The following is a 41,391-nucleotide window of genomic DNA, read 5'->3' as shown; positions in this document are numbered from 1 at the left end:
GTTAAACTAATCACTTATGCAGTAATTTTATTTATTTTTACAAAAAAATTCCAACTATGCCAACTGACTGTATCAGCTATCAAGAATCTGGTTACTTTACTTCTTTAATCAACGATTATTTAAATCAAAAATCAGACCTACAGTCGCTTTATCATCGGTTTCCTTCTTTAGAAAATTTTGAGAAACAGCTTCTTGAAAAGGAGAAAAATTTCAATTCGGATATTGCAAAGCGCAAAACTTTAGTTTCTGTTTTGGAAAAACAATATTCTGGACTCTCTGTTTCCGACCTGACAAAATGGAACATTCTGGCTTTAGAAAACCCAAAAACATTTACGGTAACGACCGGACACCAGCTCAATCTTTTTACCGGACCATTATATTTTTTGTATAAGATTGTTTCTACTATCAATCTTACCAAACAATTAAAATTAAAATATCCCGAATATAATTTCGTACCGGTTTATTGGATGGCTACCGAAGACCATGACTTTGAAGAAATCAATTATTTCAACCTGCATGGAAAAAAAGTGCGTTGGAACACGGAAAGCGGTGGACCTGTTGGACGGCTTTCAACTAAAGGACTTGAAGAAGTTTTTGAAGTTTTTTCATTGGAATTGGGCATCGGAAAAAATGCAGAATATTTAAAAAAACTATTCGAAGAATCGTATGTCCGCCACAATAATCTTGCAGATGCGACCCGATTTTTAGCCAATGAATTATTCGGAAAAACCGGATTGGTCATTCTGGATGCCGATTCTAAAGAGCTCAAAAAGCATTTTGCTCCTTATGTTAAAGAAGAACTCTTAAACCAGACAGCTCATAAAAAGGTTCTGGAAACATCTGAAAAACTAAAAAATTACAACATACAGGTCAATCCGCGTGAAATCAACCTCTTTTATATTGAAGATGATTTTCGTGAACGCATTATTCTGCAAAACGGTTTCTATTATGTGAACAATACCGAATTAAAGTTTACAGAAGCAGAAATCCTGGAATTGCTGAAAAACCATCCTGAAAAATTCAGCCCTAACGTTATCATGCGCCCTTTGTATCAGGAAGTCATTCTTCCTAATCTTTGCTACATAGGAGGAGGTGGTGAATTAGCCTATTGGCTGGAATTGAAATCATACTTTGAAGCAGCAAATGTTACTTTTCCTATACTACTCCTAAGAAATTCTGTTTTATTGGCTACAGAAAAACAAGCCAAAAAAGCTGACAAACTTAACCTGTCCTGGAAAGACTTATTTTCAAAACAACAGGAGTTAATGAATTTCAAGGTAAAAACTTTTTCAGAGTTTCCAATTGATTTTACAGCACAAAAAGATTTTTTAAGACAACAGTTTGAGAACCTTAACAAGATAGCCGAACAGACAGACAAGTCTTTTACAGGTGCGGTTAAAGCACAGGAAGTCAAACAGATTAAAGGTTTGGAAAATCTGGAAAAACGCCTGCTAAAAGCAGAAAAGAAAAAACACCAGGAAGAATTGGAACGGATTTCAGATTTACAAAATGAATTATTCCCAAACCAGAGCTTACAGGAAAGAATTGTAAATTTTTCTGAATTCTATTTAGGTTATGGCGATGTTCTTTTAGATAAATTATTCGAAGAATTGCACCCTCTGGAACAGGAATTCAAAATCGTCATTCTTTAGTTGGGTATCATACAACCCGAATACAAAATTTTCTGTCGCTAATTCTTGCGATTGTTTTTCGTTTTCTGTCAAAAACACTACTTTTGCGCCAAATCTAAACAAAAAATATAATGGCAACGAATAGAACATTCACAATGATTAAGCCAGATGCGGTTGAAAACGGACACATCGGTGGAATTTTGAACATGATTACTGAAGGTGGTTTTAAAATTGTTTCTTTGAAATTGACTCAATTGACTGTAGCTGATGCTCAGCAATTTTATGCAGTTCACAGTGCAAGACCTTTCTTTGGAGAATTGGTTGAGTTCATGACAAGAGGTCCGATTGTAGCGGCAATTTTAGAAAAAGAAAATGCTGTTGAAGATTTCAGAACACTTATTGGTGCTACGAATCCTGCAGATGCTGCTGAAGGAACTATCCGTAAGAAATATGCTAAATCAATTGGAGAGAATGCGGTTCACGGTTCTGATAGCGATGAAAACGCTGCTATTGAAGGTGCTTTCCACTTTTCAGGAAGAGAGCAGTTTTAATCAAAATACAATAAATAAAAAAATCCGTTTCCAATTGAAACGGATTTTTTTATGTTCTTATTTATAATAATTATCTAAAAACAATCTCCTTTACGATATCGCGACGGAATTCCTCGTTTATCATCTTTATGATTTTTTCTTTCCCATAGCTTAATTCCTGTCGCAACACAGCCGAAGTAAGTTCGACATACAGCGTATTGTTTCTTAAAACCACATCTTTAGTATAACTGTTCACGCCATTTCCCATTAGGGAAATCCATGCTTCTTTTACAGCAATACGGTCAATTCCGGGTTGCAGTTTGTTTGCTTCTATGATGTGTTTCAGGACATCGCCTACTGAATTTTCATTATTTAGCCTCTTTGCCATCTAGCAGGTTTATTGGGGTTGCTCTTTTATATTGGTATTCTATTTTTTGCGGATTGACAATCGTCATCTGGTTTTCAGAAACCGACTTCAGTTCTTCTTCCCATTTTGCATAGTCAGTTTTATAATCTAAATACACCTTACCGTTTTTTTCTACAATTTCAACCGCTTCGGAAGTATCATCTGTCAAAAATTTTCCGTCCAACTGCGGACTTACTTTTTTACGGAAACCTTTGTAATTGTTCCCGATTTCAAAAAAATCATAGGTTGTATTGATTTTATAATCTTTTTCTGAACCGTCAGCCAAAATTACCTTTTCAATTTCCCAATAGCCATTTAATTTTTTGGCATCTTCTTTTGATACGTTCTGGTTGCAAGCTATGGTAACTACTGCGGCAAACAGCAATAAAACTCCTTTTTTCATTTCATTATTTTAAAAAATAAAATTACCACTATTTGCTATGATAAAAAAGTTTCCGGCTTTAAACTATTTGGTATTTTTAAAGTCTATATATAATAAATTCTGTCCTTATGAAAAAAATAGGTTATTCTTTGCTCTTTATTTTAGCTTTAATCAGCTGTAGCTCTGAAAGTGACAGTTCTAGTTCTAATCCTACGGAATCTACAATCTACTTTCCTCCTTTGGAAGAAAATGCTTTGTGGGAAACAAAATCATTGAGTTCATTAGGATGGAATGAAAATGCAGTTACTCCGCTCCTTTCCTATTTGGAAGAAAAGCACACCAAAGGCTTTATTATTTTGGTCGACGGCAAGATAGTCATAGAAAATTATTTTAATGGACATTCTGCTACATCCAATTGGTATTGGGCAAGTGCAGGAAAAACACTAACGGCAACCATGGCTGGAATTGCAGAACAGGAAGGCCATCTGAATAGTAATAACAGGGTTTCAGATTATCTGGGTCAGGGATGGACAAGCCTTCCCGTTACGAAAGAAAACCTGATTACCAACAAACACCTGCTTACAATGACCTCCGGACTTGAAGACATTGACAATGGGGATTGCGTGGAACCTGATTGTCTTACCTATAAGGCAGATGCAGGAACACGTTGGGCTTATCATAACGTTTATGTTAAATTACAAGATGTTGTAGCTTCTGCCGTTTCAACGACCTACAGTAATTATTTCAACACAAAACTAAGGAACAAAATAGGAATGAATGGCGCCTGGATTCAATCGGGAAACAATAGCGTGTATTGGAGTACTACCCGAAGCATGGCCCGTTTTGGCCTCCTTATGCTCAATAAAGGAAAATGGAATAATGAAGTAATAGTAAATGAAAGTTATTGTACTGCTGCGACAAATACGTCTCAAAACATTAATTTGGGATATGGTTATTTATGGTGGCTAAACGGAAAGTCAAGTTATCATTTACCACAAACACAAATACAGTTTCCGGGAAGCATAATTCCGGAAGGTCCAAATGATATGTTTATGGCATTGGGTAAAAATGACCAGAAAATTTATGTAATTCCCAGCCGAAAGATGGTAATTGTACGAATGGGCGAAGCAGCAGACAATGTCAATTTAGCTTTATCTGATTTTGATGAAGTTTTATGGGAAAAAATAAATGCGCTGATTAATTAGCGCATTTATTTTTATTTCTTTTTAGCATTAGCTTTTCTTGCCGTACCTTTTCTTTGCTTTATAAAATTTCGAGCGGCCATAAAAAATGAAGCCCAACCCAAAATGACAAATACATAATACACCATTTGTACTTTACCTTCAAAAAAAGTTGAAATGAAAATCAGGAGTACAAATAAAACATACAGATGAAGCGGTTTTACATTATGTATCGAAAAGGCCATTATAAAATTTTATTAATTAAACGTATACTTAAGATTTAAGCCCATTCTTGAAAACTTAGTGGTATCGTCTGTCAATAGATTTCTGTTAGTATCAGTTCTCAAAGTAACACTGATTTTGTTGTCATACGTATATCCAATACCAAAATTAAAATAGGCATTGGTTTTGGCAGAATATTTATATTTTAGTTCTATCTCTGAAGCACCTCCACTAGCCTCAGGATAAGTGACAGTATAAATAATATCATCAAAAGGCATATTTATACCTACTGCTCCTTCAATAAAAATTTTGTTCTTATTATTTAAAATAAAATTATACCTGGCACCTGCATTTATGTTAATAAAACTGGATTCCAGTAAAAAGTTATTTTCTTGTCTGGCTGTACCTGTCAAATGATTGCTATATCTTGACCTTCCTGAATAGCTCTCATACTCTGCACGAATAAAAACTTCTGTTTTTTCAGAAGGAAAAACGAATGCAGCTTCACCTCCAAAACCAATAGTAGTTTTTGTTTCTTTCTCAGATTCTCCACCGGAAAATTCCACAGCAAAATTAGATTGATAAAGACCAACTAATGCGCTATACTTTATTTTCGGTTTCTTTCCCGATTTATTTCCAAATACCTGAGTATCTTGTTTTTTACATTGATTGTATTTCTCAAATATTTTTAGAAAATCTTCTTTTTTATATTTCAGGTTAAGGAAATCACTTACCTGTAGAGTTTCACACTTTAGAATGTTATTTAATTGATTTCTAAAATAGTTATTCTCTTTTTGGGAACTATTATCTTCTGAATATCTTTTATAAATAAATTGTACTATTTCATTTGAACCTTTGATTTCATAAAAAAACTTTGTTCTTCCTTTATCAGAATAAGAATATAAATTTATGTCACCACCTTCTCCAATAACATTCAGAAACAACTCTTCACTTACCAATGTAGGTTCTTTTAAAGTAGAAATTTCAGTAAACATTTTATCATGTTTAACGTTTCTTCTCACGAACTTATAATCATTACCAATACCATATTCCACTATATTATTATCAATACTTTGATAAGCTCCATTTTCTGATAGTTTGTATCGTATTGCAGTATTATCAGAAAAGTCCGTCTCCTTAAAAAGAACTTCAGTCTTTTTATTGTTTCTATCAATCAGATATCCTTTTTGAGTATTTTGGGCTGAGACGCAAAAGAAAGATAACAGGCTTAGAAAAGCCAAATAATGGTTTAATTTCATGTTAAGTTTGTTAAGTTGTCAAGCTTTTAATGTAGGAATTTATTTAAAAAAAGAATCTACAAATTCTATTTTGTTGAATACCTGCAGGTCTTCAATACCTTCTCCAACTCCTATGTATTTTACCGGAATCTGGAACTGGTCAGAAATTCCAATAACAACACCGCCTTTTGCAGTTCCGTCTAATTTAGTTACCGCCAGCGCAGAAACCTCTGTTGCCGCCGTAAACTGTTTGGCCTGCTCAAAAGCATTTTGCCCTGTAGAGCCGTCAAGTACTAAAAGTACATCGTGGGGAGCATCGGCTACTACTTTCTGCATAACGCGTTTTACTTTGGTCAATTCGTTCATCAAATTCACCTTATTGTGCAGACGTCCTGCGGTATCTATAATGACAACATCGGCATTTTGGGCTACTGCCGACTGTAATGTGTCAAATGCTACGGAAGCCGGGTCGCTTCCCATTTGTTGTTTTACGATTGGAACACCAACCCTGTCTGCCCAGATTTGCAATTGGTCTATTGCTGCTGCCCTAAAGGTATCTGCCGCACCAAGAACCACCTTATATCCTGCTTTGTTGAATTGGTAAGCCAATTTTCCAATGGTTGTTGTTTTTCCTACCCCATTTACGCCAACTACCATCAAAACATATGGTTTTTTGTCTTTAGGAACTTCAAATTCAGTAGCTTCTCCTGAATTGGTTTCAGACAATAGCCCTGCAATTTCTTCACGAAGAATCTGGTTTAGTTCATCCGTACCCAGGTATTTGTCATTAGCAACACGTTCTTCGATACGTTCGATGATTTTCAAGGTTGTATTTACGCCAACATCCGATGAAACCAGAACTTCTTCCAGATTGTCCAAAACCTCATCGTCTACTTTTGATTTACCGGCTACGGCTTTAGTAAGCTTTGAAAAGAAAGATGTTTTTGTTTTTTCAAGCCCTTTGTCGAGGCTTTCTTTTTTTTCTGATGAAAATATTTTTTTAAAAAAACTCATTTTGTGATTCGGTTAGATTTTTTTTCGGATTATTAGATAAAGTTTTCCTAACGGTCCAAAAATTCAAGAAAATAACCCAACGGCATACTTTCTTTAAATTTTGAACAAATATAAAAATAAAAAAGCTACTTCCGAATGAAAGTAGCTTTTCTATATAATGTCTAAACGATTATTTCTTTTTCAAAAAATCATCAACTAATTCAGGAGCCATAACGCTTTCAACAAAAGTGTATGCACCAGTTTTAGGAGATTTTACCATTTTGATAGCTTTTGTTAATCTCTTAGAAGCTGTCTGTAACGTTGCTACGGTTTTCTTTGCCATGACTAATAATTATTTAATTTCTTTATGAACAGTTACTCTCTTCAGGATTGGATTGAATTTTTTAATCTCTAATCTGTCCGGAGTATTCTTTTTGTTCTTTGTTGTTATGTATCTTGATGTACCTGGCTGACCACTAGTTTTGTGCTCTGTACATTCTAAAATTACCTGGATTCTATTACCTTTCTTTGCCATCTTGCTATATATTTAGAGGAAGGATTATTATTTAATAAATCCGTTAGCTTTAGCTTCTTTCAAAACTGCAGCAATTCCGTTTTTGTTAATAGTTTTTATTGTAGATGCAGCTACTCTAAGAGTAATCCATCTATCTTCTTCAGGAAGATAAAAACGTTTCTTAACTAAGTTTACAGAAAATTTTCTCTTAGTCTTGTTCATCGCGTGGGAAACATTATTTCCAACCATCGCTCTTTTACCTGTAAGGTCACAAACTCTTGACATTATGCTTATCTTTTATCGTTATTCAAAATCAGGGTGCAAAGAAACAAAAAAGAAACTGTATTTACAAAACATTCTACTTCTTTTTTTTAAAATCTTTTTCGATGCTATATGCAGCCCACAAAAGGCGAAAAACCTGTATTTCAAATTATAGGTATTATTTATTCTGGATGTATTCTGTCAGGTTATCTACATTTGTACTGAAAGAAAATATATCATTCAGTCTGAAATAATTTTTCTTTTCTGTACAATAATCATAGGCAAACTTAACAAAATCCAATTTATTTTCTTCAAAACTGATTGTATTGGCAATTTGCTTAATCTGATTTACGTCAAGGCAATTTGCAGAAACAATCTGTTTAGCGACTTTTAACTTGGTTTCATCAAAACCCTGTTTCTTTACTGAGGTCAAAGCATTATTAAAGTCCGTTGAACCCATCGGATATTTACTGTTGCATCCTCTTAGCGGCGGGTCATAATTAACCTGTGGCTGACCATGCGTTACTGTTGTAGTGGTTGTTTCTGTATAAACACCATTTGGCTCTTTTATATTGATATTTACACCTACTCCTCCAACATTTACTCCCACTCCCATTCCGGTATTACCAACAGTGGTTGTGGTTGTAGTATGTGATACCGTACTCACAGGCTGTGGAGCGCCATAATGCACTACATGAACATTTTGTGGAGCCCTATATTGACGGTCTACCGGGATTTCAGAGAAAAAATTAAGTTTCAGCTTGTTCTTGTTGTTTTTATCTCTCTTTATCTTATAGGTAACATCCATATATTCTCCGTCTATATCAGCAATCGCAAGATTCTTTTTTGTTATTTCAACAAGCGATTTATCTTCAAAAAGTATTTTGGCATTATAATACGGCTGGTTCAGCTCTTCCACACGAATGTTTGTTTGGGGGATGTCATTTTGCAACTCTCCGTTCAATACAAGAAAGAAGCGATCTCCGTCTTCTGAAAAAATGGTCAAATTTCCTGTTGGAGCCTGGGCGAAAGCAAATGCTGTGGTTAAAGTTGCAGCAATAGCAAAGTAAAGTTTTCTCATAAAAAATAATTGATTTTTTTAATATGTTAAAAAGGGGAATTAAAAAATTATTTGCGAGCGAAAATATAAATTTTTAAGAAAAGACCAAAAACGATGCCAAAAAAATGAGATAATCTTATCTGATTTTCAAGATTTCATTTTGAAGCATCCCAAAAGCCTTATTTACAGCTCTGTCAATGACTTTTTCCCGTGGCTGACCAAAATTAAATTCTTCACAAATTATATTATCCGGAGCCGGATAAGGGGTTGCAAGAGCAATAAAAACAGTACCCAATTCTGCCGGAGAATCCCCTTTTTCAGGACCTGCATTTCCGGTAGTAGCAATAGCATAATCTGTTTTGAGCAGTTTTTGAACACCTAATGCCATTTCGATTGCCACTTCACGGCTTACGACTGAATAGGTATCAATAAGCGCCTGAGGGACTTTTAGTACTTCTGCTTTGACTTCTGTAGCATAGCTCACAATACTTCCTTTGAAATAAGACGATGAACCCGGGATTGAAGTCATCAATTGCGCAATTTTCCCACCAGTACAACTTTCAGCGGTAGAGATTGTCATTTTATTTTTAGTCAGCAGTCTGCCCAGAATCACTTCTAAGGTTTCATTCTCATCATACCCTACAATAATATCTCCAATGATCTTTGATAAAGAATCAACATTTTCCTCTATCGCTTTTTGTAGTAGTTGCTCATTCGTTCCGCGTGCAGACATTCTCAATCTCACCCTTCCCGGACTTGGCAGATAGGCAAGCTTTATAAATTCAGGAAGATTGTTCTCCCAGTTTTCAATCCTTTCGGCAACAAGACTTTCCCCTTGTCCGTAGGTAAGGATTGTTTTATGGATGATAAATGGTCGTTTGTATTCTTCGATTACCTTTGGCACTACCCCATTCTCTATAAGGTGCTGCATCTCATAAGGCACTCCCGGCAAAGAAACAAAAACAGTATTTTCTTTTTTAAGCCACATTCCGGGCGCCGTCCCAACCTTATTAAATAATACTTCGGCTTTTGACGGAACAAGGGCCTGGTCTTTATTCATCTGTGAAATAGGACGTTTATAAAAACCTTCTATCAGTTCCGTTACATGAGCAAGAACTTTTTCGTCCACAATTAATTGGTCTTCAAAATACTCGCACAGTGTTTTTTTAGTGACATCGTCTTTGGTTGGCCCCAAACCTCCGGTCAGGATAACCAAATCCACCTGATTCTGAAGACGCTTAAGCGTTTCCAGTATATGTTCCCTGCTATCACTGATAGAAATGACTTCGTGAATGTCAATTCCTATTTTATCTAATGATTTTGCAATAAAAGCAGAATTGGTATCGATGATTTGCCCAATAAGGATTTCATCTCCTATAGTTACTACGGTTGCTTTCACAGATTTTGATTTTTGAAGCTTACAGCCAGAATTACAAGTTAAAGTCTTTCTTGATTTCCTTTACTGCTTTTTCGACTTTGTCGGCAATACTTTTATAAGTATCCTTGATTTCTTTTTTCTTCCCTTCACGTTTTGTCCAGTCTTCCACAAGAAGAATTTCTTCAAAAGCTACGGTCATCCCCAACAAGTCCAGAGTAGGTTTAATCTTATGGGCAAATCCGTAGGCCAGCTTATAGTCTTTTTCTTTTATTCCTTTTTTTACATTTTTCAGGTCGGCCGGAACTTCAGTCACGAAAAGATTTATGATATCCTGAACGAATTCGCTGTCGTTATCTGAAATCTCGTAGACTTTTGCCAGATTATAGTGTATCGCCATTATTTTACCTGTATTCTAAATAATTTATGCCCTTCTAAATATCCTTCAAGAATATCGTCCGGATTGACTTTTGCGACTCCTTCCGGAGTACCTGTAAATATGATATCCCCTATTTTTAATGTAAAGTATTGTGAAACATAGGAAATCAATTCGTCAATTTTCCAAAGCATTTGGTTTGTATTTCCGGTTTGGGCTGGTTTTCCGTTATTGGTCAATTCAAATGTAAGATTTTCTAGTGAATTGAATTGAGATTTTGGCAAAAATTCTCCAATCACGGCCGAACCATCAAATGCCTTTGCTTTTTCCCAGGGAAGCCCTTTTTCTTTAAGCGCAGACTGAACATCACGAGCCGTAAAATCAATCCCTAATCCAATTTCGTCATAATATTTATGAGCAAATTTAGGCTCAATATATTTTCCAACTCTATTTATTCTCACAAGAATTTCGACTTCATGATGGATATCACTGCTAAATTCAGGTATAAAAAAAGGAAAGTTTTTTGGCAATATAGCGGTATCCGGTTTAAGAAAAATCACCGGCTCCGCAGGTCTTTCATTTTGTAATTCTTCTATATGCTTGGCGTAATTTCTTCCAACACAGATTATTTTCATAAGTCCTATATTGTTTTCGGCATTTAAATGTTAGTTCAATTTATTATTCAGTTTCCTTAGCTTGATTGCCGTCAGTACTTTTTTAGTATATAACGGGAAGTCAGCATTTTGTATCCAACCAAAATAACCGGGTTCAGCCTCAAGAACTTTTTCAACCTTGGCACCTTTGTGTTTCCCGAACGTAAAAATCTCTTCATTATCCTTATCCAGAGCAATGAATCCCGCAAAATCAACCGATTTTTTTCTGGTAGTATATTCCGAAAGAGATTTCATATCTTTTGGCAGGTCTTCATAGCGCTCCAATTGTGCCTTTAGGATTTCATAAGTAGCAAGGGTGTCCGCTTCTGCAGAGTGAGCATTTTCCAGACTTAGTCCACAATAAAATTTATAAGCCGCACTTAAAGTTCTTTCTTCTTTTTTATGGAAAATAGTCTGGATATCAACAGCTACACGATTTTTCATATCAAAATCCAGTCCGGCTCTCAACATTTCTTCTGCCAATAGAGGAATATCAAACCGGTCAGAGTTAAATCCGGCCAAATCAGAATCTTTTATCATATTGTGAATGGTGGCTGCCAATTCTTTAAAGACTGGCTCATTGGCTACCTTTTCATTTGTGATTCCATGAACGGCTGTTGTTTGTGGCGGAATTGGCATTTCCGGATTTACCAGCCATGTTCTGCTTTCTTTATTTCCGTTAGGATAAACTTTAAATATTGATATTTCTACAATCCTGTCTTTACAGATATCGATTCCTGTGGTTTCGAGGTCAAAAAAACAAATCGGCTTTGTTAGTTTAAGTTCCATTCTCTTGTTTTTATGGATTGCAAAGATAACTGTTTTTGTAATGAATTTTTGTTCTAAAATTTACTGTTTACAAAAGCAACAAAAATCAATTCTCTTATTTTCAATTTCTTATTTTCCAGTATATTCAAAATTTTGTGAAAAAAAAACTACTCTTGCCATGTTTTTCATTAGATTTACTTCATACTTGCTGCAATTAACAGCTCTACCATGAAAATAAAAACAATCCTCGCATTTATCATTATTATTGTTAGCCCGTTTGCTTATTCACAAAACAAGGATTTGGAATGGATTAATGTGAATGCAATCCCTCTAGGGTCAGTCAAAAATTTTTCATTTTTGGATTCGGAATTAAACAACAACACAATTATAGGACTTGGCGAGGCTTCACACGGAACCCATGAATTCCATATACTAAAGACTGAAATCATCAAACATTTAATCACAAACAACAATTATAAGCTAATCGGTTTTGAACTTACACAGTTTAATATCATCTCAATCAACGACTATCTCCAAAAGGGAAACGGAAATCTGAAAATGCTGATGGAAAAACTCATGCTTTACAATACACAGGAAATTTTTAATCTTTTCCAATGGCTAAAAGAATACAATCAGAACCAGCCTGCAGACAAAAAAGTTATTCTTTTTGGATTTGACAGTGAAGATTTTTGGCACGACCCTCTTACAAGAGACAAAAACATGGCAGAAATAATTATTGAAGCACAAAAAAGCGATACATCAAAAGCAATTATCTGGGGTCATAACGTGCATATCGCAAAAGATAAAACAATGGCTGAAGTAGAAGCTATGGGTGGGTATTTAAAACAAAAACTGAAGGATAGATATTATGCCTTGGGATTTGACACCTATAAAGGAAACGTAAATGTGATTGCGGAAGGAAAAATTACAAAACATAGTTTTGAATCAGGTTCGGATACATTTTCCGGATTGTTCTCTAAAGCGAAAGACAGCCAATTCTTTCTTTCTTTCAATCCAAATAAAGCAAATCCTTTTGCGCAAAACAAAAACAAAATCACCAATATCTATTCTGTATGGACAAATGACAGGGCACTACCTATATTGCCAGGATCCGATTTTGATTCCATCATATTTGTTAGGGAGACTACAGCATCTTTAATTCTTAAATAAAGCAAACAAAACTTATCGCATAAAAAAACCTCTCGTTTGAGAGGTTTCTTTTTATATAAATGAGTCAATTAAAAATCTCTATTGACATCAAAAGCTTCCAAATAATCTGCTACACGCTTTACAAAGCTTCCTCCCAAAGCACCGTCAACAACACGGTGGTCATAACTGTGAGAAAGGAACATTTTTTGACGGATTCCAATGAAATCACCTTCAGGAGTTTCAATTACCGCCGGCACTTTACGGATAGCACCCAAAGCCAGAATACCCACTTGTGGCTGGTTGATGATTGGCGTTCCAAAAACGCTACCAAAAGTACCCACGTTAGTTACTGTATACGTTCCGCCTTGTGTATCGTCCGGTTTCAACTTGCCTGCTTTGGCTCTGTTTCCTAAATCATTAACTGCTTTTGCCATACCAACAAGGTTTAGCTGGTCTGCATTCTTGATTACCGGAACAATTAAGTTTCCATTTGGCAGGGCTGCCGCCATACCCAGATTGATATTTTTTCTCTTGATAATAAATTCCCCATCAACAGAAATGTTCATTCCAGGGAAATCTTTTAATGCTTTGGCAACAGCTTCCATGAAAATTGGCGTGAAAGTCAGCTTTTCGCCTTCTCTCTTCTCGAACGCATTTTTCACTTTGTCTCTCCATTTTACGATGTTGGTTACATCTACTTCAATGAACGACTGTACGTGAGCCGAAGTTTGCACAGATGCTACCATATAGCCGGAAATCAGTTTTCGCATTCTGTCCATTTCCACGATTTCATCACCTCCATTTACAGAAACAGGAACTGCCGCTGTTGCTTTTGGAGCCGGACTTGACACCTGGGCAACAGGAGCCTGGGCCGGAACTTGCTGACTTACTGCTTTCGGTTCTTTTCTATTGGCCACATAGCCTAATATATCATCTTTGGTTACTCTTCCATCTTTTCCGGAGCCTTGAATTGATTCCAGTTCGGCAACCGTCACTCCTTCTTCTTTGGCAATATTTTTCACCAATGGAGAAAAGAATTTATCTGAACCTGAAAAATCTTGCGGAGCAGCAACGGTTTGCTGTGCAGTTTCTACTGTTTTTTCAATTTCAGCTACTGACGCCGGGGCTTCTTCTTTTGGTGCTTCTACTGCAACACCTCCAGAAACTTCAATATAAGCAATTGTCTGACCTACTTTTACAACATCATCAACGTTAAAAAGAATTTCAGACAAAACTCCAGAGACCTCAGAAGGCACTTCTGAATCTACTTTATCGGTAGCAATTTCCAATACCGCTTCGTCAGCTTCGATTGGGTCGCCTACTTTTTTTAGCCAGTTGGTAATTGTTGCTTCTGCAACGCTTTCTCCCATTTTTGGAAGTTTCAATTCAAATTTTGCCATATTGTTAACCTAATGGTGAATTTTTATTTTCTGCTTGCAAAATTAGTGATAATTTTCAGGTTATACCATGAATTATATAATTTTACAAGACTTTTTTTAAACACATCTTTTTACATTCTACAGCTCCGGAATTTCCTGTTATACTCTTTAAAACAGGATAAACTCTCCCCGCTCATTATTGCTGTTACTTCCAATAATAAAGTTGGAACTTTGGGGCAGAATCTTAAATGTCAGATTTTTGTTTTTATACATTTCCATAATCGAAATGCATTCTTTAAACGTGAGATAATCAGCATCTAAAATCATTTCTACCGGATCCAGACCCGAAAACGTTTGCGAAAATACTGCTTTTTGGTTTTCAAATTTCTGGATTTGTATATTTTTTTTGAGCTTATTCTGTAATTTTTCCTTGACCGCAGAATTGTCTGAAATAAAAATATAGCTTTCCGGCCTGGATTTTTGTTTTGGCTTTCCCTGAAACGTCTTCATAAATGAAAAGAAAAGCGTCCCCAATTTCATAAACAACGAAAAAAATGGCGAAGCTTTAAGATTCTTTTCATAAAACAATTCCATTCCCTGTTGGAATCGCTTCATATAAGTTCCGTCTTTTACCGTACTTTCTCCTTTGTAATGGATGATACTGGTTTCAGGAAAATAATAATTCGACCTTCCATTCTTAAGCACGGTATAGGAAAAATCAATGTCTTCTCCATACATAAAATACCTCTCATCAAATCCGCCCACTTCATTATAAAGCGCTCTTTCCAAAACCATAAAAGCGCCTACCAAAACATCTGTTGTGCCTGTCTGGTTCTCTTGCAAATGACCTGCATAATAACGTCCCAGCCAATTGGAAGTTGGTGCCAGTTTATACAGCCCGAATATTTTCGTAAAAGAAATCCAGGGAGTTGGGATGCTTCTTTTGGATTCCGGCAAAAAATTACCCGTTCCGTCAATCAGCCTGCATCCTATTATTCCTAAATTCGCCTGACTTTGGGCAAAAGTCAAAATTTTAGTAAATGTATCTTCTGCAACTACCGTGTCGGGATTCAGAATACATACATATTTCCCTTTGGCTTTTTCTACGCCAATATTATTTCCTTTAGGGAAACCGATATTTTCCTTATTCTCAATTAAAATTACATCCGGAAAACGCTCTTTTACCATCCGGCAACTATCGTCCGGAGAATTATTATCTACCACAATAATTTCCGCATCGAGTCCGCGAATGGCTTCACGAACGCTCAACAGGCATTGTTCAAGAAAATAACGGACATTGTAGTTAAGGATGATAACGGATAACTGCATTGAGCAAATATAAGCAGTTTTTTAGATTGCTCCAATGGAAAGATACTCCCAAAGGCTGTTAACTACCCTTTTTATTTCATAAAAAAACGTTCTTTTATTTCTTTTTTGGTTTCCGGATCGATACCATAGAAATCAATATATTCAACCTTTGGCTTTATGCTCTTTGATTCTTCCATAGAAAGATACATCCTGGCCAGTATCATCTTTTTACCATTTACAACTGTCTTTACCTGCGGTTTGTCTTTTGGGCCCAGCTCCAAATAAAGCTTCTTGTCCGGATAGGAAACCAAAGTAAACTCATAATGATTTTCTTTAAGCTTCCGAACATCTACTCCATAAGCCAATTTTCGCTGTATCTTGGTAAGTTCTTCTTTTACGCCACCTTTGGTGTAGGCTACTCTGTGGATTTTTATGGGTTCAGCATCATCAAACTTGCTGTCATCAAAATTAGCCTCATAAACAAACGTATTGTGGTTTTTACTATGCTGAATATAAAATAAATGATTGTCTGTTATTGTGGGAGTGGGATAACCTTTCTGAGCCTGCATGCTTAACGAAACAAAAAGCAAAAACCATATTTTTTTCATTTCCAAATATTTAGGTTTCACGAATATAACAAAAGTTTTTCCAACCTTAAATAGCCGAACTACTTCTTTAACGCTATTTTCCCCGATTTATATAAATCCAATGCTCCTTTCAAAATATTTTCAATCTTTTCAACCGGCAGGTCTTGATCGGGCTCGAATAGCAATATTTTAATCCGTGAACGATTTTCGACAACCAGTTCCGGATAATCCAAATATCTCCCTTCCATAAAACCAATATAAGGCTGCTTTTGTTTTTTATGTATCCACAAATAGCAAAGCATTTTTCCTTTATAACAAAAGAAAGGCATGCCATATTTCAACACACTGGTAATATCAGTATCCTGCGAAAGTATAATATCTTTCAGAGCTAACAGACAGCTTCGAAAAGGCTCCGGCTGTTTCAGATAAGAATTGTCGATTTCGTTTACTATATCCATATTTTCCTGTTTTCCCATTACTCTATAAATGTATCAAATTTGGAGATATGTTTTTCTTCGATTCATAGCTTTTGTTTTTTTTAGCCACAGATTAAAATGATTAAACAGATTAATCGCCAAAGTTTACTTCGAATTGTTTTCTCTTTGCATCTTTGCGTGAAAATTAATTTCGCTTCTATTTTGGTTTTAAAAAGTTACTTTTGCAAAAATTTCTACAGTGAATTACTTATCAGTCGAAAATATCTCAAAATCTTTTGGGGAGCGCACACTCTTCAAAGACATTTCATTTGGAATCAACAAAGACCAGAAAATTGCTTTTATCGCCAAAAACGGTACAGGCAAGACATCCATCATGAGAATTATCAATGGAGACGACGAGCCGGATACCGGACAGGTCATTATGCGAAAAGACATCAAGATGGCTTTCCTTTCACAAGACCACAATCTTCAGGACGAACTGACCATCGAAGAAAGTATTTTCGCATCTGATAATGAAGTTTTGGACGTAATTCACCAATATGAAAAAGCGTTAGAGAATCCCGAAGATGAAGAAGCTTACCAAAAAGCTTTTGACCGCATGGACCAATTCAATGCATGGGATTTCGAGACACAGTTCAAGCAGATATTGTTTAAGCTAAAACTGGAAAACTTTAAGCTGAAAGTTAAAAATCTTTCCGGAGGACAAAAAAAGCGTCTTTCACTGGCAATTGTACTTATTAACCGTCCCGACCTGCTGATTCTGGACGAACCCACCAACCATCTGGACCTGGAAATGATTGAATGGCTGGAAAGTTATTTTGCCAAAGAAAATATTACCTTATTTATGGTGACGCACGACCGTTTTTTCCTGGAACGCGTATGCAACGAAATCATAGAGCTTGACAATGGAAAGCTATATCAATATAAAGGCAATTATTCTTATTATCTGGCAAAGAAAGAAGAGCGGATTGCTTCCGAAAACTCAAGTATAGACAAGGCGCAAAACCTTTTCAAAAAAGAATTGGAATGGATGCGCAGGCAGCCCAAAGCCCGAACTACCAAATCCAAATCGCGTCAGGATGACTTTTATGTTATTAAACAAAAGGCTGAAAGTCGCCGTAAGGAAAACCAGGTTGAACTTGAAATCAACATGGAGCGTATGGGAAGTAAGATTATTGAACTCCATAAGGTCACAAAACATTTTGGGGACAAAATTATTCTGGACAATTTCAGTTTTGATTTCCAGCGTGGTGAACGAATCGGGATTATTGGTAAAAACGGAACAGGTAAATCATCTTTCCTGAATGTACTGACCGGAACTATTCCTTTAGATTCTGGGAAAGTAGTCGTAGGAGATACTATTAAGATAGGATATTACACACAAAGTGGGATTAACCCTAAACCCGGCCAGCGTGTAATCGATGTTATCAAGGAATTTGGCGAATATATTCCGTTAACAAAAGGCAAGATTATTTCGGCCTCACAATTGCTCGAACGTTTCCTTTTTGACAATAAAAAGCAATACGACTATGTAGAAAAATTGAGCGGTGGCGAGCTGAAACGGCTTTACCTTTGTACGGTATTGATTCAGAATCCAAACTTTTTAATTCTGGATGAGCCAACCAATGATTTGGATATCGTGACTTTAAACGTACTCGAAAGTTTCCTTCTGGATTATCCGGGCTGTTTGCTGGTTGTTTCGCACGACCGCTATTTTATGGATAAAATCGTAGACCATTTGTTTGTTTTCCGCGGCGAAGGTGTTATTGAAAATTTTCCGGGCAACTATTCTGATTTCCGGGCTTATGAAGATAGCGTTGAGCCCGTTAAAGAAGAAACCGTTAAAGAAAAAAACAATTGGAAACAGCAAAATGTTTCTTCCGGTCTTTCTTTTAATGAGCAGAAAGAATATCAGAAAATTGAACGAGAAATTAAAGACCTGGAAATTGAAAAAGCAAAAATAGAACAACTATTTTCTGATGGAAAGGTTGCCGATGCCGATATTGAGAAAAAAGCCAATGAACTTCAGGGCATCATTCTAAAAATCGAAGCGAAAGAAGAACGTTGGTTTGAACTTTCTGCCAAGATGGAAGAATAATTAAAACAACATGCATCTTCTGAAATCATATCTGAAATTTCTATGGAATTCAAACAATTCCCACGGTGTGCATTCACCGTTTGTGTTTGATTTACTCCGTAAATGCTTTTATGATAAAAATGAATATACAGAATATACTCTTTTAAAAAAGTATCGCGAATCGTTACTGCAAAACAAAAATACAATTGAAGTTACCGATTTTGGTGCCGGTTCAAGGGTTTTCAAATCCAACACACGGGCGATAAATCAGATTGCCCAAAACGCGGGAATATCCGGAAAAGATGCCCGACTTTTGTTTCGGATTGTAAACTATTTCAAGCCAAAAACTATTTTGGAAATAGGCACCTCGCTAGGTCTGGCCACATCTGCTTTGGCTTTTGGAAATCCAAAAGCACAACTTACAAGTTTAGAAGGTTGTCCTGAAACAGCAAAAATTGCCCGACAGCAATTTGACAAATTTGATTTGGGCATTGATTCTGTTGTCAGCAAATTTGAATCGTATTTGCAAACCGAAAAGTCAGGTACCTATGACCTCATTTATTTTGACGGGAACCATTCCAAAAAAGCCACATTGCAGTATTTTGATTCCCTATTATCAACTGTGCATAATGAAACTGTCTGGATTTTTGATGACATTCATTGGTCGGCAGATATGGAAGAAGCCTGGGAAATCATAAAAAAACACCCAAAGGTTACTGTCACAATTGATACATTCCAATGGGGTCTTGTTTTTTTTAGAAGAGAACAGGAGAAAGAACATTTCATACTTCGCACCTCAAATTCTTTTTTCCTGAACAGCGTGCTGGGCTTGCGTAAATTATGGGGCTTATTGCCTTAATTCGTTCGTAACGCCTTAATCAGTTCGCCTTTGGTCATTTTTGAACGGCCTTCGATTCCTACTTTTTTAGCTTCGGCATAGATTTCTTTTTTTGACTGGTCTTCATATTTTTTAGCATGTCCTCCTCTTTTTTCGGCTCCTTTGCTGTTTGCTATCCGGGCGGACTTTTCTTTGCTATAACCTTTGTCACGCAATGCTTCGTATTGGTCCTTATCTTTAATTTGCGGACCTGGGCTTTTGTTCGGCATGGTTTCTATTATTTATTGGTTAGACATCACATAAATTTATCAAATATTTAATTTTCAACCTGTTAATCGTCAGTTAAAGCTATCACAAATAAAAATGGCTGTTCTAAACGAACAGCCATACCTAACTCAAACCAATCTAAATGTGATTATTCCTTTGCTTTTTTATTTTCTTCTGCTTTCGCCCCCATTCTTTCCCATTTGAATTTTGGAGCAAATTTGAATTTCAACTCGGCAATTTTCAAATTGTCTTTAGAAGAAAGTCCTTCTTTTTCAACTTTATTCTTATGAGCATCCAAAGCCTCATACATTGCCTTTATTTCATCGAAATCTTCTCTTGAATACGTATCCTTATTTTTATCAAACTCATTGTAAAAATCATTATACACTCTCAAGATATTGTCCTTGTTTACCCATGAAAAATCCATGTCTTCGCCTATTTTTCCCGCTCCAAAATAAGCATCTCTCAACAACTGTTTTCTGTTGGCAGGATTTGCGGCCTGGGCTTCTTTTTCGGCTTGTGCTTCAGCCTCTAATTTTGATTTTAAACCGGCATATTTTGCTTTTGACTTTTCAAGTCTGGCTTCAGCATTTGCCTTGTCTTTCATTTCTGCAAGTGCAGCTTCCGCATCGGCTGTTTTCTGGTTATAAGAAACCTCTATCGATTGCCAGTTTGCTTTCGCATCGGCTACAGCAACATTGGTTACAGAATCTACATATTTCTCATAAGCATCTACTGTTTTTTCAGCCTGCTTTTCATTTTCGCTTTTACATGAGGCAAAAGCAACTGCAATAATTGCACTTCCTAAAAATAGATTAATCCTTTTCATAATTGGTGGTTTTAATTAAAAATTGGTTTACATAAATTTAGTTATAAAAAATTATTTACACATTTTTAGTTAAAATATTATGATTAATTTAATACAAAAGGCCGGAATTATTAATTTCGTCTTAAAATCTTAAAATGAATTCGCTTTTGCAAAAATTCATTACTTTTAGGGCTCAAATTAAAGCTATGTCATTAATCAAGATAACCAATATAAAAAGAGACTTTGTACTTGGAAATGAAATTATCCATGTTTTAAAAGGAATTGACCTTAACATCAATAAAGGAGAATATGTTGCGTTAATGGGACCTTCCGGTTCCGGAAAATCTACTTTAATGAATATTCTGGGCTGTCTTGACACTCCAACATCAGGGCAATATATTTTGAACGGAAAAGATGTAAGCCAGATGAGTGATGACAATCTGGCGGAAATCCGTAACAAGGAAATAGGATTTGTTTTCCAAACGTTCAACCTTCTGCCCCGAACAACTGCTCTTAATAACGTGGCCTTACCTATGATTTATGCCGGATACTCCAAATCGGAACGTTCTGCAAGGGCTGAAGAAGTCTTAAATCAGGTAGGATTAAAAGACAGGATGGACCATGAACCGAATCAGCTTTCGGGAGGGCAAAGACAGCGTGTTGCTGTGGCAAGAGCCTTAGTCAACAGACCATCTATTATCTTAGCGGATGAACCGACAGGAAATCTTGACAGTAAGACTTCTGTAGAAATCATGAATCTTTTCAATGAAATCCATGCCAATGGAAACACAGTAATTCTGGTTACTCACGAAGAAGATATTGCCGCCTATGCCCACAGAATCATAAGACTTCGCGACGGCATTGTAGAAAGTGACAAACCAAACAAATAACTTTTCTGCAGTATGATTCGCAGTTCAGGTTATTGGACTGTGCTTTACAGAAATTTAAAAAATTGCAAAACAATGAAAGTATATACAAAAACCGGAGATAAGGGCACTACAGCCCTTTTTGGTGGCGACAGGGTTCCTAAACACCATATCCGAATCGAAAGTTATGGAACTGTCGATGAGCTTAATTCCTACATCGGACTGATACGTGATCAGGAAATAAACAGCCACTATAAAGATATTTTAATTCGGATTCAGGACAGATTATTTACTGTTGGTGCCATTTTGGCTACACCGCCTGAAAAAGAAATTCTAAAAAACGGAAAACCAAGGTTAAATATTCCAAAAATAACCGAGACCGATATTGAATTGCTTGAAAATGAAATTGATGACATGGAAAGCGCTCTGCCACCCATGACGCATTTCGTACTGCCTGGCGGACATACAACTGTGTCATATTGTCACATTGCACGCTGTGTTTGCCGTCGTGCAGAACGACTTTCAGTCCATTTAAACGAGCAGGAACCTACAGATGAACTTGTTATTAAGTACTTAAACCGACTTTCTGACTACCTTTTTGTACTGGCACGAAAGTTGTCCTACGACCTTAAGGCCGATGAGGTAAAATGGATTCCTGAAAAGCAGTAATCCAAACGAGCTGAATCGAAACGTCAGAAGGCAATAGCGGTTAAAAAACAGGATAAAAATCCGAAACCGCATAATCCGGTCTGGAAGCCAGAAAAAACGTTCTTGACTTTTTTAAAATAAATACAATTTTACTTGACTATTTCAGTAAAAAAATTATTTTTGCATAAAACTATTAAATCGATATCAGATGTATTGGACATTAGAATTGGCATCCTATTTAAGTGATGCGCCGTGGCCTGCAACCAAAGACGAACTTATCGACTATGCTATTAGAGCTGGAGCACCCTTAGAAGTAGTGGAAAACCTTCAGTCCATAGAAGACGAAGGTGAGATCTACGAATCAATGGAAGAGATATGGCCTGACTATCCAACTGACGAAGATTATCTTTGGAACGAGGATGAGTATTAAAAATAATAAACACAATGAAAAAGTCTCAATAGAGGCTTTTTTTTTGCTTAAATTTGCAACATTTTATAAATAGAAATATAACAACCCATGAGTTTCATCAACAGCATATTAAAAGCTTTTGTAGGTGATAAATCGGAAAAGGATGTAAAAGCCATCATGCCGATTATCGCGAAGATAAAAGCACACGAAGAAACATTAGCTGCTCTTTCGCACGACGAATTAAGAGCAAAAACTATTTACTTCAAGGAGAGAATTAAGGAAGCACGAGCTGAGAAAGATGCAAAAATTGCCTCTTACAAACTCGAAGTAGAGAAAACACAAGACATTGATGCCCGAGAAGACATCTATGCTTCAATCGATACTTTGGAAAAAGAAGCTTACGATATTTCCGAAAAGACCTTGATGGAAATCCTTCCTGAAGCTTTTGCCGTTGTAAAAGAAACAGCCAGACGATTTAAAGAGAATACGCATGTAACAGTAAAGGCAACACCAAAAGATCTGGAACTTTCTGCTACGAAAAGCTATATCACTATCGAAGGCGATAATGCAATATGGGCTAATAGCTGGAATGCCGCAGGAAAAGAAATTACCTGGGACATGATTCACTACGACGTTCAATTAATTGGAGGAGCCGTACTTCACCAGGGTAAGATTGCCGAAATGCAAACGGGTGAAGGTAAAACATTGGTTGCTACGCTTCCGTTATACCTGAATGCACTTACAGGAAATGGTGTTCACCTTGTAACCGTGAACGACTACCTTGCAAAACGTGATAGCGCATGGAAAGCGCCTCTTTTCGAATTCCACGGACTTACGGTAGAATGTATTGATAATTACCAGCCAAACTCTGAAGGAAGAAGAAAGGCCTATAATGCTGATATTACTTATGGAACAAATAACGAATTTGGTTTCGATTATTTGAGAGACAATATGGCTCATACTCCGGAAGAACTGGTACAGAGAAAACATAATTACGCAATTGTCGATGAGGTCGATTCGGTTTTGGTAGATGACGCCAGAACTCCGTTGATTATTTCAGGTCCGGTTCCTCAAGGTGATCGTCACGAGTTCAACGAACTAAAGCCAAAAGTTGAAAATCTGGTAAACTTACAAAGACAGTTAGCAAACGGGTTTTTAGCAGAATCTAAAAAACAATTAAAAGAAGGCAATACTAAAGAAGCCGGATTTTTATTACTAAGAGCTTACCGAAGCTTACCAAAAAATAAAGCTTTAATCAAGTTTTTGAGTGAAGAAGGGGTAAAACAACTGCTTCAAAAAACTGAAAACCACTACATGCAGGATAACAACCGCGAAATGCACAAGATTGATGAAGCTTTGTATTTCGTGATTGAAGAAAAAAACAATCAGGTTGAATTGACAGATAATGGAATCAAATTCCTTTCCGGAGACACTGACAATGATTTCTTCATTCTGCCTGACATCGGAACTGAAATTGCAAGAATCGAAAAAATGAATCTTGACAAAGATGCTGAAGCCGAAGAAAAAGAAAAACTTTTTCAGGATTTCAGCGTAAAAAGCGAGCGTATCCACACTTTAACGCAGCTTTTGAAAGCTTATACCCTTTTTGAAAAAGATACAGAATATGTTATCATCGACAACAAAGTATTGATTGTTGACGAACAGACCGGACGTATTATGGACGGACGTCGTTATTCTGACGGATTGCACCAGGCAATCGAAGCAAAAGAAAACGTAAAAATCGAAGCGGCTACCCAAACATTTGCTACCATTACATTACAGAACTATTTCAGAATGTACAGTAAACTGGCAGGTATGACCGGTACGGCAGTTACGGAAGCAGGCGAATTATGGGAAATCTACAAATTGGATGTTGTTGAAATCCCAACCAACAAGCCAATCGCCAGAAAAGACAAAGAAGATTTAATTTACAGAAGTACCCGTGAAAAATTCAATGCGGTAATTGAAGATGTTACCCAGCTTTCTGCTGCCGGAAGACCGGTATTGATTGGTACTACTTCTGTTGAAATATCAGAATTATTGAGCCGTATGCTCAAGATGAGAAACATTCCTCACAACGTACTTAACGCTAAAATGCACAAGCAGGAAGCGCAAATCGTTGAAGAAGCTGGTAAAGCCGGAGTTGTAACCATTGCTACCAACATGGCAGGTCGTGGAACGGATATCAAGCTTTCTCCAGAAGTAAAAGCTGCCGGTGGTTTAGCCATTGTTGGTACGGAGCGTCACGATTCGCGTCGTGTTGACCGTCAGTTGAGAGGTCGTGCCGGACGTCAGGGAGATGTGGGTAGCTCACAATTCTATGTTTCTCTTGAAGATAACCTGATGCGTTTATTCGGTTCAGAAAGAGTTGCTAAAGTTATGGACAGACTTGGTTTAAAAGAAGGCGAAGTAATCCAACACTCTATGATGACAAAATCTATCGAAAGAGCACAGAAAAAAGTAGAAGAAAACAACTTTGGTGTACGTAAGCGTCTTTTGGAATATGATGACGTTATGAACGCCCAACGTGAAGTAGTTTACAAGCGTCGTCGCCATGCTTTGCACGGAGAGCGTCTGAAAGTGGATATTGCCAACATGATGTATGACACTTGCGAAGTGATTGTTGAGGCGAACAAAGCGTCTAATGATTTCAAAAACTTCGAATTCGAATTGATTCGCTATTTCTCTATTACCTCTCCGGTAAACGAAGCTGATTTCGCAAAAATTTCAGCTCAGGAACTGACAGGAAAAGTATACAAGTCGGCTTTGGAATTCTATAATGAAAAAACCGCAAGAAGTGCAAGAGAAGCCTACCCTATCATCAAGAATGTTTTTGAAAACGAAAGCAACCAGTTCGAAAGAATCGTTGTTCCGTTTACTGATGGAATCAAAACCCTTAATGTCGTAACCGACCTGAAAAAGGCATACGAAACGGAAGGAGCTCAATTGATAAGCGATTTCGAGAAAAACATCACGCTTGCAATTGTTGATGAAGCCTGGAAAAAGCACCTGCGCAAAATGGACGAATTGAAACAGTCTGTTCAGTTAGCAGTACACGAACAAAAAGACCCTTTATTGATTTACAAGTTCGAAGCTTTCAACCTGTTTAAAAACATGATTGACAATGTCAATAAAGAAGTAATCTCTTTCTTATTCAAAGGAGACCTGCCACAACAGAACAATCCTGAAATCCACGAAGCAAGAGAAGTTGCCCGTCCAAAAGAAAACTACAAGACTTCAAAAGACGAGATTCCAAATACTGACGAAGCTGCTGCTGCAAACCGTGAAGCCGGACAAACACAGAGACCTCAGGTGACGGAAACTATCGTACGTGATATGCCAAAAATCAACCGTAACGACAATGTTACCGTGAAGCATGTCATGAGTGGCAAAACCGAAACTATGAAATACAAAAAGGCAGAAAGTCTTTTGGCTTCTGGTGAATGGGTTATAGTGAATGAGTAAATTTTAGATTTGAGGTTTTAGATTTCAGATTTGAGACTTTCGACTTTAGACTTTTGACCTTAGACTAAAAACTTAGACTTTAGAATATAAATCCCCGATTGCAAATTGCAGTCGGGGATTTTTTATATTTGATGGATATAAAATTGCTATCTACTATTATGGATTCTACCACTACACAAGAAACATTACACACAATCCAAAACTATCTTGGAGCGCTTGGCCAAAGAGATTTAGAAAAACTACTGACTTACTTTCCTGAAAATGTAGACTGGTTGGTGCCGGGAAATGAAGAAGTGGCTCCCTGGCTCGGAAAGAAAAGCACTAAAAAAGAAGTTAAAGCCTTTTTTGAATTATTATGGGCTAACACAGAACCTTTAGGTGCTAAAATCGACCACATTTTGGCAGAAGATAATCATGCCGTAGTAACAGGTGAATTTTCTTCCCGAATGACCAAAACCGGAAAAACATATGAAAGTTTATTTTCTATACATTTCACGATTGAGAATGGCTTAATTATTCGCTATCGTTTGTTGGAGGATAGTTATGGGCTTGTAAAGGCTTTGAGTTAATAATTTTTGATTTGAGATTTTTGATTTTAGGTTTATAGAAGATAAAAATCTCCGAATGTAAATTTCAGTCAGGGATTTTTTTATATTTGGAAAACATCCTCATGATTATGAAAATAAAAACGCATACCTTAAAAGACACCCACATAGCCGAAATAATTTCAGATGGTGAAATAATCAAAACCTCAGATGACGGACTGGATTTGCTTGGCAATTTGTATTATCAGGGTTTTGACAAAATCATAATCTATGAGAAAAACATCACTTCGGCTTTTTTTGACCTGAAAACAGGAATTGCGGGCGAAATACTCCAAAAATTTTCAACCTATCGTGTCCGTCTTGTCATTGTGGGAGATTTCAGCAAATATGAGAGTAAAAGCCTGAAAGATTTTATTTTTGAAAGTAATAAAATGGGACAGATTTATTTTCTCTCTTCTTTATCTGAAGGCTTGGAAAGATTTTCAAAATAAACAATCTTTAACTTAAAAAATAAAAATATGCTAATTGACACGTTTTGGAAATTGCTCCTTAAAACCATAGGATTATGGTTATTATTTAGTTGCATTTCTGTAGTCCCTCAATTTTTTTCAATGATTTCTTCTATCAATGGAAGTATTGATTTTCAAAGCTTGTTATTACTTTTAGTAATGTCTTGTACGACTATCATTATTTTGGTAATTATAATATGGCTATTCCTTTTTAAAACAGGCTGGATTATTGAGAGGCTAAAACTCAAAGATAATTTCAAAGAAGAAAGAATAGATATTACAATCAAAAGCACAACTGTCCTAACTATTTCAATAATTATAATAGGCGCATTAATATTGATAGAAAGCCTGCCAAGTTTTTGTTCAACCCTAATCACCTTTTTGCAACAGAAAGAACTTTTGAAAGATTATCCGCAAACAGGATGGCTTATTTATCATTTTATAAAAATCATAATTGGTTATCTTCTTCTGACAAATGCAAAGAATTTCACTAAATTTATAGAAAAAGAAAGTCATGAAAATTAAAACTACTTCAATTCGTCCGTTCATCGGAGCTGAAAATTTTGAAATATCCCGTAGCTTTTACAAGGATTTAGGTTTTGAAGAAGTCGTATTGTTTCCTAATATGTCTTTTTTCAAAACACAGGAAGGTTTAGGGTTTTACTTGCAGGATGCTTACGTAAAAGATTGGATAGACAATACGATGATTTTTTTAGAAGTAGAAGATGTACAGGCCTGTTGGGACAATCTTTTGTCCTTAGACCTTACTTCAAAATACAAAAATGCAAAACTCGTTCCTATCCGCAATCACGATTGGGGTAGAGAGTGTTTTCTTCATGACCCGTCGGGCATATTATGGCATTTTGGCGAGTTTTTTAAGTCATAGTTTCATTATAATAATTAAACCATGAAACAATCCGGCTGATACAAATCACCTCTATAGACGACTGACCAACAGAGCAACCCATTAAAAACAAAAACCCGAGAGACAGGGTGTGTTATTTTTTAGATCCTGACGAACACATTAGTGCTTTTGCTCAATTATTTACCCGCTAACCATAACCATTCATTAAAATAAACATTAAAACATTTGTGATACCGAAAAGTTGCATTTAAATTTGCAACCAATTAGTTGCTTCTACTGATTATCAAATTAAGACAATAATGAGAAGAGATATTTTCCAGGCTATTGCTGACCCCACAAGACGAGCCATTATCGCCATGATTGCTTTACAGCCCATGACCCCCAATGCCCTGGCAGAACATTTTGACACTACACGTCAGGCTGTCTCAAAACATCTTAAAATATTGGCTGAATGCGAATTGGTAAAACCAGAACATCAAGGCAGGGAAATTTATTACCAGCTTGAAATCGACAAGATGAAAGAAATAGACAAATGGCTCGAACAGTTCAAAAAAATCTGGGAAAGCCGTTTCAGCCAACTGGATGATTTATTGGATACAATAAAAGAACAATAGTATAGCAATTTCAAAAACAAAGGTCATATCCATAATAAACATATTAAAATGGAAGGCAAGGAAATCTTAAAACAGCATATTGCAAAAACTGCTTCCTTATCAGAAGAGGAGTTTGAACATTTCTTTTCGCATTTCAAAGCTGAATCTTTTAAAAAAGGTCAGGTTATTGTCAACGAGGGTGACGATGTTGACAAAGAATATTTTGTCCTTTCCGGCTGCCTGAAAACGTTTTTCATGAACGACAACATAAAAATGCATATCCTTCAATTTACGATGCCTACCTGGTGGACGTCAGACTATGCCGCTTTATACAACAAAACCAAAGCCACCATCACTATTGACTGTATTTCAGACGCTGAAGTCCTTTCAATTACTAATGAAGCCAGAGAGAAATTATGCAGTGAATTGCACCAGGCCGAATATTTTTTCAGATGGCGAACCAATAAAGGTTATGTCGCAGCTCAAAAAAGACTTCTTTCTTTCATGAATAACGATGCCAAGACCCGATATGAAGAACTCCTGGCACTCTACCCTGCCCTCTATAATATGGTTCCGAAGCATCTGATTGCGGCCTATCTGGGTGTTTCAAGAGAAACCCTGAGCAGGTTGTACAATTCTTCAAAATAGCCTGCTACGGAATGTGACCTATGTCACTCATCCTTCCTAAAATTCCTTCTTTCCTTTGTACTATAAATTAATAACTATTTAAAGTACAAGACCATGCCCTATGTAAAAATTGAAGTAACCCGCGAAGGCGTTACACGAGAAAAGAAACAGCAATTGATTGCCGGCGTAACAAATCTCATGAGCGATATATTAGGCAAAGACCCCAATCTTACTCATATAGTCCTACAGGAAATAGAACTTGACAATTGGGGCTTTGCCGGAGAACAAGTTTCGGTTCTCCGTGAAAAAGGTATAACAGCACAAAAAAACAATTCTTAAATCAGTAACAATGAAAACAAAAACAGCAATAATAACAGGTGCATCAACCGGAATTGGAAAATCTATAGCAAAGTTATTTTTAGAAAAAGGATATAATGTGGTAATCAATTCTGCGAATGCAGCCAATCTTGAAAATGCTCAAAAAAAATTGGGACATAAAGAAAGTCTCGTTTCTGTAACGGGAGATATAAGCGATATATCGGTAGGAAAACAACTTATCGAAACAGCGATCAAACACTTTGGAAGTGCAGATGTTTTGATAAATAATGCCGGAGTTTTCCAACCCAAACCTTTCCTGGAAGTGGAAGAAAAAGATTTAGACCGTTTTTTAGACATCAACCTGAAAGGAACTTTTTTTACAAGTCAGGCCGCCATCAGGCAAATGCTTACTCAAAACGGAGGAGCTATTATTAACATCGGTACCGTATTGGTTGACCATGCCATTGACGGTTTTCCGGCAACCGCCCCCATTTCAAGCAAAGGTGGCATTCATGCACTTACGAAACAGCTTGCTGCTGAATTTGGAAGAAATAATATTCGTGTCAATACTATAGCGCCAGGGATAATACGAAGTCCATTGCAATCAAAAATAGGAGTTGCTGATGCTGATCATCTGGCAGGATTACATCTGCTCAACCGTATTGGCGAAACACAAGACGTAGCAGAACTGGCCTTATATCTTGCTGAAAGTAATTTTGTAACCGGAGAAATCATCAATCTGGATGGCGGTCATGTAGCCGGACATCGCATCGCTTAATCACTAAAAATAGAAAAGATGAGAAATATAAACGAAGGCAGAAAACTGATAACTTTCGTACTGGAAGATTATTTTAATGGTATTTTTGTAGGTGACATCAATTTACTCCGAAGTGTTTTCCACCCGATGGCATTTTTATCGGGCGATATAAATGGCGAACTCTATTTTAAAACACTGGAACAGTATTTAGAAGGTGTAAAAAACCGCAAAAGTCCGAATGAATTGGGAGCCAAATTTGGTATGGAAATAATATCCATAGAAGTCATCAACACTATTGCCGTTGCGAAAACCCACGTTCCTATTTTTGAATACAATTATTACGACCTGCTCAGCCTGTCTTTGATTGACGGAAAATGGGTTATCGTTAACAAACTATTGACACACGTAAAGGAATAAATCATGTGGAATAAAACCAAAATAACAGAATTACTAGGCATCCAATACCCGATATTGCAAGGTCCTATGGGTGGTGGTTTTTCGACTGCAGAACTTCTTGCCACCGTTTCCAATGCAGGCGGATTAGGGAGCTTTGGAGCCTATACTCTATCTCCTGAAGAGATTAGAGAAGCTGGAAAAGCCATAAAAACAAAAACCGATAAGCCTTATAATATTAATTTATGGGTATCTGATGTAGATAAAAGTCTGGCTGATTATCCAAAAGAATCTTTAGACAAGGTAAAGGCACTATTTAAGCCTTATTTTGACGAATTGAATATTCCATTGCCGGAATTATCAACAGACATTCCTTCCAAATTTGAAAAACAGGTAGAAGTTTTGTTTGAAATTCGCCCGGCTGTGTTTAGTTTTATATTTGGCATACCTTCCCAAGAAATTCTTGCAGAAGCACGCAGGCTGGGCATCAAAACAATAGGTGCAGCAACAACACTCGATGAAGCATTGGCATTAGAAGAAGCCAGAGTTGATGCCATTGTAGCTTCCGGATTTGAGGCCGGAGGCCATCGTCCATCTTTTCTTAGACCGGCTCAGGATTCTCAGACCGGACTCTTTACACTTATTCAGCAACTAAAAGCAAAAACAATTACACCTATCATTGCTGCCGGAGGAATTACAGATGCCAAAGGTATTGCCGCGGCACTGATGCTGGGAGCAGATGCTGTTCAGTTAGGCACTGCTTTCCTTGTTACTGACGAATCAGGCGCTACTCCTCTACATAAAGAGGTATTGCTTTCCGGCTGTCCAAAACATACAGTTCTTTCAAAATCACTCACAGGAAGAATGGGCAGAATGGTTGCCAACAAAATAGCTGACGAAGTAAAATTTGAAACTGAAGTATTACCTTTTCCTTTACAAACCAAATTGATAGCGCCTTTAAGAATAGCTGCTCTGGCACAAGGAAGAACAGACATGATCAACTTTTGGTCTGGACAAAACACTGCAACCTTAAAATATCATAAGGCTGATGAATTGATGAAGGATTTAATTACAGAAACTAATAAGTTACTCAAAAATAGGTAGGTAATCCTATTTATTTTACATTTAAAATATTTTTTTTATTTTTATAGCTATAAACATCTAAAATTTATAAGCCATGAAAAATTTAATAACTAAAAAAAGTTTATTGCTATTTGTTTCTGGAATAGTATTGGTTTTGACAACTTTATTTACTTCAAATAAAGTAAATAAAATTTCTGACACTAAGTATTTGACTCCTGCTCAGTACGAACAGAAATATGGGAAATAATGTTTTAAATAAACAATAAAAACTCTTGATCGTATTTTGTGAATCGCTACATGACATACTGTTTCAATGGGCATTAATAAATAAATATAGAAAAAGACTACCAAAAAAGGTAGTCTTTTTCTTTTTGGCATATTTGTCGAACGATATAATTGCTATCGATACTAATCCATTTAATTTAGAAATAATAATCCCCACTAGCAATTGCAATTGGGGATTTATTATATTTGGCATGTTTTTAACATAATGCAAAAACAACATTCCAATCTTATGAAAACCAACAAACTCTCTGAATTAACCCTGGAAGAACTGTACAAACAAAAAAATACACTAAAAAGTGTCCTGATTGCATTCAGTATCGTAATGCTTATAGCATGTGCCGGACTTTTTTTCGTGGCTATCAAGAGTAAGAATTATGCACTTATTGCCATTATTCCGGGTTGTATGCTAACGATGCTTCCAAATTATATTCGCTTTGGCCAACTTAATACAGAAATCAAATCGCGAAACTCCAAATAATAACTTCCAACATATTTTATAAAAATGGAAAACAATTGCCTGAACTGCAGCCGTCCTATAACTGAAAATTTTTGCAGCAACTGCGGACAAAAAAAATACAAAAGGATTGACCGTAAATACCTGATTGATGAAGTGCAATATCTGGCCGTACATACCAATAAAGGTTTTTTCTATTCCTTAAAAAATGTTGCCAGAAACCCTGGAAAAACTGCAAAAAAATTTATCGATGGCGATAGGGTTAACCATTACAAACCTATTCTACTGGCCTTTGTATTGAGCGGTATTTCTGCCTTCCTTTCCTTTAAAGTCATCAAGTCAGATGTAATAATGGAAAAGTACATGCAACAAATCTATGGAGAACAGAAATTACCTATGCTGGGAATGCATGATGCAATGTCTATATTGTCATCCTATAGCTCAATAATCATGTTACTATTAATTCCGTTGGCTTCGATTGTAACAGCACTGGTATTCAAAAAATGGGGAGAGAATTATTACGAACATGTAATTATGAACACCTATACTTTGGTTTACTATACTATCCTTTCCATTGTTGTTTTCTTTCCAATCTTATACCTGTTAAAAGATACGCCTACTATGTTTGTGACTTTCACCTCACTCTCAACGTTCCTTGCTTATCCGTTTATTATGGTATGGTTTTATAAGGAATATTATACACAAAAAAGCATCGGTGATATTATTCTTAAAGTACTATTAGCCTTAGGAATAGGAATTGTAATTTACATGATGATCATTTTTGGTATGGCGATATGGATGGTTATGAATAATCCGGAAATGTTTATTCCTAAAAAATAATACGCAAGTTTTGCATAAATAAAAAAGCGGGCTTCCTTTAAAGGAAGCCCGCTTTTTTATTTATTATTTTTTTAAAATTTTCTTAAAAGAAATACGGACCAGCCCATTCACTGCTGTCATTGCCTGTACAATTGGCTCTTACATAAAAAGCCCTCCAATTACAGAACATATTTGAAATAGATATGCCGGTTGTAGAAGTAACAAAAGTATTTCCTTCAGCAGGATTATCAGTAGCTCCCTGAACGATAGAAATCGTATAACTTTGTGGCGTACCAGCTAAATAGCTCCATGAAAAAGCTCTGGTTGCGGTACCACTATTACAACTTCCTGAAACAATCCAACTTGACAAATTAGTAGGTTTCGGACATCCATTCATTGTTGTATAGCTGAATTTGACAAAAGGAGTCTTTTCACCCGATGCACAATAAGAACGTACATAAAAATCGTAGGTTGTTGAAGCCTGAATTCCTGTTAGAGTTTTTGAAGAGGTTCCGAAAGAAGTAGTTGCTTTGGTTCCGGTTCCTAAAGTAAATCCTACCGGTCCATATTCCACTTCGTAATATTCTGCATATCCGCCTGAATAGGTAAATTGAAGGTCAATCTCATTCGGATATAATTGACCAAACTGTACTGAGGTAGTTCCTGTACATTGACTGGCTTGTGTTGTAACACTTGAAAGTTTATAAGGGGTGCTGTTTTCTGTGTCGCTACAAATTCCGGTAATATAAAAATCATAAGTTGTAGAAGGAACCAGTCCGGTAACTTCGATCTGGGTATTTGAAGTTACTACAGATGTTCCTGTTCCTTGTCTGAATCCGGTAGGACCATATTCTACCTTAAAAGAATTGGCATTAGTACCGCCAGTAAAGTAAAGCGTTACCGCAACCGGGGTAGTAGAAAAAGTAACCGATTCTACTTTTCCGCAATTTGAACCGCCATCATCTCCGCCGGAACATCCCATCAAAAGGACAAATAGAAACAGCGTTGCAAAGGCTGTAATTTTAGTTTTCATTAGTTCGTTTTTTTAGTTAGTTTGTTAAAAATGCGCGGCAAGATAGCAACATTTTAATTCTCGTAAAAATATTTTGGCAAGATTCGTAAGGAGGCTATATTTGATAAATTTTTAAATTATTAATTGCTCAGATAGAGCGTAAAAACAGACAATAAGAATGGCAAACGAAACATTGATACGGGAATTCATGCAACGTATCTGGAACGAAAAAAAATTGGAAGACATCCCTAAATATCTGGCGCCGGAATACACCATACACCTTGACAATGCAGACCCCTGGGAAGGCAAAACGTTGAACCATGACGAATTTGCAACACGACTGCATCATACCTTTGGTCCATTTCCTGATATTCATTTCGACATCAGGACGGCCATATCAGACGGCAATGTGGTCGCCATCACCTGGATTATGACCGGAACAAATACCGCCCAAATAGGCGAATGGCCTGCAACGAACAGAAAGATAGAAGCACAAGGCATGACGTTTTATCATATCCAAGATGGAAAAATTGCAGGACATACACAGGCCTATGACAGAACGAGTATTATGAAGCAATTGGGATTTATTTGATAGCTATTAAGGCTCTGAGCTTTTAAGTTGTGTATCTCATGTGTAAAAAGGAAAAAATTATTGAATATAACTCATTGTGTTTTCTTGGGGTATTATAAACTTTCTCATAATTATTAAATGTCGTTTGGGAAACATCTCACTCATTAAAACCTCTTTTAAAAAAAAGTAAAAAAATATATTTTCAGAAATTATTTATCGTAATATTGCAATATTAAATTATAAAAAATGGGAGCAACTAAAACAGAACATTTTACAGACAAGCAAAATCAAATAGCTACCATAGCCAAAGCATTGGGACACCCCGCAAGAATTGCCATTATTGAATATCTGGCAAAAGTAAATGAATGCATTTGTGGCGACATTGTCAATGAGCTTCCTTTGGCGCAACCAACGGTTTCGCAACATTTGAAAGAATTAAAAAATGCCGGAATCATCAAAGGAAGCATTGAAGGAAACACAATCTGCTATTGCATCGATGAAAAAACAATTGAGATTCTAAACACCTACTTTTCTCAAATTGTGCAAACCGTCACAAAATCAAAATGCTGTTAGGCATTTTTTTGTTAATCTATATCGCAATATTGCATTAAACAAATAAATAAAACTATGAAACTATCAGAAGTAAAACAAATTCTTCCCACTCTCGAAAATGTAGAATTCCAATTAGAAGACGGAACATTTGTACCGGAACATTTTCATGTTACCGAAGTAGGTATGATTACTAAAAATTTTATCGACTGTGGCGGTACTATCCGAACAGAAAAAGTCGTCAACTTTCAACTTTGGAATGCAGACGATTACGAACACCGGCTAAAACCAGATAAACTGCTTACCATCATTAAACTTTCGGAAGAAAAACTGGGCATTGGAGATTTTGAAATTGAAGTAGAATACCAAAGCACCACCATTGGCAAATATGACCTGGAGTTTAACCAAAAAACATTTGTATTGAAAAACAAAACTACGGCCTGCCTGGCACAGGATGCCTGTGGTATTCCATCAGAAAAACAAAAGCTTAATTTATCTGACCTGCGTGCAAACAGCTCAGGCTGTTCACCCAATTCGGGCTGCTGTTAATAATATGAAACAAAAGCTTATCAAATATAAAAAGCCCATAATCATCACCACGTCAGTAATAGTGTTGCAATTAATTTTTGGTTTCGACGCAAAATTCTGCATCATCAACATCATCTGGCTATTAGTTTAAACTTATGACAAAAAAAATACTCGTGCTCTGCACAGGAAACAGTTGCCGAAGCCAGATGGCCGAAGGCTATCTAAGGTATTTTGCCGGTAACAAAGCTGAAATTTATAGTGCCGGAATCGAAACCCATGGCGTAAACCCAAACGCTATCGCCATCATGAAAGAAGACGGTATTGATATTTCTGCCCATACTTCCAACCACATCGACGAATACAGCCACATCAACTTTGACTTTATAATCACCGTTTGTGACAATGCCAATGAAAGTTGCCCAATCTTCCTCTCCAAAGCAAAAAAATTCCATCACAATTTTCCTGACCCGGCAAAAGCTGTGGGTACAGACCACGAAATTACAGCACAGTTTAGAACAATAAGGCAAAGCATAAAGGAATACTCCCAGAATTTTGTTGCAGAAAATTTGTAGCCGGCAGATTATATAGAAATAAAAATCCTCAATTGTAGATTGCAGTTGAGGATTTTTTATATTTGATACGATTTATAATACAAATACTTTCAAACAATTATAATTTTCGTACTTGGAAGTTGGCAAATCCATGTGTTATAAGCAAACCATCACGAATATGACATACAAATTATCTAAAATATGAACAAAATAATTCTCGGTTTTCTTTTGGGTGTTTTAACATCCTTTTTAATTCTGTACCATATTACTTGGCGAGAACTTATTTCTCCCGAGATATTAAAAGTTGGATTTGCAACTTTTCTCGCACTTTTAGCTGGTTTAATTGCCTTGTATCAAGTAAAAGCAAATGTGATATCAAGTGCTCGAATAAAGTGGATCGAAGAATTTAAAACAAATGTTAGTGAATTTATAGCTTTTTCCAACGAATGCTTGTTTGCTTATGATCTGCATGCGAAAAAAGGTGAAGATAATGAAACAGAATATTTTAACAAATATTACGAAGCAACGGTTAAAGCTCATATTTTTGAAAACAAAATAAGAATCAATCTCAATCTAAATGAAGTATTACACAATGCTATTGACGAAGACTTAGACCGAATAAAAGAAATTATGATGCATGAAACTAAAGGCTTAAAAGAAAAGGAAGAGTTAGTCTCACAAGAATTTAATCGGCTTGCAACTCATACAAGTCAAATGATAAAGTTAGAATGGGAAAAATCAAAGAAAATGTTTTATTCTAGATGGTGGGAGAAATTAAATGATGAAAATTAATTCGGGCTGCTTACAACACTCGTTTGGCAAGATTGCGAATCTTGTAGTAAATTCACGTTTATGTTCCAAGAAATTTTATCTTACCAAACAACACAAAACCTTAAAAAAATAAATAAATCACAAACGGTAAAACTCTCTTTAGCGTTTTCTTTTTTCAGCAAATCACTTCCTGTCAACCTACTATATGACAACATTTTAAAAATAATATCTCACCTTTGTTTTCAAATAATTACACATGAAAACAGCAGACCAAAGCCACATAAATCTTTTCGAATTTACCACACCTAACAGCTTACAAAAAAGCCTGAATTATATACTATTCAACTACCTCAACCAAAAAAATCTAATACTACCCGATAACTTCCAAACCATTATCGAAGATTTTTATTTTCTTCTTACCTATCTACAAGAAATCGAAGAAAACTCGAGTAAATAAGCACCCAGCCTTATGACCTTTTGACTTTTTAGCTTTCAACCTTTGGACTTCAACTTTCGACTTTCGACTTTCAACCTTATTATCCCTTTCTATTTTTACTACTCTCAAATCACTTACTCTTGCATTTTACCACTTATCCGCTATAGCTACCACTTATTACTTTGCGCTAGGATAATTTACGATTAATAAAAAACTTTGTTTCAGATTAGCCCAAGTCTACGCCCCATTATAATAACTAGAAGCTTCAACAAAAACATCATGTTAAGAATTAATTTCCTATCCAGGCTTACACTCATTTTATGTACATACATAACAGTGGTGCCATGCTTTACAGGAAATAAAATCCCTTTTACTCCTATACAAAAGCAGCCATTAATGCAAAAAGCTGATGTAAAGACGAAAACGGAGATATTATTGGAAAACCTTGCAAAAGTAGACGACACCACAGTCATAAGAATTAAAGAAATGGATTTACAAAATCACAGACCTTCTATAATATCCACAGAAAATGTCTATACACCATCATTTCCAGACAATGGCGCGGCATTATAGAATAAAAAGGCTATTCTGTTTCTGCATTCAAAACAGTTATAACAATCTGAAACAATCCTTTTTCGGGCAATAATTTTTTATAACTTCGCCACATTAGAAAACTTATCTAACAAATATGACACAAACGCTGGAAGATTTAGAAATACCAAAAGAAAAAGTTTATAAAAATAAAATGATTTGGACAGGCACATTCCTTGGTGGGCCTTTAGTAACCGGCTATATGATGGCCGAAAACTTCAAAGCTTTCAATGAGCCAGAAAAAGCAAAAAAAACCTGGATTTATACTATAATAGTTACAAGTGTCATTTTAGGGATTATTTTTTTATTACCGGATGCCCCAAGTCGAATCTTTCCTATAGCCTATTCAGCTATTGCCTATATTCTTGTTCAATTTTTTCAAGAAAAAAATGTCGAAAACCACATATTAGCCTTGGAGGAAAATTATTTAACTGGTGGAGGACAATAGCAGTTTCTGTTATAGGGATAGTGGTTCTAATGGTTCCAATTATTATAGGCTTTTTAGTTTTTGGAGAAGATGTACAGCTTCAATCAAAAACATATGGCCTAACCCACAATGAAGTTGTCTATGACCAGAGTATTACTGAAAGAGAAGTTAACAATGTGGCTCAAGCCTTGAAAAATGCTGCTTTTTTTGACGATGCGTCAACGAGATACGCTTTAGTAAAAAAGATAGAAAACAGCTACGATATATATATTTCTGTCGAAGATGGCGCTACATCGCAATATCCAGTTATACAGGCATTCACTAACCTAAGATCAGATGTTCAAAAATCTTTTCCAAATAACAAAATAATCATCAGCCTGTTTGTTGACGATATTGATAACGTAGTAAAAAAAATAGAATAGATGAAAAAAATAAAAGAACTCATCAATCTGCTATTAGCCGATTTTGACATAGAAAACGAAAACGAAATTTGGGAGAACTTGCAACTGGCTGTCGATAATCCGGAACAATATCTCATAGAAAACGAGGCTGAATGGCTTCTGGAAGCCGACCCTGACGGTGTCATACAGTTTGCCGTTTCAAACGAAATTGGCGAATTTATGATTGTGGGTGATAAAATTGATGAAATCCATGAATTGATTGTTGACGAACTCGATGGTGCACTTCCTCCCTATCCGTATGAAAAAAAACTGAACGCGGCAGATTATATCGAATGGGTTTCTTCAGAACTTCAGAAAGAATTTCCGGAACTGGAACTTATTGAAATTGGCGACAGCTATGCCGATACTATACAGCTAATGCTTGTTTACGGAGAGGACGTGCCACGTATCAAGGAATTGTGTGAAGAATTGAACATTCGTTGCAAAAAGGCAGACGAGATATTAAAATTATAGTTTTACAAAATATACATAAAAGCAAAATGCCACTCTCAAACTATACCCTGGACAATGTAAGCGAACCGGAATATGGAAAAATACTCTCCGTTTGGGAATCGTCTGTAAAAGCCACACATGACTTTCTTATAGAGGAAGATTTTGAATTTTATAAAAACCTCATCCCACAATATCTGGGCGCAGTAACATTAAAAAGCCTGAAAGATGAAAACGGGCAGATTCTTGGATTTATGGGCACAGCAGACGGTAATCTGGAAATGCTCTTCGTTCATGCCGAAGCTCGTGGCCTGGGTGTTGGAAAAATACTTCTTACCCATGCTTTAGAAAATGAAAATATTACCAAAGTAGACGTCAATCGTGACAATACACAGGCCATAGGTTTTTATGAAAAGTTCGGGTTTCATACTGTGGCTTCGTCTGAAGTGGACGGCTGTGGAAAGCCCTATCCTATTTTACATATGATGCTGGCAAAAGATAAAAGATAAAAACCTTTTCTTTAAAATTTATAGCTCTTTTAGCAAATATTTTCATACATTCATCGTTGTAGAGTTAATGCTTTAACCCTAAACTTAAAACGTATGAAAAACACCTGGAAATTTTTAGGAGCAGCCGTGCTCGTTTCTATCTTGTCGTTTACGACACCTGAAAGCAAAAAAAGAATCGTTATTGATGCCGGACATGGAGGGCAAGACATAGGCGCTACTCATGGATTTTATTCTGAAAAACAGATTGTTTCCAATATCGCCAAACAGATAGCTTCTCAAAACAGGAATACTGAAATAGAGATTATTCTAACCCGGGACAATGACGAATTTAGCTCATTGCAGGAAAGAACTGAAAAAATCAACAAACTGCAACCTGATTTGGTAATTTCTTTACACGTAAATAAAAACACCAACGAGGAAGCTAATGGAATAGAAGCCTACGTAAGCGAGCAAAACGAACGGTTTGAAGCTTCAAAAGCACATGCAGAAGAACTGATTTCTGTACTTTCGGACACTAAACTAAGAAGCAGAGGCGTAAAAACCGCACCAATGTATCTGCTAAAAAACACTAAAAGTCCTGCCGTTTTATTGGAATTAGGCTTTCTGTCAAATGCGAATGACAGAAGCTACTTAAGTAGCGATGGCGGACAAAAAGAAATCGCCAAAAAAATATTGGACTATCTGGCACAGTAAAAATGATAAATAAAACCTAAAATCCTCTCACTGCTTACAGTCAGAGGATTTTTAATTTATATTTGAAATAAAAAAAATGAAAAAAATAGTCTGTCTGGCTCTGTTTTTATTGATTTCTGTCAAGAGTTTTTCTCAGAATATGGCTTCATTAAAAGCCAATGCTCAGAAATTCTATAATTATACCGTCAGCCACCAATACGAACAGATGACGGATATGATCTATCCGAAATTATATGATATAGCTCCAAAAGAAGCCCTGCTTGAATCTCTAAAAAAACCTTTTGAGGCCAATCAAGGATTTAAAATCAAGATGGTAGATGCACCTGCTAATTTTACTTTTGGAGACATCAAAAAGATTGGTGACCAGTTTTTTTCTGTAATCAACCATGACAACACCATGCAGATTATTTGGGATGAGGCAATACCCAATTTGGAAATTCAGGAATATATTGATATGTTCAAAAAAGCAATGAAGACTGAAAATGTATCTTATGATCCGGCAATCAAGACCATGAACATTAAGACCGGGGCCAAAATAATTGCCATATCAGACAATCTCACCAAAAAAGAATGGAAATACCTGATTTATAACGAGCAGATTTTTACCCAACTATTTGACGAAAAAATAAAAACCGAACTGGGATTATAAGATAATTTCCTCTTTTGTCCGGTTCAAATGATAGTAATTAAAACTGTACAACTATGGCAAAGAGTCACGACGTTAAGAAAAATGTAAAAAAAGAGCCTGCAAAAACTGCTAAAGAAAAAAAGGCTGAAAAAAGAGACA

55 protein-coding genes are annotated in these 41,391 nt (G+C 36.2%); 35 read left to right on the top strand and 20 right to left on the bottom strand.

All coding sequences use genetic code 11. The features are described 5' to 3' along the window. Positions 1–56: 56 nt before the first annotated feature. Both bshC and ASG38_RS09845 read left to right on the top strand, forming a co-directional pair. Complete coding sequence (gene bshC, locus ASG38_RS09850) at positions 57–1,652, top strand: bacillithiol biosynthesis cysteine-adding enzyme BshC (protein WP_056069924.1); 1,596 nt, start codon at positions 57–59, stop codon at positions 1,650–1,652. A gap of 110 nt (positions 1,653–1,762) precedes the next feature. Further along, a complete protein-coding gene (locus ASG38_RS09845) occupies positions 1,763–2,182 on the top strand; it encodes a nucleoside-diphosphate kinase (protein ID WP_056069921.1) in 420 nt (139 codons plus the stop codon). A 70-nt stretch (positions 2,183–2,252) separates the two neighbouring features. Here ASG38_RS09845 and ASG38_RS09840 read toward each other — a convergent pair whose 3' ends face one another. Both ASG38_RS09840 and ASG38_RS09835 read right to left on the bottom strand, forming a co-directional pair. Then, entirely contained in the window at positions 2,253–2,549 is a 297-nt protein-coding gene (locus tag ASG38_RS09840) for a DUF721 domain-containing protein (RefSeq protein ID WP_056069918.1), read from the bottom strand. Further along, complete coding sequence (locus ASG38_RS09835; protein ID WP_056069915.1) at positions 2,530–2,970, bottom strand: hypothetical protein; 441 nt, start codon at positions 2,968–2,970, stop codon at positions 2,530–2,532. The genes ASG38_RS09840 and ASG38_RS09835 overlap by 20 nt, the downstream gene beginning before the upstream one ends. A 107-nt stretch (positions 2,971–3,077) precedes the next feature. Here ASG38_RS09835 and ASG38_RS09830 point away from each other — a divergent pair, with 107 nt between their 5' ends. Further along, positions 3,078–4,154 carry a serine hydrolase gene (locus ASG38_RS09830; RefSeq protein WP_056069912.1) on the top strand — a complete coding sequence of 359 codons (1,077 nt, stop codon included), beginning with the start codon at positions 3,078–3,080 and terminating at the stop codon, positions 4,152–4,154. An 11-nt stretch (positions 4,155–4,165) separates the two neighbouring features. Here the strand turns inward: ASG38_RS09830 and ASG38_RS09825 are convergent, their stop codons facing one another. The 11 genes from ASG38_RS09825 to ASG38_RS09780 all read right to left on the bottom strand — a co-directional run bounded on the left by ASG38_RS09825 (position 4,166) and on the right by ASG38_RS09780 (position 11,611). Next, positions 4,166–4,375 carry a hypothetical protein gene (locus ASG38_RS09825; RefSeq protein WP_056069909.1) on the bottom strand — a complete coding sequence of 70 codons (210 nt, stop codon included), beginning with the start codon at positions 4,373–4,375 and terminating at the stop codon, positions 4,166–4,168. A 12-nt stretch (positions 4,376–4,387) separates the two neighbouring features. Next, positions 4,388–5,611, bottom strand: a complete 1,224-nt coding sequence (locus ASG38_RS09820) for a hypothetical protein (protein ID WP_056069906.1) — start codon at positions 5,609–5,611, stop codon at positions 4,388–4,390. A 39-nt stretch (positions 5,612–5,650) separates the two neighbouring features. Further along, on the bottom strand, positions 5,651–6,604 hold the full coding sequence (ftsY, locus tag ASG38_RS09815) for a signal recognition particle-docking protein FtsY (RefSeq protein ID WP_056069903.1): 954 nt from the start codon (positions 6,602–6,604) through the stop codon (positions 5,651–5,653). Positions 6,605–6,773: 169 nt separating this feature from the next. Next, complete coding sequence (locus ASG38_RS17465; RefSeq protein WP_008238127.1) at positions 6,774–6,926, bottom strand: DUF4295 domain-containing protein; 153 nt, start codon at positions 6,924–6,926, stop codon at positions 6,774–6,776. A gap of 9 nt (positions 6,927–6,935) precedes the next feature. Beyond that, the gene (rpmG, locus tag ASG38_RS09810) at positions 6,936–7,118 is read right to left on the bottom strand and encodes a 50S ribosomal protein L33 (RefSeq protein WP_056069900.1); all 183 of its coding nucleotides are present in this window, start codon (positions 7,116–7,118) and stop codon (positions 6,936–6,938) included. A 27-nt stretch (positions 7,119–7,145) separates the two neighbouring features. Then, positions 7,146–7,382 carry a 50S ribosomal protein L28 gene (rpmB, locus tag ASG38_RS09805; protein ID WP_056069897.1) on the bottom strand — a complete coding sequence of 79 codons (237 nt, stop codon included), beginning with the start codon at positions 7,380–7,382 and terminating at the stop codon, positions 7,146–7,148. Positions 7,383–7,536: 154 nt separating this feature from the next. Then, the gene (locus ASG38_RS09800) at positions 7,537–8,439 is read right to left on the bottom strand and encodes a DUF4476 domain-containing protein (RefSeq protein ID WP_056069894.1); all 903 of its coding nucleotides are present in this window, start codon (positions 8,437–8,439) and stop codon (positions 7,537–7,539) included. Positions 8,440–8,554: 115 nt separating this feature from the next. Further along, positions 8,555–9,817, bottom strand: coding sequence for a CinA family nicotinamide mononucleotide deamidase-related protein (locus ASG38_RS09795; RefSeq protein WP_056069891.1), 1,263 nt, complete (start codon positions 9,815–9,817; stop codon positions 8,555–8,557). Positions 9,818–9,848: 31 nt separating this feature from the next. Then, on the bottom strand, positions 9,849–10,193 hold the full coding sequence (locus ASG38_RS09790; RefSeq protein ID WP_056069888.1) for an Hpt domain-containing protein: 345 nt from the start codon (positions 10,191–10,193) through the stop codon (positions 9,849–9,851). After that, positions 10,193–10,804 carry a fumarylacetoacetate hydrolase family protein gene (locus ASG38_RS09785; RefSeq protein WP_056069885.1) on the bottom strand — a complete coding sequence of 204 codons (612 nt, stop codon included), beginning with the start codon at positions 10,802–10,804 and terminating at the stop codon, positions 10,193–10,195. The genes ASG38_RS09790 and ASG38_RS09785 overlap by 1 nt, the downstream gene beginning before the upstream one ends. 30 nt (positions 10,805–10,834) lie before the next feature. After that, the gene (locus ASG38_RS09780; RefSeq protein ID WP_056069881.1) at positions 10,835–11,611 is read right to left on the bottom strand and encodes a 3'-5' exonuclease; all 777 of its coding nucleotides are present in this window, start codon (positions 11,609–11,611) and stop codon (positions 10,835–10,837) included. Positions 11,612–11,818: 207 nt separating this feature from the next. Between ASG38_RS09780 and ASG38_RS09775 the strand changes: the two genes are divergently transcribed. Next, positions 11,819–12,760 carry an erythromycin esterase family protein gene (locus ASG38_RS09775; protein WP_056069879.1) on the top strand — a complete coding sequence of 314 codons (942 nt, stop codon included), beginning with the start codon at positions 11,819–11,821 and terminating at the stop codon, positions 12,758–12,760. A gap of 68 nt (positions 12,761–12,828) precedes the next feature. Here ASG38_RS09775 and ASG38_RS09770 read toward each other — a convergent pair whose 3' ends face one another. From ASG38_RS09770 to ASG38_RS09755, 4 genes are all read right to left on the bottom strand, one after another. Then, positions 12,829–14,139 carry a dihydrolipoamide acetyltransferase family protein gene (locus ASG38_RS09770; protein WP_056069875.1) on the bottom strand — a complete coding sequence of 437 codons (1,311 nt, stop codon included), beginning with the start codon at positions 14,137–14,139 and terminating at the stop codon, positions 12,829–12,831. Positions 14,140–14,286: 147 nt separating this feature from the next. Further along, on the bottom strand, positions 14,287–15,447 hold the full coding sequence (locus ASG38_RS09765; protein WP_056069872.1) for a glycosyltransferase family 2 protein: 1,161 nt from the start codon (positions 15,445–15,447) through the stop codon (positions 14,287–14,289). Positions 15,448–15,518: 71 nt separating this feature from the next. Further along, positions 15,519–16,034, bottom strand: a complete 516-nt coding sequence (locus tag ASG38_RS09760; RefSeq protein WP_056069868.1) for a DUF4833 domain-containing protein — start codon at positions 16,032–16,034, stop codon at positions 15,519–15,521. Between the two features lie 59 nt (positions 16,035–16,093). Beyond that, positions 16,094–16,471 carry a DUF1801 domain-containing protein gene (locus tag ASG38_RS09755; RefSeq protein WP_056071396.1) on the bottom strand — a complete coding sequence of 126 codons (378 nt, stop codon included), beginning with the start codon at positions 16,469–16,471 and terminating at the stop codon, positions 16,094–16,096. A gap of 217 nt (positions 16,472–16,688) precedes the next feature. Here ASG38_RS09755 and ASG38_RS09750 point away from each other — a divergent pair, with 217 nt between their 5' ends. Continuing rightward, entirely contained in the window at positions 16,689–18,548 is a 1,860-nt protein-coding gene (locus ASG38_RS09750; protein ID WP_056069866.1) for an ABC-F family ATP-binding cassette domain-containing protein, read from the top strand. Between the two features lie 10 nt (positions 18,549–18,558). After that, positions 18,559–19,386, top strand: coding sequence for an O-methyltransferase (locus ASG38_RS09745; RefSeq protein ID WP_056069863.1), 828 nt, complete (start codon positions 18,559–18,561; stop codon positions 19,384–19,386). On the opposite strand, the gene ASG38_RS09740 is transcribed toward ASG38_RS09745, so the two are convergent. After that, positions 19,383–19,634, bottom strand: a complete 252-nt coding sequence (locus tag ASG38_RS09740; RefSeq protein WP_056069859.1) for a Rho termination factor N-terminal domain-containing protein — start codon at positions 19,632–19,634, stop codon at positions 19,383–19,385. The two genes, ASG38_RS09745 and ASG38_RS09740, sit on opposite strands and share 4 nt — an antisense overlap. A 146-nt stretch (positions 19,635–19,780) precedes the next feature. After that, positions 19,781–20,461 carry a hypothetical protein gene (locus tag ASG38_RS09735; RefSeq protein WP_056069856.1) on the bottom strand — a complete coding sequence of 227 codons (681 nt, stop codon included), beginning with the start codon at positions 20,459–20,461 and terminating at the stop codon, positions 19,781–19,783. Positions 20,462–20,646: 185 nt separating this feature from the next. On the opposite strand from ASG38_RS09735, the gene ASG38_RS09730 reads away from it, so the two are divergent. The 17 genes from ASG38_RS09730 (at position 20,647) to ASG38_RS09655 (ending at position 33,097) form a co-directional block, all read left to right on the top strand. Continuing rightward, complete coding sequence (locus tag ASG38_RS09730; RefSeq protein WP_056069853.1) at positions 20,647–21,330, top strand: ABC transporter ATP-binding protein; 684 nt, start codon at positions 20,647–20,649, stop codon at positions 21,328–21,330. 72 nt (positions 21,331–21,402) lie between these two features. Beyond that, entirely contained in the window at positions 21,403–21,975 is a 573-nt protein-coding gene (locus tag ASG38_RS09725) for a cob(I)yrinic acid a,c-diamide adenosyltransferase (protein ID WP_056071393.1), read from the top strand. A 187-nt stretch (positions 21,976–22,162) separates the two neighbouring features. Continuing rightward, a complete protein-coding gene (locus tag ASG38_RS09720) occupies positions 22,163–22,384 on the top strand; it encodes a DUF2795 domain-containing protein (RefSeq protein WP_022828503.1) in 222 nt (73 codons plus the stop codon). Positions 22,385–22,471: 87 nt separating this feature from the next. Beyond that, a complete protein-coding gene (gene secA / locus ASG38_RS09715; protein ID WP_056069850.1) occupies positions 22,472–25,828 on the top strand; it encodes a preprotein translocase subunit SecA in 3,357 nt (1,118 codons plus the stop codon). 158 nt (positions 25,829–25,986) lie between these two features. After that, entirely contained in the window at positions 25,987–26,397 is a 411-nt protein-coding gene (locus ASG38_RS09710) for a nuclear transport factor 2 family protein (protein ID WP_056069847.1), read from the top strand. A 107-nt stretch (positions 26,398–26,504) separates the two neighbouring features. Next, positions 26,505–26,864 (top strand): DUF4180 domain-containing protein, encoded by a 360-nt coding sequence (locus tag ASG38_RS09705; RefSeq protein ID WP_056069845.1) that lies wholly within the window; start codon positions 26,505–26,507, stop codon positions 26,862–26,864. 120 nt (positions 26,865–26,984) lie between these two features. Then, complete coding sequence (locus tag ASG38_RS09700) at positions 26,985–27,407, top strand: hypothetical protein (RefSeq protein WP_056069842.1); 423 nt, start codon at positions 26,985–26,987, stop codon at positions 27,405–27,407. Further along, positions 27,397–27,768, top strand: a complete 372-nt coding sequence (locus ASG38_RS09695; RefSeq protein WP_056069838.1) for a glyoxalase — start codon at positions 27,397–27,399, stop codon at positions 27,766–27,768. The genes ASG38_RS09700 and ASG38_RS09695 overlap by 11 nt, the downstream gene beginning before the upstream one ends. 278 nt (positions 27,769–28,046) lie before the next feature. Continuing rightward, entirely contained in the window at positions 28,047–28,361 is a 315-nt protein-coding gene (locus ASG38_RS09690) for a helix-turn-helix transcriptional regulator (protein ID WP_056069836.1), read from the top strand. Positions 28,362–28,409: 48 nt separating this feature from the next. Continuing rightward, a complete protein-coding gene (locus tag ASG38_RS09685; RefSeq protein ID WP_056069833.1) occupies positions 28,410–28,988 on the top strand; it encodes a Crp/Fnr family transcriptional regulator in 579 nt (192 codons plus the stop codon). A 93-nt stretch (positions 28,989–29,081) separates the two neighbouring features. Beyond that, positions 29,082–29,306 carry a 4-oxalocrotonate tautomerase family protein gene (locus ASG38_RS09680; RefSeq protein ID WP_056069830.1) on the top strand — a complete coding sequence of 75 codons (225 nt, stop codon included), beginning with the start codon at positions 29,082–29,084 and terminating at the stop codon, positions 29,304–29,306. 10 nt (positions 29,307–29,316) lie between these two features. Next, positions 29,317–30,063 (top strand): SDR family NAD(P)-dependent oxidoreductase, encoded by a 747-nt coding sequence (locus ASG38_RS09675; protein WP_056069828.1) that lies wholly within the window; start codon positions 29,317–29,319, stop codon positions 30,061–30,063. An 18-nt stretch (positions 30,064–30,081) separates the two neighbouring features. Beyond that, positions 30,082–30,459: a nuclear transport factor 2 family protein gene (locus ASG38_RS09670; RefSeq protein ID WP_056069825.1), complete on the top strand. Its 378-nt coding sequence runs from the start codon at positions 30,082–30,084 to the stop codon at positions 30,457–30,459. Between the two features lie 3 nt (positions 30,460–30,462). Continuing rightward, positions 30,463–31,539 carry a nitronate monooxygenase family protein gene (locus tag ASG38_RS09665; RefSeq protein ID WP_056069822.1) on the top strand — a complete coding sequence of 359 codons (1,077 nt, stop codon included), beginning with the start codon at positions 30,463–30,465 and terminating at the stop codon, positions 31,537–31,539. A gap of 73 nt (positions 31,540–31,612) precedes the next feature. Continuing rightward, positions 31,613–31,765, top strand: a complete 153-nt coding sequence (locus ASG38_RS17705; RefSeq protein WP_157486136.1) for a hypothetical protein — start codon at positions 31,613–31,615, stop codon at positions 31,763–31,765. Between the two features lie 267 nt (positions 31,766–32,032). Next, entirely contained in the window at positions 32,033–32,281 is a 249-nt protein-coding gene (locus tag ASG38_RS09660; RefSeq protein WP_157486135.1) for a hypothetical protein, read from the top strand. A 24-nt stretch (positions 32,282–32,305) separates the two neighbouring features. After that, positions 32,306–33,097 carry a DUF3667 domain-containing protein gene (locus tag ASG38_RS09655; RefSeq protein ID WP_056069815.1) on the top strand — a complete coding sequence of 264 codons (792 nt, stop codon included), beginning with the start codon at positions 32,306–32,308 and terminating at the stop codon, positions 33,095–33,097. 82 nt (positions 33,098–33,179) lie between these two features. Here ASG38_RS09655 and ASG38_RS09650 read toward each other — a convergent pair whose 3' ends face one another. Further along, a complete protein-coding gene (locus ASG38_RS09650) occupies positions 33,180–34,109 on the bottom strand; it encodes a hypothetical protein (RefSeq protein ID WP_056069812.1) in 930 nt (309 codons plus the stop codon). Between the two features lie 157 nt (positions 34,110–34,266). Here ASG38_RS09650 and ASG38_RS09645 point away from each other — a divergent pair, with 157 nt between their 5' ends. From ASG38_RS09645 to ASG38_RS09590, 12 genes are all read left to right on the top strand, one after another. After that, positions 34,267–34,680, top strand: a complete 414-nt coding sequence (locus ASG38_RS09645) for an ester cyclase (protein WP_056069809.1) — start codon at positions 34,267–34,269, stop codon at positions 34,678–34,680. A gap of 225 nt (positions 34,681–34,905) precedes the next feature. Beyond that, a complete protein-coding gene (locus tag ASG38_RS09640; protein WP_056069806.1) occupies positions 34,906–35,232 on the top strand; it encodes a helix-turn-helix transcriptional regulator in 327 nt (108 codons plus the stop codon). A gap of 54 nt (positions 35,233–35,286) precedes the next feature. Continuing rightward, entirely contained in the window at positions 35,287–35,757 is a 471-nt protein-coding gene (locus ASG38_RS09635) for a DUF6428 family protein (RefSeq protein WP_056069803.1), read from the top strand. A gap of 134 nt (positions 35,758–35,891) precedes the next feature. Beyond that, positions 35,892–36,308 carry an arsenate reductase ArsC gene (locus ASG38_RS09630; RefSeq protein WP_056069800.1) on the top strand — a complete coding sequence of 139 codons (417 nt, stop codon included), beginning with the start codon at positions 35,892–35,894 and terminating at the stop codon, positions 36,306–36,308. 180 nt (positions 36,309–36,488) lie between these two features. Beyond that, positions 36,489–37,079 (top strand): hypothetical protein, encoded by a 591-nt coding sequence (locus ASG38_RS09625; RefSeq protein WP_056069798.1) that lies wholly within the window; start codon positions 36,489–36,491, stop codon positions 37,077–37,079. 235 nt (positions 37,080–37,314) lie between these two features. After that, complete coding sequence (locus ASG38_RS09620) at positions 37,315–37,515, top strand: hypothetical protein (protein ID WP_056069795.1); 201 nt, start codon at positions 37,315–37,317, stop codon at positions 37,513–37,515. Positions 37,516–38,182: 667 nt separating this feature from the next. Then, positions 38,183–38,533, top strand: a complete 351-nt coding sequence (locus ASG38_RS09615; protein ID WP_056069792.1) for a hypothetical protein — start codon at positions 38,183–38,185, stop codon at positions 38,531–38,533. A gap of 29 nt (positions 38,534–38,562) precedes the next feature. Beyond that, positions 38,563–38,934, top strand: coding sequence for a hypothetical protein (locus tag ASG38_RS09610; RefSeq protein WP_056069789.1), 372 nt, complete (start codon positions 38,563–38,565; stop codon positions 38,932–38,934). Continuing rightward, positions 38,935–39,426 (top strand): hypothetical protein, encoded by a 492-nt coding sequence (locus ASG38_RS09605; RefSeq protein WP_056069786.1) that lies wholly within the window; start codon positions 38,935–38,937, stop codon positions 39,424–39,426. 26 nt (positions 39,427–39,452) lie between these two features. Further along, entirely contained in the window at positions 39,453–39,911 is a 459-nt protein-coding gene (locus tag ASG38_RS09600; RefSeq protein WP_056069782.1) for a GNAT family N-acetyltransferase, read from the top strand. A gap of 93 nt (positions 39,912–40,004) precedes the next feature. Then, a complete protein-coding gene (locus tag ASG38_RS09595) occupies positions 40,005–40,604 on the top strand; it encodes an N-acetylmuramoyl-L-alanine amidase (RefSeq protein ID WP_056069778.1) in 600 nt (199 codons plus the stop codon). A gap of 76 nt (positions 40,605–40,680) precedes the next feature. Next, positions 40,681–41,253 (top strand): hypothetical protein, encoded by a 573-nt coding sequence (locus ASG38_RS09590; protein ID WP_056069775.1) that lies wholly within the window; start codon positions 40,681–40,683, stop codon positions 41,251–41,253. The last annotated feature ends 138 nt before the right edge of the window (positions 41,254–41,391 follow it).

Source organism: Flavobacterium sp. Leaf359, from assembly GCF_001423985.1.
Lineage (GTDB): Bacteria > Bacteroidota > Bacteroidia > Flavobacteriales > Flavobacteriaceae > Flavobacterium > Flavobacterium lindanitolerans.
The sequence above is the reverse complement of the archived record's forward strand: the minus strand, read 5'-3'. Positions and strand labels throughout refer to the sequence as shown.

Coding starts and splice junctions, on each gene's coding strand:
- bshC (WP_056069924.1), top strand. CDS start 57: ATGCCAACTGACTGTATCAGCTATCAAGAATCTGGTTACTTTACTTCT.
- ASG38_RS09845 (WP_056069921.1), top strand. CDS start 1,763: ATGGCAACGAATAGAACATTCACAATGATTAAGCCAGATGCGGTTGAA.
- ASG38_RS09840 (WP_056069918.1), bottom strand. CDS start 2,549: ATGGCAAAGAGGCTAAATAATGAAAATTCAGTAGGCGATGTCCTGAAA.
- ASG38_RS09835 (WP_056069915.1), bottom strand. CDS start 2,970: ATGAAAAAAGGAGTTTTATTGCTGTTTGCCGCAGTAGTTACCATAGCT.
- ASG38_RS09830 (WP_056069912.1), top strand. CDS start 3,078: ATGAAAAAAATAGGTTATTCTTTGCTCTTTATTTTAGCTTTAATCAGC.
- ASG38_RS09825 (WP_056069909.1), bottom strand. CDS start 4,375: ATGGCCTTTTCGATACATAATGTAAAACCGCTTCATCTGTATGTTTTA.
- ASG38_RS09820 (WP_056069906.1), bottom strand. CDS start 5,611: ATGAAATTAAACCATTATTTGGCTTTTCTAAGCCTGTTATCTTTCTTT.
- ftsY (WP_056069903.1), bottom strand. CDS start 6,604: ATGAGTTTTTTTAAAAAAATATTTTCATCAGAAAAAAAAGAAAGCCTC.
- ASG38_RS17465 (WP_008238127.1), bottom strand. CDS start 6,926: ATGGCAAAGAAAACCGTAGCAACGTTACAGACAGCTTCTAAGAGATTA.
- rpmG (WP_056069900.1), bottom strand. CDS start 7,118: ATGGCAAAGAAAGGTAATAGAATCCAGGTAATTTTAGAATGTACAGAG.
- rpmB (WP_056069897.1), bottom strand. CDS start 7,382: ATGTCAAGAGTTTGTGACCTTACAGGTAAAAGAGCGATGGTTGGAAAT.
- ASG38_RS09800 (WP_056069894.1), bottom strand. CDS start 8,439: ATGAGAAAACTTTACTTTGCTATTGCTGCAACTTTAACCACAGCATTT.
- ASG38_RS09790 (WP_056069888.1), bottom strand. CDS start 10,193: ATGGCGATACACTATAATCTGGCAAAAGTCTACGAGATTTCAGATAAC.
- ASG38_RS09785 (WP_056069885.1), bottom strand. CDS start 10,804: ATGAAAATAATCTGTGTTGGAAGAAATTACGCCAAGCATATAGAAGAA.
- ASG38_RS09780 (WP_056069881.1), bottom strand. CDS start 11,611: ATGGAACTTAAACTAACAAAGCCGATTTGTTTTTTTGACCTCGAAACC.
- ASG38_RS09775 (WP_056069879.1), top strand. CDS start 11,819: ATGAAAATAAAAACAATCCTCGCATTTATCATTATTATTGTTAGCCCG.
- ASG38_RS09770 (WP_056069875.1), bottom strand. CDS start 14,139: ATGGCAAAATTTGAATTGAAACTTCCAAAAATGGGAGAAAGCGTTGCA.
- ASG38_RS09765 (WP_056069872.1), bottom strand. CDS start 15,447: ATGCAGTTATCCGTTATCATCCTTAACTACAATGTCCGTTATTTTCTT.
- ASG38_RS09760 (WP_056069868.1), bottom strand. CDS start 16,034: ATGAAAAAAATATGGTTTTTGCTTTTTGTTTCGTTAAGCATGCAGGCT.
- ASG38_RS09755 (WP_056071396.1), bottom strand. CDS start 16,471: ATGGATATAGTAAACGAAATCGACAATTCTTATCTGAAACAGCCGGAG.
- ASG38_RS09745 (WP_056069863.1), top strand. CDS start 18,559: ATGCATCTTCTGAAATCATATCTGAAATTTCTATGGAATTCAAACAAT.
- ASG38_RS09740 (WP_056069859.1), bottom strand. CDS start 19,634: ATGCCGAACAAAAGCCCAGGTCCGCAAATTAAAGATAAGGACCAATAC.
- ASG38_RS09735 (WP_056069856.1), bottom strand. CDS start 20,461: ATGAAAAGGATTAATCTATTTTTAGGAAGTGCAATTATTGCAGTTGCT.
- ASG38_RS09730 (WP_056069853.1), top strand. CDS start 20,647: ATGTCATTAATCAAGATAACCAATATAAAAAGAGACTTTGTACTTGGA.
- ASG38_RS09725 (WP_056071393.1), top strand. CDS start 21,403: ATGAAAGTATATACAAAAACCGGAGATAAGGGCACTACAGCCCTTTTT.
- ASG38_RS09720 (WP_022828503.1), top strand. CDS start 22,163: ATGTATTGGACATTAGAATTGGCATCCTATTTAAGTGATGCGCCGTGG.
- secA (WP_056069850.1), top strand. CDS start 22,472: ATGAGTTTCATCAACAGCATATTAAAAGCTTTTGTAGGTGATAAATCG.
- ASG38_RS09710 (WP_056069847.1), top strand. CDS start 25,987: ATGGATTCTACCACTACACAAGAAACATTACACACAATCCAAAACTAT.
- ASG38_RS09705 (WP_056069845.1), top strand. CDS start 26,505: ATGAAAATAAAAACGCATACCTTAAAAGACACCCACATAGCCGAAATA.
- ASG38_RS09700 (WP_056069842.1), top strand. CDS start 26,985: ATGATTTCTTCTATCAATGGAAGTATTGATTTTCAAAGCTTGTTATTA.
- ASG38_RS09695 (WP_056069838.1), top strand. CDS start 27,397: ATGAAAATTAAAACTACTTCAATTCGTCCGTTCATCGGAGCTGAAAAT.
- ASG38_RS09690 (WP_056069836.1), top strand. CDS start 28,047: ATGAGAAGAGATATTTTCCAGGCTATTGCTGACCCCACAAGACGAGCC.
- ASG38_RS09685 (WP_056069833.1), top strand. CDS start 28,410: ATGGAAGGCAAGGAAATCTTAAAACAGCATATTGCAAAAACTGCTTCC.
- ASG38_RS09680 (WP_056069830.1), top strand. CDS start 29,082: ATGCCCTATGTAAAAATTGAAGTAACCCGCGAAGGCGTTACACGAGAA.
- ASG38_RS09675 (WP_056069828.1), top strand. CDS start 29,317: ATGAAAACAAAAACAGCAATAATAACAGGTGCATCAACCGGAATTGGA.
- ASG38_RS09670 (WP_056069825.1), top strand. CDS start 30,082: ATGAGAAATATAAACGAAGGCAGAAAACTGATAACTTTCGTACTGGAA.
- ASG38_RS09665 (WP_056069822.1), top strand. CDS start 30,463: ATGTGGAATAAAACCAAAATAACAGAATTACTAGGCATCCAATACCCG.
- ASG38_RS17705 (WP_157486136.1), top strand. CDS start 31,613: ATGAAAAATTTAATAACTAAAAAAAGTTTATTGCTATTTGTTTCTGGA.
- ASG38_RS09660 (WP_157486135.1), top strand. CDS start 32,033: ATGAAAACCAACAAACTCTCTGAATTAACCCTGGAAGAACTGTACAAA.
- ASG38_RS09655 (WP_056069815.1), top strand. CDS start 32,306: ATGGAAAACAATTGCCTGAACTGCAGCCGTCCTATAACTGAAAATTTT.
- ASG38_RS09650 (WP_056069812.1), bottom strand. CDS start 34,109: ATGAAAACTAAAATTACAGCCTTTGCAACGCTGTTTCTATTTGTCCTT.
- ASG38_RS09645 (WP_056069809.1), top strand. CDS start 34,267: ATGGCAAACGAAACATTGATACGGGAATTCATGCAACGTATCTGGAAC.
- ASG38_RS09640 (WP_056069806.1), top strand. CDS start 34,906: ATGGGAGCAACTAAAACAGAACATTTTACAGACAAGCAAAATCAAATA.
- ASG38_RS09635 (WP_056069803.1), top strand. CDS start 35,287: ATGAAACTATCAGAAGTAAAACAAATTCTTCCCACTCTCGAAAATGTA.
- ASG38_RS09630 (WP_056069800.1), top strand. CDS start 35,892: ATGACAAAAAAAATACTCGTGCTCTGCACAGGAAACAGTTGCCGAAGC.
- ASG38_RS09625 (WP_056069798.1), top strand. CDS start 36,489: ATGAACAAAATAATTCTCGGTTTTCTTTTGGGTGTTTTAACATCCTTT.
- ASG38_RS09620 (WP_056069795.1), top strand. CDS start 37,315: ATGAAAACAGCAGACCAAAGCCACATAAATCTTTTCGAATTTACCACA.
- ASG38_RS09615 (WP_056069792.1), top strand. CDS start 38,183: ATGACACAAACGCTGGAAGATTTAGAAATACCAAAAGAAAAAGTTTAT.
- ASG38_RS09610 (WP_056069789.1), top strand. CDS start 38,563: ATGGTTCCAATTATTATAGGCTTTTTAGTTTTTGGAGAAGATGTACAG.
- ASG38_RS09605 (WP_056069786.1), top strand. CDS start 38,935: ATGAAAAAAATAAAAGAACTCATCAATCTGCTATTAGCCGATTTTGAC.
- ASG38_RS09600 (WP_056069782.1), top strand. CDS start 39,453: ATGCCACTCTCAAACTATACCCTGGACAATGTAAGCGAACCGGAATAT.
- ASG38_RS09595 (WP_056069778.1), top strand. CDS start 40,005: ATGAAAAACACCTGGAAATTTTTAGGAGCAGCCGTGCTCGTTTCTATC.
- ASG38_RS09590 (WP_056069775.1), top strand. CDS start 40,681: ATGAAAAAAATAGTCTGTCTGGCTCTGTTTTTATTGATTTCTGTCAAG.